Origin of the sequence: Pseudomonas sp. NFACC16-2 (assembly GCF_900119205.1) — a bacterium.
Taxonomy (GTDB): domain Bacteria; phylum Pseudomonadota; class Gammaproteobacteria; order Pseudomonadales; family Pseudomonadaceae; genus Aquipseudomonas; species Aquipseudomonas fluorescens_Q.
Genome location: NZ_FPIX01000005.1, coordinates 55,738 through 106,321, shown reverse-complemented (window position 1 = coordinate 106,321; position 50,584 = coordinate 55,738). Strand labels below are relative to the sequence as shown.

Sequence of the window (50,584 nt, the reverse complement as noted above, 5' to 3'; positions counted from 1 at the left end):
TCGTCGTTGTTATGCACTTGCAGCACCAGGTTCGCGGTGCTGGTGTCGCCATCGGCATCGGTCAGCGTGTACGTGAACGTCTCAGTGCCGCTGCCCCCGCCGTGCAACGCGACGAATTGCGGGTCGCTGGTGTTCAGGGTGTAGATGTACGTGCCGTTGGGGTTGAGCACCAGGGTGCCGTAGGTGCCGGTGAACGTGCCGCCGATGATCGGCCCGCTGTCGGGACCGGTGGGGATCCGGTCGGCGCCCTGATGGTCGTTGGGCAATACGTTGCCGGTGAGGGTCACCAGGGTTTCCGACGCCGTGTTGGCGTGGCTGTCGTCGATCGCCTGGGGTACGTCATCGGTGATGTTGACGTCCAGGGTACCGGTGGCCGTGTCGCCGTCGGTGTCGACGGCCACTACCGGGAACTGCTCGGTAATGTTGTTGGCACCACCGCCGGCAGGATGGGTTTCATTGTCCGTCAGGGTGTAGGTGTAGCTGACCACCCCCGTGGCCGGGTCATAGCCGGTGATAGTCAACGTGTTGCCCAGCGCCGAAGTGATGGTTTGCGGGAAGCCCGTGGGCACGCCGCCAGTGATCACGTTGATGCCGCCGATGCTCAGGCTGCTCAGCCCGTCAGGCGCGGAAACCGTGAAGGTGCCGCTTTGCACCAACGCCCCCGGATTGCTGGCCGAACCATCGGCCAGATTGGCCTCGTTGGTGGTCAGTTCGCCACCCTCGACATTGACCCCGTCGAGGGTCACCGGGTTGTCCGGTGTCACCGGCGGCACGGTTGCATCGTCGCCCGTGTTGTCCGGATCACCGGCCAGGCGCAGTTGTGGAAACTCGGGAATCCCGTTGAACCCGGCCGTCGGAAAACCGATCTGCGGATCGACCTCCCCGCCAACTTCTTCCAGCAGCACAAAACTGTGCCCACCGCCCACGCCCCCCGGGTTGCCACCCTCGGGGCCGGCGGCCGTGGCTTCACCGGTCTGGGTCGGGTCGGCACCGGCGGCGATGGCTTGCTGCAGCTTTTGCACATCGGTCAGTTGCGCGTTACTCGGTGTCGCCGCGTCAGGCGTGTCGACATGCGGCGCATGGTTGGCGAGCAATTGCGGGGTCAGGGTCAGGTTGCTTTCGCGGCCCAGGGTCAACGTCCGGCCGTTCTGCATATGGACAGCCACCGCCCCTTCGGCACCGGTGACCAGGTGTTCGCCGGCATAAAGCCGATCGCCTTCGACCAGAGGCCGCCGCAGGCCACCGGCCGCTTCTGCGAAAACTTGCCCGACTATTTTGCTGACGATACCGATGAGCGCTGCCATGTGCATTTCCTCCGTTGCCGACCGCAATCGGCACGTGTCTGGGTGAAGAATCCGTCCTCAGGTTTGGCGATCCAAAAAGCTGGAAAATCTGCCAGCTTTCGTGAAAGCAGAAGGTGCTGGCAATTCGCCAAAATGACAAAAAACCGTCACCAAAAACCACCTCACAGATCGCGCTTTCGACACTTCTTCACATCGTTTAAAAATTTGCATGGAACTTTTATTGACGCCTAAAAGCCGTCGCAACCCGCAGATTCAAAGGCTTTCGCTCTGAACAATGTGCCGGTTTTTTTCAAGCACATAAGTTTTTTTCGGCATAAGCCTTATGAGAAATTCTTCTTAGGTTTTGCTCAGGATGTTCTTAGCTGTGTTGTTACAAGGTTGAAACGGTTTTGATCTTTAACACGTCAATATTTTGGCGACAAGCGAAGCACTACGGACCTCAGGAGATGCACCCCATGCGCGTTCTAACCCCCCTCTGCAGCGCGGTTTTACTGGCCATGGCCTGCTCTTCTCAGGCGCAGGCAATGTCCTTGACCGAGGCGATCCAGAGCACCATTGCCACTCACCCAGAGCTGGCACAACGGGTGGACAGCCGTCTGTCGGCCAATGAAGACGTCAAGGTCGCCCGAGGGGGCTTTTTCCCATCGGTGGATTTGAATGCCGGTTACGGTCGTGGCTATAGCGACAACACCAACACCCGGGCCTTGGGCAATCACCACACCAATATCCTGAACTACACCCAATCGGAACTGCGCCTGCGGCAGATGATCTTCGACGGGTTCAACACCGCCAATGAAGTGGAGCGCACCCAGGGCGTGGTCAACTCCCGGGCCTATTACGCCCAAGGCACCGCCCAGGACCTGGCGCTGCGTACCATCGAGGTCTACCTGGAAGTGCTCAAGCGCCGCGAGCTGGTGACCCTGGCCAAGAACAACCTGCAAGCGCACATGCGGGTCAACGACCAGATCGGCCTGCGCACCGAACGTGGGGTGGGCAGCAACGCCGACTCCGACCAGTCCAACGCCCGTCGGGCCCTGGCGGAAAACAACTACGACACCGCCCAGGTCGACCTGGCCGACGCCGAGGCCAACTTCTACAGCGTGGTCGGACGCATGCCCGATGAGCTGGAGACACCGCCCTCGACCAAAGGCGAAATCCCCGCCGACCTGCGCGAAGCCCAGCAAAGCATGGTGGACAACAACCCCTACCTGAAATCGGCCCAGGCCGACATACAGTCCGCCGAGAGCCAGTACGAAGTGGCGAAGTCGCCGTTCTACCCACGCTTCGACGCCGAGGCGGCGGTGGGCGCCAACAACAACATCGGTGGCGAAGAAGGCCACGACAACAACTGGCGGGTCGGCGTGGTGATGAACTACAACCTGTTCCGCGGTGGCAGCGACAAGGCGCGGTTGGCGTCCAACGCCCACCAGATCAACCAGGCCATGGACATCCGCAACAATGCCCTGCGCCAGCTCAACGAAGACACGCGCCTGGCCTGGAACGCGATGCTCAACGCCCGCAAACAGACCCCCACCGCCCGCGAATATGCCGACACCACCGCCCGTGTGCGCGCCGCATACCAGGATCAGTTCGGTCTCGGCCAGCGCACCCTGCTCGACCTGCTCGACAGCGAAAACGAGCTGTACAACGCCAACCGTCGCTACACCGAGGTGCGTTACACCGAGGAGTACTCGATGTACCGGGTGCTGGCGAACATGGGCCTGCTGTTGCACAAACAACGGATCGTGCTGCCGGCCGATACGGTCGCGCAGACCGAGGTCAAGAACCAGGCTCGGCTGCCGGAACTGAAGTAGCCCCCTCCAAAAAAAATGGGAGCGAACACTGTGACCAGCATGGAACCCGCAACCCTTGGCGCTGATCCGCGCCTGAATTTCGATGATCCCTTGCTGGACGGCCTGTTGATCCTCTGCAAACTCCATGGCGCGACGGTCAGCCGCGCCAGCCTCAGCGCCGGGCTCCCTATGGCGCACCAACGCTTGAGCCTGGACCTGCTGCCCCGCGCAGCGGCCCGGGCAAGCTTGCAGGCGCGGCTGTTGCGTCGTGAGCTGGCGGACATCTCCCCCCTGAACCTGCCGGTGATGCTGATCCTGGCGGGGGGCCGTTGCGCGGTCTTGCGGCGCTGGGGCGAGGATGGCAAGGCACTGATCCTGCCCAGCGAAGCCGATGGTGGCGAGCAGTGGGTCAGCCGCGAGGAACTGACCACCGATTACAGCGGCCAGGCGCTATTCGCCCGGCCGCGCCATGAACTCGAAGACCTGCGCTCGCCCTTGGTGCCGCGGGTCGAGGCGTGGTTTCGCGACACCTTGAAACTCTCGCGCTGGCTGTACAGCGACGCGATCCTGGCGAGTTTCCTGATCAACCTGCTAGGCCTGATGGTGCCGCTGTTCGTCATGCAGACCTACGACCGCGTGGTGCCGAACCAGGCCACGTCGACCTTGTGGGTGCTGGCCGTGGGGCTGTTGATCGGCACCGGTTTCGAACTGGTGTTGCGGGTGGTGCGCGCCCATCTGCTGGACACCGCCGGCAAGAAAACCGACGTGATTCTCTCCGCCACCCTGTTCGAGCGCATCACCGGCATGGCGATGAAGGCCAAGCCCGTGACCATCGGCGGCTTCGCCCAGAGCATCCACGACTTCCAGGGCCTGCGCGAATTCCTCACGGCGGTGACCCTCACCAGCCTGATCGACCTGCCCTTCGCCCTGCTGATGCTGGTGGTGATCGGCCTGTTGGGCGGCTGGCTGGTGGTGATTCCAGTGGTGGCGTTTCCAATCACCATTGTCTTCGCGATGATCATCCAGGTGCGCCTGCGCGACACCGTGCAAAAAAGCCTGGCCCTCGGCGCCCAGCGCCAGGCTCTGCTGATCGAAACCCTCGGCGGCCTGGAAACCCTCAAGGCCTGCAGCGCCGAAAGCGAGCGCCAGCATCAATGGGAAAGCACCCACGGTGCCCTCACCCGCCTGGACAGCCACGCGCGCAACCTCTCGGCTCTGGCGACCAACGGCACGTTGTTCCTGCAACAACTGGCCGGCATGGCGACCATCGTCGCCGGGGTCTACAGCATCATCGCCGGCAACCTCAGCGTCGGCGCGCTGGTGGCGACCTACATGCTCGGCAGCCGGGTGCTCGCCCCGCTCGGGCAGATCGCCGGGCTGATCACCCGTTACCAGCAAGCCCAGCTCACCATGCGCAGCACCGATGCCCTGATGGCGCTGCCCCAGGAACGCGATGCCAAACAACGGCCGCTGGATCGCACCCAGTTGCAGGGCGCGCTGGACGTCAGCGGCGTGACCTTCCACTACAACGGCCAGAGCAGCCCAGCACTGGCGAACATCAGCTTCAGCCTCAAGCCCGGCGAACGGGTCGGGATCATCGGCCGCAGTGGCTCGGGCAAGAGCACCCTGGCGCGCCTGGTGATGGGTTTCTATGCGCCGGAGGAAGGCCAGCTGCTGCTCGACGGCCTGGACCTGCGGCAATTGGACGTTGCCGACCTGCGCCAACAGATCGGCTACGTCGCCCATGACCTGCCGCTGCTGGCCGGTAGCCTGCGGGACAATCTTACCTTGGGCGCCCGTTACATCAGCGACGCGCGCATGTTGGAAGTGGCGGAACTGACCGGTGTCACCGAACTGGCGCGCCAACATCCCCAAGGTTTCGACCGCCCGGTAGGCGAGCGCGGGCAACTGCTCTCCGGCGGCCAACGCCAAGCCGTGCTGCTGGCCCGAGCCTTGCTGCTCGACCCGCCGATCCTGCTGCTGGACGAACCCACCAGTGCCATGGACAACAGCAGCGAAGACGTTTTGCGGCAGAAGCTTCACCCCCATGTACAGGGCAAGACCGTGCTGCTGGTCACCCACCGCACCTCAATGCTGAGCCTGGTGGACCGCTTGGTGGTGTTGGACAACGGACGGATCGTGGCCGATGGCCCGAAAGACGCGGTGATCGATGCATTGCGCAAGGGACGGGTGGGCTCTGCGGCGGTTTAAGCGCAACTGCCGGATGCCACTCCCATAACCTGTGGCGAGGGGATTTATCCCCGCTGGGCCGCGAAGCGGCCCCAAGACAGTTAACTCAATCTGTCTGATACACCGAGGTGTCAGGGTTTAGGGCTGCTTCGCAGCCCAGCGGGGATAAATCCCCTCGCCACAAAAGCAGCGCCTGGCTCTATTTCATTCAACCGACGGGTATCGCCCCATGTCTGCCCAAACACCGGATTCAACCGCCCGAAGCTACTTCGGCAGTTTCAGCAAAAGCGCCGAAAGCGAGTTCATGCCGGAAACCGCCGGCGCCACGCTGCAGGATTCGCCCCGCCGCTCGCGGGTTACCGTGTGGCTGGCTGCCGGGTTGATCGTCACTGGGTTGGTGTGGGCGAAGTTGGCGGTGTTGCAGGAAGTCACCACCGGCGAAGGCAAAGCGATTCCGTCGAGCAAGATCCAGGTGATCCAGAACCTGGAGGGCGGCATCGTCACCGAGATATTCGTGCGCGAAGGCCAGATGGTAAACAAGGGCGACACCCTGCTGCGCCTGGATGACACCCGATATCAGTCGAACAAGGGCGAGAGCGAAGCCGACCGCTATGCCTTGACCGCCCAGGTCGAGCGCCTGTCGGCTGAGGCCGAGGGCCGGCCGTTCAATCTTTCGGCGGAGGTGATCGCCAAGGCCCCGCAAGTGGCCGAGGACGAACGCTCGCTGTACGAACAACGGCAGCGGCGCCTGGCCAGCGAACAACGGACCCTGACCGAGCAACTGCGGCAAAAGACCCAGGAGCTGGCGGAGTTTCGCTCCAAGCAAGGCCAGTTCAGCTCGGCCCTGGCCTTGCTGCAAGAAGAAATGAACATGTCCGCCCCGCTGGTGCGCACCGGGGCGGTATCACCGGTGGAGATCCTGCGGCTCAAACGCAGCGCGGTGGAAATCCGCGGCTCGCTCAACGCCACCACCCTGGCCATTCCCCGAGCCGAATCGGCGATCAACGAGATCAAGAGCAAGATCGACGAATCGGAACAAACCTTTCGCTCCGAAGCAGCCAAGGACCTCAACGAGAAACGCACCGAACTGTCGAAAATCACCGCCTCGAGCATCGCCATCGACGACCGCGTGACCCGCACTACGGTGGTCTCGCCCGTGCATGGGGTGATCAAGCAACTGAAGGTCAACACCATCGGCGGCGTGGTGCAGCCGGGCAACGACATGGTGGAAATCGTGCCCCTGGAAGACAACCTGCTGATCGAAGCCAAGGTCCGCCCCCAGGACGTGGCGTTCCTGCACCCGGGCCAGAAAGCCATGGTCAAGTTCAGCGCCTACGACTACACCATCTACGGCGGGCTCAGCGCCAAGCTCGAACTGATCGGCGCCGACACCATCACCGACGACAAGGGCAACAGCTTCTACCTGATCCAGGTGCGCACCGACAAAAATCACTTGGGCGGGGATGCCAAACCCTTGCTGATCATTCCGGGCATGGTGGCGACGGTGGATATCATTACCGGAGAGAAGAGTGTGTTGGATTACTTGCTCAAGCCGGTGCTGAAGGCGCGGACCGAGGCGATGCGCGAGCGGTAGGCTTTGGCTGAGACTGATCGTTCCCACGCTCCGCGTGGGAATGCCGCCCGGGACGCTCTGCGTCCCCTTCGCGGATGTGACGCAGAGCGTCAGAGGATGCATTCCCACGCAGAGCGTGGGAACGATCACGCCCCTCCATGGTTCTTCTGGTAAGTCTGCTCCCCCATCGCCGCAATCTGCCCCTCGATCAGCGCTTCGAACGGCCTCAACAACGCCTCGAAACTCGCCGGCGCCTCCAGCGTCTGCAACGCCTGGACAATCGCCTCCACCGTCGACAACGCTCCCGGACCCGGCGCCTTGCGCAAGCGGTAACGGGACACGGCGCCCTGGGCCAACGTCACCCTCGGCAGCGCCGCCAGCAGCGGGTTGAGATGCAACAGCTTGCGCGCCTTGCGCCAGGTGCCATCGGGAACGACCAGCAGCAACGGCTCATCGGAGGGCGCATAGACTTGCAGCGGCTGGGCATCGTCAGCCGGAAACAACAACCGCGCCTGACACCCCGGTGGGTTGAGCAACCGGGGCAAATCCTCGAACACCTCGCCCACGATCAATTCAGCGTTGTTAAGCCCCAACGCCGCCAAGCGTGCGGTGTTCAAGGCATGGTTCACTTCGCTGGGATGCTGCAACAGCAAGACGCGGGTGCGGCTGTCGAGGCTGGGGATCAGCGGGCACAGGCAGTGGCTTTGCGGCCTGTGGCAACGCGGGCAATGGATTCTGGACATGGTCAGGCCTGGTTCAGTTGAGCTTTGAGCAAATCGCGGAAGGTCTGGATCAGCGGCTCGCGGCTACGACCACGGCGTACGATCATCGAAAACGGCGCCTGATAACCAAAGGTCGCCGGCAGCAGCACGCGCAAGTCGCCCTTGTCGACCCAGGCCTGGGCGTAGTGCTCGGGCAGGTAACCGACGTAGGCGCCGGACAGCACCAGGATCAACTGCGCCTCCATGCTCTCCACCGTCGCCGCGCTGTGCTTGAAACCGTGGCGGGCCAGTTCGGCCTGGCTCCAGTAACCGCGCCCGACCATGCGCTGCTGGGTGATGACTTGCTCGGGGATGCGCCGCTCGGTGAACAGCGGGTGGCGGTTGCTGCAGTACAACCAGTGCTGCTCACGGTACAGCGGCATGTAGACCAGCCCGCTCATGCGTGTGGAAAACGCACCGATGGCCAGGTCCAGGCGATTGTCCTGCACGCCCAGTTGCAACTCATAAGGGCTCATGACCGACAGGTGCAAATGCACCGCCGGATGCTCCTGGCTGTAGGCGCCAATGGCTTCGGCGAACGGCAAGGCCTTGTCGCTGACGGTGGAGTCGATCACCCCCAGGTTCAAGGTGCCGCGCAGCTCACCCTTGAGCGCCGCGGCATATTGCTCGAACCCTTCGAGCTCGCCCAGCAGGCGCAGGGTTTCCTGGTGGAACAACTCGCCCTTGCTGGTCAGGCTGAAACCACCCCGGCCGCGATGACACAACACCAGGCCCAGGGCCGATTCCAGTTGGCTCATGTAGGTGCTGATGGCCGACGTGGACAGGTTGAGTTCGTGTTGGGCATTGGCGAACCCTTGGTGCCGGACCACGCTGACAAAAATGCGCAGCAGTTTCAGGTCGGGTAAAGCGTTGGCCATTGGGGCGTCTCCATGCAGGCGGGTCAATGCACATTTGTGGCGAGGGGATTTATCCCCGCTGGGCTGCGAAGCAGCCCCAATACCATTTTCCTGACACACCGAGCTTTCAGGTTTTAGGGCCGCTTCGCGCCCCAGCGGGGATAAATCCCCTCGCCACAGGGGCCACTATTTCCCAATCCAAACAGGGGACCGTGCTGCCGCGAAGTCTATCGCCCCGCCCGCCATTAGTTTAGAAAAATCTGAACTAAGTATTTGCCCGCAGCGATTCTTCACGGCAACGGCTTTTCGCAGAATCGGCCCCTGATAAATAAAACAACGATGAGGCCCTACCCGTGGACAAGATTCTGCACCAACCACTGGGCGGCAACGAAATGCCGCGCTTCGGCGGCATCGCCACCATGATGCGACTTCCCCATCTGCAAACCGCTGCCGGCCTGGACGCTGCGTTCGTCGGCGTGCCGCTGGACATCGGCACCTCCCTGCGCGCCGGCACCCGTTTCGGTCCCCGTGAAATCCGCGCCGAATCGGTGATGATCCGCCCCTACAACATGGCCACCGGCGCCGCGCCGTTCGACTCGCTGTCCGTGGCCGACATCGGCGACGTGGCGATCAACACCTTCAACCTGCTGGACGCGGTGCGGATCATCGAAGAGTCGTACCACAAGATCCTCGAACACAACGTCATCCCCTTGACGCTGGGCGGCGATCACACCATCACCCTGCCGATCCTGCGGGCGATCCACAAGAAACACGGCAAGGTCGGCCTGGTGCACATCGACGCCCACGCCGATGTGAACGACCACATGTTCGGCGAGAAGATCGCCCACGGCACCACCTTCCGCCGCGCCGTCGAAGAAGGCCTGCTCGATTGCGACCGCGTGGTGCAGATCGGCCTGCGGGCCCAGGGCTACACCGCCGAGGATTTCAACTGGAGCCGCAACCAGGGCTTCCGCGTGGTCCAGGCCGAAGAGTGCTGGCACAAATCCCTCGCCCCGCTGATGGCCGAAGTGCGTGAGAAAGTCGGCGGCGGCCCGGTGTACCTGAGCTTCGACATCGACGGTATCGACCCAGCCTGGGCCCCTGGCACCGGCACCCCGGAAATCGGTGGGTTGACCACCATCCAGGCGATCGAAATCGTGCGCGGCTGCCAGGGCCTCGACCTGGTCGGTTGCGATCTGGTAGAAGTCTCGCCGCCGTACGACACCACCGGCAACACCTCGCTGCTGGGCGCCAACCTGCTGTACGAGATGCTCTGCGTACTGCCCGGTGTGGTTCATCGCTGAGGGGCGCCCATGAACGAGCAACAGCAGGTTCTCGAGGCCGCCGCCGATCTGGTGTCGGCCTTCGCCCGTAATGACCGCGGCGCCTACTTCGGCGCGTTCACCACCGATGCGAGTTTCGTGTTCTACACCCTCGAACAGCCCCTGCTGTCACGCGATGCCTACCAGGCGTTGTGGGATCGCTGGCGGTCCGAGGATGGCTTCGAGGTGCTGTCATGCACCTCGAGCAACGCCTTCGTCAGCCTGCAAGGGGACGTGGCGATTTTCATCCATGACGTGGCCACCGAGCTGCGCATGCAAGGGGAGCTTCACTTTAGCCAGGAGCGCGAAACCATTGTGTTTCGCCAAGAACAACAAGGCCTATGGCTGGCCTGCCACGAACATTTGTCCGCAATGCCGGAAGGGCTGCCAATCCCTTAGCAACAGGTGACGCCCGCACACGACGGACGCGCCTTTATGATCGGAGCAGATCATGCATAACAATAACGACAACAGCCTTACGCAAATTGAAACCTTCGGGGTCGAACAGATCCCGGACCACGAACGAACCGCCGGCCCGGGCGATCTGTTTCGCCTGATCTTCGGCGGTGCCAATACCTTCGCCACCGCCGTGCTCGGCAGTTTCCCCGTACTGTTCGGCCTGTCATTCCAGGCTGGGGTCTGGGCCATTGTGCTGGGCGTCCTGGTGGGTTCGATCATTCTCGCGCCCATGGGTCTGTTCGGCCCGCTCAACGGCACCAACAACGCGGTTTCTTCCGGTGCCCACTTCGGCGTGCACGGGCGGATCGTCGGCTCGTTCCTCTCGTTGCTGACCGCCATCGCGTTCTTCTCGCTGTCGGTGTGGAGTTCGGGGGACGCGCTGATCGGCGGCGCCAAGCGGCTGATCGGCGTACCGGAAACCGACCTGAGCCTGGGCCTGGCCTACGGCCTGTTTGCCCTGCTGGTGTTGACGGTGTGCATCTACGGCTTCCGCTTCATGCTGTGGGTCAACCGCATCGCCGTATGGGCCGCCAGCCTGCTGTTTTTGCTGGGCATCCTGGCCTTCGCACCGACCTTCGACAGCCAATTCGCCGGCACCGTCAGCCTCGGCCAGCCGGGCTTCTGGGCGGCGTTTATCGGCGCGGCGCTGGTGGCCATGAGCAACCCGATTTCCTTCGGTGCGTTCCTGGGTGACTGGTCGCGCTACATCCCCCGCAACACGCCCAAGCGCCGCATCATGCTGGCCGTGATCGCTGCGCAGCTGGCGACGTTGATCCCGTTCCTGTTCGGCCTCGCCACCGCCACCATCGTGGCGATCAAGGCGCCGGACTACATCGCGGCCAACAACTACGTGGGCGGCCTGCTGGCGGTTTCGCCGAGCTGGTTCTTCCTGCCGGTGTGCCTGATCGCGGTGATCGGCGGCATGTCCACCGGCACCACGTCGCTGTACGGCACCGGGCTGGACATGTCCAGCGTGTTCCCACGGGTGCTGTCGCGGGTCAAGGCGACGCTGCTGATCGGCGTGCTGTCGATTGCCTTCATCTTCATCGGGCGCTTCGCGGCGAACCTGGTGCAGAGCGTATCCACATTCGCCGTGCTGATCATCACCTGCACCACACCGTGGATGGTGATCATGATCATCGGCCTGCTGGTACGCCGCGGCTTCTACTGCCCGGACGACCTGCAAGTGTTCACCCGCGGCGAAACCGGCGGACGCTACTGGTTCAGCCACGGCTGGAACTGGCGCGGCCTCGGGGCATGGATCCCCAGCGCGCTGGTGGGGTTGTGCTTCGTCAACCTGCCGGGGCAGTTCGTCGGGCCGCTGGGGGAATTGGCCGGCGGGATCGACATCAGCCTGCCGGTGACCCTGGGGTTGGCCTCGGTGGTGTACCTGGTGCTGCTTGGGTTATTCCCGGAACCGGCGGCGGTGTATGGGCCGGATGATCCGCGGAGCAAAAGCCAGCCGAGCGCAGAACCTGTGGCGAGGGGATTTATCCCCGCTGGAGCGCGCAGCGCTCCCAGACCCTGACACCTCGGGGTACCTGACAGATTGAGTTGGCTATTTGGGGGCTGCTTCGCAGCCCAACGGGGATGAATCCCCTCGCCACAAGGGCATCACTCATCCCGACCTTCCTATAAAAAAGACAATCGGAGACACGCCACCATGGCTTTGGACTTAATCGTCGTTCTTCTCTACGCCACTGGCATGATCGCCCTCGGCTGGTACGGCATGCGTCGCGCTAAAACCCGTGACGACTACCTGGTCGCCGGACGCAATCTCGGCCCGGGCTTTTACCTGGGCACCATGGCCGCCACCGTGCTGGGCGGCGCGTCCACCATTGGCACCGTGCGCCTGGGCTACGTCTACGGTATTTCCGGATTCTGGCTGTGCGGCGCCATCGGCCTGGGCATCGTCGGCCTGAGCCTGTTCCTCGCCAAGCCGTTGCTCAAGCTCAAGATCTACACCGTGACCCAGGTGCTGGAGCGCCGCTACAACCCGGCGGCGCGCCAGGCCAGTGCGCTGATCATGCTGGTTTACGCACTGATGATCGGCGCCACCTCGACCATCGCCATCGGCACCGTGATGCAGGTGCTGTTCGGCTTGCCGTTCTGGGTGTCGATCCTGGTGGGCGGTGGCGTGGTGGTGCTGTACTCCACCATCGGCGGCATGTGGTCGCTAACCCTCACCGACATCGTGCAATTCCTGATCATGACCGTTGGCCTGGTGTTCCTGCTGATGCCGATGTCCATCGTCGATGCCGGTGGCTGGGATGCGATGGTGGCGGCATTGCCGGCCAGTTACTTCGATTTCACCGCGATTGGCTGGGACACCATCCTCACCTACTTCCTGATCTACTTCTTCGGCATCTTCATCGGCCAGGACATCTGGCAGCGGGTATTCACCGCTCGCAGTGAAGGCGTGGCCAAAGTGGCCGGCACCGCCGCCGGCCTGTACTGCGTGCTGTACGGCCTGGCCGGTGCGTTGATCGGCATGGCGGCCAAGGTCTTGCTGCCGGACCTGGAAAACGTCAACAACGCCTTCGCCAGCATCGTCCAGACCAGCCTGCCCAACGGCATTCGCGGCCTGGTGATCGCCGCGGCCCTGGCAGCCTTGATGTCCACCGCCGCAGCGGGCCTGCTCGCGGCGTCCACCACGGTGGTCCAGGACTTGCTGCCCCGTCTGCGCCAGGGCCGTGAAAGCGGCAGTGGCGACGTCCACGAAAACCGCATCGCGACCCTGCTGATGGGGGCGGTGGTCCTGGTGATCGCCCTGGTGGTCAGCGACGTCATCAGCGCCCTGACCCTGGCCTACAACCTGTTGGTGGGCGGCATGCTGATCCCGCTGATCGGCGCCATCTACTGGAAACGCGCCACCACCGCCGGCGCGATCACCAGCATGTCGCTGGGCTTCCTGACCGCGCTGTTCTTCATGCTCAAGGATGGCCTGGACGCCAACACGCCGATCTACTACAGCCTGAGCGTGGCGCTGGTGAGTTTTGTGCTGGTGAGCGTGTTGTCGCCACGACCGAGTGCGGTGGCCAAGGCGGTTTGATCAACAACTGAATCAAGCCGAACGCACCTGTGGCGAGGGGATTTATCCCCGCTGGAGCGCGCAGCGGTCCCAAACTCTGACATCTCGGTGTGCCTGACAGATTGAGTTGACCTTTTTAGGGCTGCTTCGCAGCCCAGCGGGGCAGTGCGACGTTTCGCTAAATCCCCTCGCCACAGGAGGTTTGTTTCGGAAATAAAAAGATCGCAGTCTCAGGCTGTTTCAACTGAAACAGCCTGAGACTGCGATCTCTCCAATAATCTGCGGCGTATTTACCGGCGGCGCGGTTGGCGGCGGCGTTGCTCGTCATCGGTGCGGATCGGTATCGGTTGCATCGGTGGCTCGATCAGGCCAAGCGCAACACCCAGGTCATGAAGCCAATTCTGGATTTTCTCTTTCATCGTGGTGCCCCCTCAGGGTGGTACGAGCGGCAAATTACTGTGGCCCCTTCGCACTGATAATAGTCCGATGTTCTACGCAATGCTCGTCTCAGTTTGCAATGATCTGTTACTGAATTGATCCAAATCCACCTCCCGGAGTTCAAGCCGATTGCGCCGTCGTCATGGGCGTTCGCGGCCAGGCCTGTTGTTGCAATTCAATCCAAGCGTTGAGGTTGGCCCCGACCATGCCTTTGCGCCACATCAGCCAGGTGGTGGCACTGGCGAACGGCTCGGCCAGCGAATGCACCGATACCCGCTCGCGGCCCGGCAGGCTGGCCAGCATCGACTCGGACATCAACGCCACCCCGGACCCGGCGATCACACACGCCAGCATCCCCTGGTAAGACTCGATTTCCATCGCCCGGCCCATGGTCGCGTGATCATGGGCAAACCAGGCCTCTAATCGCATCCGGTACGAACAACCACGCCGGAACGTGAACACCGCGCGGCCCTGCACATCCAGGGCACTGCGGACCGGTGGATGATCGGCCTCGGTAATCAGCACCAACCGCTCGTCGCACAACGGCACGCCATCCAACCCCGCGAGCTCCAGCGGGCCGTCCACCAGCGCCGCGTCGAGCCGGTTGGTGAGCAGGCCTTCAAGCAGCTCGCCACTGGGCCCCGATTGCACTTGCAGGTTCACCGCCGGATACGCCCGGTGATAAGCCGCCAGCAGGTCCGGCAAATGCGTCGCCGCCGTGCTGTACATCGTGCCCAGCAGGAAGTCCCCGGCCGGCTGCCCGCCCTGCACGGCGGCATGGGCCTCGTCATGCAAGGCGAACAGCTTGGCCGCGTAGTCCAGCAGCACTTTTCCTGCCGGCGACAACTGCAAACGCTGACGCTCCCGCAGGAAAAGGTCCACACCCAGTTGCTCTTCAAGCTGCTTGAGCCGGGTCGACAGGTTCGACGGCACCCGGTGCAGGCGCTCGGCAGCCCGGGTGATGGAACCTTCCTCGGCCACGGCCTGGAAAATTCGCAGTTGGCTGAACTCCATGACCCTCTCCAAAAAAGAACAAGTTACTCACTATTATTCATTTTTAATGAAAGTCAATCAGTCCTAGCCTGACGGTCATTCGCCCCGACACCGGAGAACGACCATGTCACCTCTTATTCGCCTGCTCGGCAGTTTCATCGCGCTGATGATGGCCATGGGCATTGGCCGCTTCGCCTTGACGCCCCAGTTACCTCATTTGATCGGCGAAGGTCAGGTCGACTTGACCGCCGCCGGTCTGATTGCCGCCGCCAACTACCTGGGGTATTTCCTTGGCGCGCTGGACGCCATGTTCGCCCGTCGTCCGGAACAGGTGCGGCGGCGGTTGCTCGGCGGCCTGTGGCTGTGCGTGCTGCTGACCCTGGCGTCGTTCTGGGCCTGGGGCTTCTGGCCGCACCTGGCGTTGCGTTTCGGCACCGGCGTGGCGAGCGCCTGGGTGATGGTGATGATCACCGCCCTGAGCCAACCCTTGGCCGCGGCGGTGGGACGGCCACGGCTCGGAGCCCTGGTGTTTGCCGGGCCGGGCCTGGGGATTTTCCTGACCGGCCTGCTTGCCCTCGGCTCGAACCTGCTGGGCCAGACCTCCGCCACCCTGTGGCTGGTGTATGCCGGCGTGGCCTTGGCGATGTTGCTGGCGATCTTGCCGATCCTGCCGCAGCCGGCAGCCGCAACACCTGTCGCAGGGCCGACCGCCCCTTCGCCGAACACGGGCATCGCTCGACTGGGCGTGGTGTACGCCCTGTACGGCGTGGGCTACATCATTCCGGCGACGTTCCTGTCGCAGATGGCCTCGGCGCAGTTCCACGGCCAATGGCTGGCCGATCTGTTCTGGCCCTGCTTCGGCCTGGCCGCCGCCAGCGGCGTGTTGCTGGTCAGCCGGCGGCGGCCGAACCCGAACACCACCGGCCGCTGGCTGATCGGCACGCTCTGGCTGCAAGCCGCCGGGGTATTTGCCTGCCTGCTGGGCAGCGGGCCGGGGCTGGCGCTGGGGGTGATCCTGTGTGGCACGCCGTTCCTGGCCTGCATGCAGTTGGTGATGCTGCGCTCCCGGGAACTGGCGCCCCACGCCACCCAGCGCAACGCTGGCCTGTTGACCGCCTGTTTTGCCGTGGGCCAGCTCAGCGGGCCACTGCTGGCGGCGCTGAGCAGCCATTTCAGTGGCGGCCTGCAACCGGCGCTGATCATTGCCGGCAGCGGCCTGGTGCTGGCCGGTGGGCTGTTGCTGCGGCCCGCCAGCCGGGGCGTGGCGAACCCTTGCGCCCAGACCGCCCTGCGTTGATCAGGCCTGGCCGGCCGGGCTGAACGCCTTGCTCGACTGCGTGGCCGGCTCGCGTCGCGCCAAGGCGAAATACAACACCCCGCCGAGGAAGCAACCGGTGAACCAGGCAAAGTTGGCCATCGGTTGCAGCACGGGTGTGAAGGTGATCGCCACGCCCATCAGCGTCGCCGGAATCAACGCCTTCACCGCCGTCCAGTTGATACCACCGCTGTAGTAATAGCGCCCGCTCGGCCCATCATTGAACAGCGCATCGACGTCGATCTGCTGTTTTTTGATCAGGTAGTAATCCACCAGCAGAATCCCGAACAGCGGGCCGATAAACGCCGCCAACACGTCCAGGGTGTAGTGGATCACTTCAGGGTTATTGAACAGGTTCCACGGCGTGATGAAAATCGACGCCAGCGCCGCGATCATGCCGCCGGCGCGCCAGCTGATTTTGCTAGGAGCGACGTTGGCGAAGTCAAAGGCCGGCGAGACGAAGTTGGCGACAATGTTGATGCCGATGGTCGCCGTCACGAAGGCAAAGGCCCCCAGCAAGACCGCCACGTCGTTGTCGATGCGCGCCACGGTGGCAATCGGATCGTGGAGCATTTCACCGAACACCGGCAAGGTCCCGGAAACAATCACCACGGTGACCAGGGAAAACGCCAGGAAATTCACCGGCAATCCCCAGAAATTACCCCGGCGCACGTCAGACATGCTCCGGCAGTAGCGACTGAAATCGCCGAAATTCAGGGTCGGGCCGGAAAAGTACGACACCACCAGGGCCGTCGCCACGATCACTTGGCCGAACGCCTGCCAGCCCGACAAGGACTTTTCCGCCAGGGTGAAGCTGATGTTGCTCCAACCGGCCTTCCACACGATCCAGCCGGCCAACAGGAACATCACGGCGTACACCACCGGCCCAGCCCAGTCGATGAAGCGACGGATCGATTCCATGCCGGTCCAGAACACCAGCGCCTGGACAAACCACAGGCTGAGGAAACCGAACCAACCCAGGTAGGACAAACCGGCAAAATGCGGCGTCGCGTAAACCTCCATCGTAGGAAAAAACCGCAGCACCACGATGATCAGCGCGCTGGAGGCCAGGTACGTCTGAATGCCGTACCAGGCCACGGCGATCAAACCGCGAATGACCGCAGGAATATTCGCCCCGAACACCCCGAACGCCAGTCGGCAGATCACCGGGTACGGCACCGCCGCCTGTTGGCTCGGCCTGGCGACCAGGTTGGCGATCAACTGCACGATGCAGATCCCGCCGAGCAAGGCGATAAGCACTTGCCAACTCGCCAGGCCCAAGGCGAACAGACTGGCGGCGAAGACATAACCGCCCACACTGTGCACATCACTCATCCAGAACGCGAAGATGTTGTACCAATTCCATTTCTGCGGCAGCGGGCCCAGGTCCTCGTTGTAAAGGCGGGGGCTGTAGCCATTGGGCAATTGCTCGGACATTGCGGGGCTCCTTTGAGTACCGCCGTGCCCCCGTATCGACCTGCTCACCATACTGCGCACGGGAGCCGGCATGGTTTGTATACGAGTTTCCACGCAGAATGCGTGCCACAGACGCTGGATGTGAGACAAACCGGGGTGTGTGGCGCAGAGAAATCCCACGCAGGAACAGGCATACGCCCACGAACAGGGCGCGAGCGCATGCTAAAGGTGCAGGGATTTGTATACAGACTAAAGGCGGGCACAGTTCCTGTGGCGAGGGGATTTATCCCCGCTGGGCTGCGAAGCAGCCCCTGAGCCTGGCGCCTCGGTGTGCCAGGCAGGGCAAGTTAGCTATCTTGGGGCCGCTCCGCGCCCCAGCGGGGATAAATCCCCTCGCCACACAGAGTCCTTTTTGCCACAAAGCTGGGCTCGGCTGAGATCAGCTCAACTCAATACGATCGGCATGAATGACAATCTGCCCATTCTTGTACAGCGCCCCAATGGCCTTCTTGAAATTGCCCTTGCTCACGCCAAACAGGCTGCTGATCAGCGCCGGGTCGCTCTTGTCGCTGACCGCCAGGGTGCCGTTGTTCTCTCGCAACTTGGCGAGGATCTTGGCGTTCAGGCTGGTGGCAGCTTCCTGGCCCACCGGCTGCAGGCTCAGGCTGATCTTGCCGTCTGGGCGAATCTCCTTGATGAAACCTTTTTCCTGCATGCCCGCGCGCATGAACTTGAAGATTTCGTTCTTGTGGATCAAGCCCCAGTGCTTGTTGTTGATGATCGCCTTGAACCCCATGTCGGTGGCTTCGGCGACCAGCAAATCCACTTCCTGGCCCGGCGTATAGTTGGCCGGGGTCTTGTCCAGATAGCGATCCAGGCGTGCCGTGGCGGTGATGCGGCGGGTGTGCTTGTCGAGGTAGACGTGCACCACGCAGTATTCGCCGGCGGTCATCTGGCGCTTTTCTTCGGAATACGGCAGCAACAGGTCCTTGGGCAGGCCCCAGTCCAGGAACACGCCGATGCTGTTGACCTCAACCACTTTCAGGCTGGCGAATTCACCGACCTGGACCTTGGGTTTTTCCGTGGTGGCGATCAATTTGTCGTCGCTGTCCAGATAAATGAAAACATTGAGCCAGTCTTCATCTTCGCTGGGAATATCCTTGGGGATATAACGGTTGGGCAGCAGAATTTCGCCGTCCGCGCCGCCATCCAGATATAAACCGAAGTTAGTGTGTTTAACCACTTGCAAACTGTTGTAGCGCCCGACTAAAGCCATTTCCAATACCCTCATTGCGTGGGCGGCATTCTACCCGGTTTTGCAGCGCGATTCGTGGCCGCCGGCAAGGTTTGCCTGGAAGGCCTGGCACAACCGTTGATTTTCCTGGGTTTGCGTCCGAGGCACAGCCATTCGTCAGGCCGGAGACGGTGCATGCCGTCCTTTCTCGGCACAATATTCTTCACATGGTTGTTATTTAAAACAGAGGCTTAGGGCAATTATTGCCGGATAACGGCTGATTATTCCCGTCACGCTGGCGATAATTCAGAAGGATATTTGCCAAGCAATTGTCAAGTATTTCCTGTACGATGCCTGGCCCAATTAATTATCTACAGGTTAATGGCCGTCATGCGCGTAAAAGCATCCAACAGCAAAGCAAAGCCAGCTCCAGCCGTTGAAACCAGCGAGTCGATCAACGACCAGATCGCTGCGTTCCTCAAGTCCGGCGGCGAGATCCAGCAAATTGCCAAAGGCGTCAGCGGCCAGACATTCGGCCCGTCCAAGCAGATCAGCCTGGGCAAGAAGTAACCTGCGCGTCACCTGGTCCCAAAGCGCTTTGAGTTTCGAAGCGCTTGGACTGGAACCCTCCCCGCCCTATCCATTTCCCATGAATCGACGAACGGCCTTCGCAGCCGAGCATTCGCCGGTATGCTTTCACCTCTCTAGCCCAAGCGTTTCAGCTTAGTTCCTGCTCCTCGCTATTTCATGGAGTGAAGCATGCGTATTCCTATTGTTGCGCTGGCGATCAGCCTGCTGACGTGCTCCCTCGCCCAGGGGCAGGTGTTCCAACGCGAACTCGGCGACTTCGATCTCAAACTGGGCACCACTCCCAGCCGTAGCATGGCCGAGGGCCTGGTCACGCCGTCGAGCACCGGCTCGTTTCATGGTGGGTTGGACCTGAGCCATGACAGCGGCTGGTACGTTGGCCAGTGGTCACCCAGCGCCGGCCTGACATCGTCCGCCGACCTTGAGGTCGATTCCTACATGGGCTTTAAACAACCCTTCGACCAGACCCTGGGCTACGAAGTCGGCCTGATCCACTACAGCTACCCCACCGTCGATACCCTCGACAGCCAGGAGTTCTACGGCGGCCTGACCGTGCTCGGCAGCCGTTTTGGCGCGGCCCTGAGCAACGACCCGGACAAACAGAACAGCACACTGTTCGCCGACCTGGGCGGCAACGTGCCGTTCGGCATTGGCATCAGCGCCAAATACACCACCCACCAACTCAATACGCCAGTCTCGGTCGAGAACGGTTATGTCGGCAGCTTCAGCGACTGGTCGTTGAAAATTTCCCGTCCGTGGAAGGGCCTCGACCTGGACCTGATCTACAGCGACTCAAGCCTCAGCGGCAGCAGTTGCTCGGCGTACTCGGGCCACAACAGCGAGTGCGACAGCCTGCTGACCCTCAAGATGGCCCACCCTTTTTACTAAGCGTTACGCATTTAATCGGCTGAACTGCCGCGCGTCTGCGATGCTCAAACAAAGCACCTACGCCTTCGCAAGGACTCGCTCATGCCGCGCTGGTTGACCCGCACTGCCATGTTTATCGCCCTGTTGCTGACGCTCACCGCCTGCAGCCGCATCGGCCTGGCCTACCGCAACCTCGACCTGATCATCCCCTGGACCCTCAACGATTACCTGGACATCAGAGGCGAGCAAAAAGACTGGTTCAACGAACGCCTCAAGGACCACCTGACCTGGCATTGCACAACCCAATTGCCCGGCTACCTCGACTGGCTGGATCGCCTCAAGACCATGGTGAAAACTGACCAGGTAACCGACGAAGCCTTGCAACAACGTACCCAAGAAGCCAAGGCCGCCATCGCCGAAACCGCACGGCAGATCACTCCCTCCGCCATCGAACTGCTGCAAGGCCTGAACGACGACCAAGTCGATGACATGGACGCCGCCTTCGTCAAGGATCAGCGCAAACGCCAGCAACAGTACCTCAAGCCGACGTTGCAGGAACAGATCCAGGAACGCAGCGACCGCATGGTCAAACGCTTGGACGACTGGCTCGGCCCGCTCAACGAAGCCCAGCTCCAACGGGTGATGGCCTGGTCCACCGCCCTGGGTGACCAGAACCAGCAATGGATCGCCAACCGCGCCCACTGGCAAAACCAGTTCAGCGAAGCCGTGGCCCAGCGCCACAGTCCTGACTTTCCGAAACGCATCGAGCAACTGCTGGTCAATCGGGAAAGTCTCTGGACCCCGGCCTATCGCAAGGCCTTCAGCAAAACCGAAGCCCAGGCCCGCAGCCTGCTGGTGGACCTGATGGCCGAAAGCACCCCGCCCCAGCGCGAACAGCTACTGAAGAAAATCGACGGGGTGAAGAAGGATTTCACTGACTTGAAGTGCCTGAAAGCAGCACGATCTTAAAACCACTGAAGATCCAATGTGGGAGCGAGCAAGCTCGCTCCCACAAGGTTTGTGCCTGGTTCCTAGGCAATCTGCGCCTTCGAAGCCAAATCATCAAACGTAAACTCATCCAGCGCATCGTCCTGCTCATCCAGCACCTGGCGCGGATGATCATTGCCCGGAATGCTGCTGTCGATCAGGCTCAACAACCGCGAGCCACGGGGCGTCAGCACGAAGTTCTCGCCGTTACCGCCCTCTTCCTCCGGCCGCGGCTCGATATAGCCACGCTCCAGCAGTAATTTTTCATACTCCCCGGCGACCGCTTTCAGATGATCGAGGTTCTCGATTTCCTCACCCGCCGCCGCCTTCTGAGCTGCGTATTCCTCCGCATAAGGCCTAGGCGTAAAACTGTGGCCGGCGCCGTTCTGCACTTCGTGCAACAACTTTTCGATCAAGTCCCAGTTATAAGTCGTCATCCTGGTCCATCCTCTGAAGAGTGAGATGCCTACCTAGGTTGTGACCGAGGTGCTGCGCCGCCGTTCAGCCAGGTTTCCGGGCGCAATGCTGTTTACTTGAGGCCTATCCAATTCATTGTGGCGAGGGGATTTATCCCCGTTGGGCTGCGAAGCAGCCCTGAATCCAACCGCGCGGTGTACAAGCTTAACGGCTAGCTATTTCACAAACCGACCAACGGCCTGTCGAATTCATCCAGAGCCAGACGACCACTTACAGAAAGTGCCGACTCAGCGGCTCTGCCATGCAGGAGAATTCATCATGAATGTTGAGAATCATCCGGTCGTCTCGCGGGAAGAGTGGCTCGCCGCCCGCCGCCAACACCTGGCCCACGAAAAAGCCTTCACCCGCGAACGAGACAAACTCAGCGCCGAACGCCGCGCCTTGCCCTGGGTAAAAATCGACAAACCCTACCGCTTCCAAGGCCCCCACGGTGAACTGAGCCTGGCCGACCTGTTCGGCGGCCGCAGCCAACTGATCACCTACCACTTCATGTTCGGCCCCGGCTGGACAGAAGGCTGCCAGGGCTGCTCGTTCCTCTCCGACCACATCGACGGCGCCAACCAACACCTGGCCCACCACGACGTGGCCGTGGTCGCCGTCTCCCGCGCCCCCTTCGCCGAGTTCCAGCCGTTCAAGCGCCGCATGGGCTGGACTTTCGACTGGGTCTCGTCCAACGGCTGCGACTTCAACTACGACTTCGGCGTCAGCTTCAAAGCCGAAGACACCGCCGGTGGAAAAGCCACCTACAACTACGAAAAAACCGACACCACCGAAGGCGAACTCCCCGGCCTGAGCGTCTTCTACCGCAACGAAGCCGGCGACATCTTCCACACCTACTCCACCTACGCCCGTGGCCTGGACATGCTGGTCGGCACCTACAACTACCTCGACCTGACGCCCAAGGGCCGCAACGAAGACGAAATCATGGACTGGGTGCGGCATCACGATAAATACAACGAGGCCAAGCCACACAGCTGCTGCCATGGCTGATACGTCCACTGGCCCAGTCGAGCACGGTCCCCGTGGCGAGGGAGCTTGCTCCCGCTCGACTGCACAGCAGTCGCCCGCTTTAAGCCGACAAATACCGGGCCAAACGTCCTACATGAAGCTCGGAAAGCGGTGTCTTGTGGCCCTGGAGCGAGCCAGCCTATAGTCCCTCGTCGCCCAAAAAGGCGATTCGGGTTTGGCGACTCGATTACAGAGAATGCGAAAGCTACCGGCTAATTGCAGGTACCGACGCACCCGCAAAGCCGCTATATTCCACGGCGGCTGTGCGCGGGAGATCTTCGGATCTGCCGGTTTTCTCTGTAACCGGTTCGCCAACCTGCGCACAGCCACCACCCAATCGTTTGGCGACGACTGAGTGATGGCTTTCAGCCAATCAAACAGAGATCTTCAAAATGAATCGATATATGCCCATCACAGGCATCGACTGTGTCCCCGCAACCTTACTCATCGACACCGAAGCCCCGTTGGACGTCCTCTTCGAAACCGCCGACTACCGCATCCGCACCGTGACCCAGGTGCTGGGGAACATCGCGTTCCGCTCTGATATCAGCTCCGATACGGTGGTGCTTTCGGACTTTTGCAAAATGCTAACGATAGCGTTGCGCGATGGGTGTGATGTGATGGACGTGATTGGGAGACGGTTGCGGGCGCAAGCTGCTGAGTAACGAAAACGGGCGACCTCTGGGTCGCCCGTCTCACTTTCTAATTAGTGGAATAACAAGGCACACGCTTGACCCTAAATATGCAGCCTTGCCTTTTCTGTATTTTATAGACTACATTTCATGAAGAAGATCGAATCCAGCAAATTCCGATCCTGGCTGAAAAAGCTCAAGGATGGCACCGGCAGAGCTCGTATCACCTCACGGATCAACCGACTGATAGAGGGCTTACCTGGCGATGTCGCTCCAGTCGGCCATGGTATCAGTGAGCTACGAATTCACTACGGGCCTGGCTACAGGGTGTATTTCTACCAGCAGGGCGACGTGCTGGTGATTCTGCTCTGTGGCGGCGACAAAGGCAGTCAGAGCCGCGACATTGAAACCGCCCACCAGATAATGCAGGCGTGGAGAGCACAAAATGACTGAGACTTTTACAGAATTTGACCCCGCAGAATACCTCAGTACTCCCGAAGCCATCGCGGAGTTCATGAGCGATGCTCTGGAAACCGGCGATGCAAGTTACATCGCCAAAGCGATGGGGGTAGTCGCGCGAGCTAAGGGGATGACCGAATTGGCCAGGGAAACAGGCCTGTCGCGCGAACAGCTATACCGTTCCTTCAGCGAGCACGGTAATCCCACTCTGAAAACACTCCTGGCGGTCATGAAGGCACTTGGTGTCGATATGACGGCTCGGCCACACACGCACCTGCGCCGTAATCCTAATGGAAAGAAAAGGGGGCAAAGAAACACGAAAAGGGGACCAGACTGCGATTAAAAAGACAGGCCTATCTCGATTAGTCTGTCTCAAATCCCCAACTCCGGCGATGTCTGGGGACGACTCAGACGAAAGCGAGCTTTCTTACCTGCAATAAATCAACATGCTGACGAGCCACCCACAGATCATAAGCATCCTGCATCGCCAGCCAACTCTCCGGCGAGCGGCCAAGCGCTACAGACAACCGCAATGCCATTTCAGGCGAAACGCGGCTAGTACCCTTCAAGACACGACTCAGTGCCAAGGGCGCTACATCGAGTTTTTCTGCCAACTCACGACCGCTGATGCCGTTCGGCTCCAGATAAATCTCGGTAATGAATTCCCCGGGGTGGGGAGGATTGTGCATATTCATCAGTGGTACTCCTCGTAGTCCAGGACGGGCCTGTGTGTAATGGCGAAGAAGCTGATTGATGCGTGCCTGATAACCCGCGCCCTGCCCCTTGAACCACTCGACCACATCGGCATCAAGGCGAATAGTCACCGCCTGTCTTACCGGTACACGCAGCTTGGCGCGACGGAAGAAGCCCTCACCCAGTTCGGGGATATCGCTGGTATCGATGTCCACGTCGTTCAACTTGGCCAAGCACTCCCAGTCAGTTTTCGACATAACGATGACCTCCTGCTTGGTGGCTTTTCGGGAGGAGATGATGCGGATCACATCGCCCCACAGTTCGGTGTACACGACCATGCCAATCATCGCTTTGATCAAGCCGATGGTTCGACGCAGGGTGCCTCTTCACCAAAGACTACTGTCGAAACCGCCCCTCTGAAATCAGACGCATCCCGTAAAAAAGTACGAAAGATCCTGCACAGACGTGGAAACCTCCTGCGAAACAGACGGACAGAATTACAGCAGGTCGTAGTGAAGGAAACGGGGACTTGCTCCGCTATCGTGATGAAGTATGAAGACGCTAAGCCACATGGCTGCTGATACGGCTAAAACCCAATCCTTAGGCCGAGTACCGCTCCGTGGCGAGGGAGCTTGCTCCCGCTCGACTGCACAGCAGTCGCCTGCTTTGCCTGACCTGTCGCAGCGCCAAAGCCGACCGCTGCAAGGCCAAAGATCCTACACAAAGCTCGGAAACTGCATCCCCGCTACCCTGCTCATCGACACCGAAGCCCCGCTCGACGTCCTTTTCGAAAAAGCTGATTACCGCATTCGCACCGTGACCCAATTGCTGGAAGACATCGCGTTCCGCTCGGATATCAGCGCCGATACGATGGTGCTTTCCGATTTCTGCAAAATGCTGACGATAGCCCTGCGCGATGGATGTGATTGGGAGGCCGTTACGGGCCCAGGCTGTTGAATAATGAAAACGGGCGAGCTTTGAGTCGCCCGTTTCAAATGTATGGAGAGTACAAATTGATTGAGACTTTTACAGAATTTGACCCCGCAGAATACCCGGCGGGAGCACGCGCCCTCGCCAAAGGGGCTGTGCCGAATTCAGGTTGGGCTTCATAAAGAACCGGACTCAACGTCCGGTTCTTTATGAAAGAGCTAGGAATTCGCCTCGGAAAGCAGGGATATCCTGCTGAGCAGTGGTTTGACGACTACTTACTTGCCTCCTCGACGGCTGCCGTGTTCTGAGGACCGAAAGAATATTTCAGGGCCCGTGCCTTCATGGTGCGCGGATCAGGTAAGCCTACGGTCTCTGGGCCCGCAAAACCGGTGACACCTTTGCTGAGCGTGGGATTGATCGCATCGAACAGGAAGCTGAAACCTTGTTTGAGCGAGCTCTGGGCGATGCCGTGACATCCCATGCAACCGCCCATGGTCAGGCCTTGGGTGCTGTGGTCGTAATCCGGTACCTTGATGTTCAACTGGTTGCGCGCATTGATCAGGGTGTTGTTCTTCGGGATGGGGAATACGTTGCTCCCACGAAACAGCTGAATCCCCGGCTGGCTGCTTTCTACCATGATATTGGCCAGATAGTAATCCGGATCGGTTTGAGTGCTCGACGGGATGGCTTGAACGCCTTTGAGCCGATAATGCTTCCAGACCGAATTGTTGAATTCGCCGCTGCCGTCCATCAACTGCTTGACTTGGTTGTTCACCGCCGCGACTTCGACATCCATGGTGAGCGGTTGCACGACCCGGATCGGGCCGGCCTGCCCTTCAGGGATCCCGTTACTGCCGGAATAGACCGGAGGATCAAGGCTCGCGTTTGCGACTGCGCCCGCTTTTGGCAGGGAAACCGTATAGGTCTTGTTGCCGTCAGAGAAGGTGGCGGTCGGGGGGTTGTTTATATCGAAACCGGGGTAATCAATCTTGTTGTAGTTGGCAATGTAGTAGAGCCCGGTCGGTGATTTACCGTCGGGCAACGTCAGGGCATCTTCGTGCTCGAACGTGGCGAAAATGAAGGTCGGGTAGTTGGACGTCTTGTGGATTATATGTAAGGCGACCAGTGCGTAGTCTTCGTTCTGCGCCACCGGGTCACTGTCGAGGCCCTTATAGGTCACCACCGTCGCCGTGTGGTAACGCGCGCGATTTTGAACCGGGATGTCTGCCAGCTTGCGCCATGTCGCCTTGACCTCCACCGCGCCGTCGGGCAGCACTACATTCATATCCGGGAAGCTGGTCAGGCCTTTCGCATATTCATAAACGACGGGGTTCGCCTTGGCCTCGAACAGGATCTGGCTGTCGTTTGAAGGGGCATAATCGCTCCCTGTCTTCGCCGCATTTGGCGGATTGACTGGGAAGAAAATAGCGTTTTGTCCTATTTGGGTCGCCTCATCCAGATTGTTGTAATGATTAAAGGTGGCGCCAGGCGCCAAACGAATACCCTGGGGAAATTGGATATAGCTGTATTGCGGGTCAGAACCAAACGGGCGCGTCGGACCACCTGCGGTGTTTTTTTGTGGTCCCGCGGGAAACAACTCAGTACGGTGCGCGAAGGTTTGCCATAACAAGGGGCTGGGAGACTTTGGCACCTTGCCCGAATCAGCAAAACTGCTGGCGGGATTGCCGACGCCGCGGTTAGCGGGCAATGGTGCCGCAGCTGTATTGTTCAGTGCGAAAAAGCTGCGCCAGGCGAACGTTGCATAGTCGGTATGGCTGAGGCCTGTGGCCAGGTCCGAGGGCAGTTGCGGGTTGCGCACGGTTAGATCGCTTGCGGTAATGCCATAGGAAACGCCCAATACCGAGGAAAAGTTATCAAGCCCACTCGCAGCGAAATACGGATTCCAGTTAACCCCATCGCTGGAGTAAAAGGTTTTTGTATTGTTGCTGACAAACACACGATCGTTGATCGTCGCCGCACTGTTCAGGAAAAGTTTACTGTTTATACCTTTCAGCTCTTGCCTCTCTCCCCACTGGCCGCGACGGTTGTAAGTGCGTGCGTACATGAGGCGATTTTCCACCGTGTAATAGACCCAAATCTTACCGCTATAGACGATAGGCACCACTTTGGTCAGAGGCGTGTCAGTGCTTTCCTGGAACGCTGGAGTTTCCCGGCCGAACAGAAGACCATCATTCGAAGTGACGTAATAAACAGTTTTAGCATTACCGTCACCTTTGTGATAAAAAATGAATAATTGACCGTTATACACAACGGGGCTGTTAACGCCGGCCATAGGACTGGTATTGATAGTTTGAATATCGGTCCAACTGACGCCGTCTGTAGAGCTGGTGGTCCTCAAGCGTTGCTGAGGATCGGCAAAGGTCAGCACTAGCTTCTGCTTAAATACAGTCACTGAAATATCCCCACCCCATCGGTAGCCATTCACTGGGATAGTTTTAGCAAGGGACCAGTTTTTCCCATCTGTCGAATAGGAAGAATAGATATGCTCTGAATCATAATTATTGGACCAGAACATATAAATTTTCCCCTTGAACGACTGCACCGCGGGTATAAATCCCGCTGGGAGGCCGAATCTCACCAGGCTCGTCGAGGAAGGAATACCGTTTGAGGCGTCGGGCTTGTCAAAGACATCGACTTTTATTCCCACACCTTGTTGCGGTGTGGCGATGATCAGACTTTCCGCATAGGCCGATGAGAGCGCAAACAAACCCCACAGACACAACATCAGCCGACTGAATATCGCTCTAAGACTCATAGGTTTCATTCCTTTGAATTAACGGCTACCACAGGCCGTGGATACGTCCTGACAGGCGTAGTTGTTCTATTGCTCAATGCGAGCTGAACTGGATAATCTGGAAGTCATTGACTGCATTGCGACAGACATATTGTTAGCCTCCTAGCTAATAAAGCACTTACATCCTGTGTGAAGCAGCGACCCGGCGTTGCAGGCATAGGGCTACCAGTCGCCTTTCTCCATGGTAGACGACGGTTTAATATCGGCTAGGGAAATTCTGAAAAAAGGTACCCTGCCAAGCGACAGCCAGCATGGCGGCTAATGAACTTTCCACCCAACGACGGCCTCAACCCATTACCTGCCCAACAAGGAATATGAGGCCCAGCCATGAAAACCCTCTTGAAACTCACCCTCGCAGCCACCCTCACCTGCGCCCTGCCCGCCTGGGCCACTTGCACGCCAGAGGAAGCGACCGCCAAACGTGAGCAACTGGCCCAGGAAGTGACCAAGCTCACCGAACAGAATCCGGCGAAGGCCAAGGAAATCAACGACGAGTTGCAGGCCATGGACCTGGAGACTGCCAGCAAGGATGTGCCGGATAAGTGCCAGTTGATTGATAAGCGCCTGGAAGAGTTGAAGGATGCGCGGAAGAAGGCGGGCTGAGTCGAGCACAGCCAGCTTTTGTGGCGAGGGGATTTATCCCCGCTGGGTTGCGAAGCAGCCCTAAAACCAGACAACGCGGTGTGTCAGGTTGATGGGGGTGGCTGTGTGGGGGCTGCTTCGCAGCCCAGCGGGGATAAATCCCCTCGCCACAGGATCTCTGCATGGCAGGTAGTTTTGTGTTTACCCATAAAAAAACCGGACCTTGGGTCCGGTTTTTCATGAAGCACTACCGCCGCTTCACTCAGCCGCAGGCGCTTCTGGCTTGCGGCGCTTGAGCGGGGCCATGCCGTCCTTGCTGACCAGCGACGGGGCGTCGGTTTTAGGGCGGTTGGCGGTCTTGCGCTTGGTCGGGGCCTTGGCGCCGGTTTTCTTCTTGTCGCCCTTGGCGTCGACCTTTTTCTTCTTCACGCCAACGGCCTTGCCCGAGGCCTTGACCTTCTTCGGCCCGCCGTAGGTGCCTTTGACTTCCTTGATGGTGCGGCGCTCGAAGCTCTGCTTGAGGTAGCGCTCGATGCTCGACATCAGGTTCCAGTCGCCGTGGCAGATCAGCGAGATCGCCAGGCCATCGTTGCCGGCGCGGCCGGTACGACCGATGCGGTGCACGTATTCGTCGCCGCTGCGGGGCATGTCGAAGTTGATGACCATGTCCAGGCCTTCCACGTCCAGGCCGCGAGCGGCGACGTCGGTGGCGACGAGGATTTTCACGCCGCCCTGCTTGAGGCGGTCGATGGCCAGCTTGCGGTCCTTCTGGTCTTTCTCGCCGTGCAGTACGAACGCCTTGTATTCCTGAGCCACCAGGCGGCCGTAGATGCGGTCGGCCATGGCCCGGGTGTTAGTGAATACGATGGCTTTTTCGTAGGTTTCGTTGGCCAGCAACCAGTTGACGATCTGCTCTTTGTGCTGGTTGTGATCAGCGGTGATGATCTGCTGGCGGGTAGTGGAGTTCAGTTGGCTGACCGCGTTGAGCTGCAAGTGCTCAGGGTTGTTCAGCACCTTGGCGATCATCTCGCGCAGGCCCGAGCCGCCAGTGGTGGCGGAGAACAGCATGGTCTGCTGGCGATTGACGCATTCGTCCACCAGGCGCTGCACGTCTTCGGCAAAACCCATGTCCAGCATGCGGTCGGCTTCGTCCAGCACCAGCACTTCGACTTCCTTCAGGTCAAGGTTGCCGGCGTTCAACTGCTCGATCATCCGCCCCGGTGTGCCGATCAGGATGTCCGGCACCTTGCGCAGCATGGCCGCCTGGACCTTGAAGTCTTCGCCGCCGGTGATCAGGCCGGACTTGATGAAAGTGAACTGCGAGAAGCGCTCCACTTCCTTCAGGGTTTGCTGGGCCAGCTCACGGGTCGGCAACAGGATCAGAGTCTTGATGCTGACGCGGACCTTGGCCGGGCCGATCAGGCGGTTGAGGATCGGCAGCACGAACGCGGCAGTCTTGCCGCTGCCGGTTTGCGCCGTCACCCGCAGGTCACGCCCCTGGAGCGCGAGCGGAATAGCCGCTGCCTGCACCGGCGTTGGCTCGACAAATTTAAGCTCGGCCACGGCTTTGAGCAGGCGTTCGTGCAGGGCGAATTGGGAAAACACGGGTGCTACCTCGAAGAAATGCAAAAAAACAGCTGCATAGGGTAACGGTTTCGAGCGCGAAGGCCGAGTTTCTTTATACAAACGGCGGCAAATCAGTGCATTTTTATCAGCCGTTATTGCATCAACGGTCACTTGACCGGGCTTAAATGCTCTAATCGTCCCGTCGCGTCTTTATAGAAGAACCGTTTCGTCCATGGACATCAAACAACTCTGGGTCAACCTCCAAGACCTCTGGGGTGCCCTTGACCAGCACCCGCTCCTGCATTCCAGCCTCGCCCTGATGTTGCTGCTGGTCATCGCCCTGGTGCTTGGCCGGGTGGCGCGCTACGTGATCCTGCACGGCGCCAAGCTGCTGGGGCGCCAACCGGCCTTGAACTGGGTCAACGACCTGCGCCAGAACAAGGTCTTCCATCGTCTGGCGCAGATGACGCCGTCGCTGATCATCCAGTTCGGCCTGCACCTGGTGCCGGAACTGAGCAAGACCAGCCTGATTTTCCTCGGCAATGTCGCCCTGGCTTTCACCATTTTGTTCCTGATGCTGGCTCTCAGTGCCTTGCTCAGCGCCCTGCTGGACGTCTATGCGCGCACCGAGCACGCCCGTACCCGCTCGATCAAAGGCTATGTGCAACTGACGAAGATGGTGCTGTATGTATTCGGCGCGATCATCATCGTCGCCACCCTGATCGACCGTTCGCCGCTGTTGCTGCTGTCGGGCCTGGGGGCGATGTCGGCGGTGATCCTGTTGGTCTACAAGGACACCCTGCTGTCGTTCGTCGCCAGCGTGCAGCTGACCAGCAACGACATGTTGCGGGTCGGCGACTGGATAGAGATGCCCCAGGTCGGCGCCGACGGTGACGTGGTGGACATCACGCTGCACACGGTCAAGGTGCAGAACTTCGACAAGACCATCGTCTCGATCCCGACCTGGCGGCTGATGTCCGAGTCGTTCAAGAACTGGCGCGGCATGCAGCAATCCGGCGGGCGGCGGATCAAGCGCAGCCTGTTCATCGACGCCAGCGGCGTGCGTTTCCTGCATGACGAGGAGGAACAACGCCTGACCCAGGTGCGCCTGCTGACCGACTACATCGGCCGCAAGCAGGCCGAACTCAAGGCCTGGAACGAGGCCCAGGGCAACGTCGCGGCGATGTCGGCCAACCGTCGGCGGATGACCAACCTGGGCACCTTCCGCGCTTATGCACTGGCGTATTTGAAAAGCCACGCGGAGATCCAGCCGAACATGACCTGCATGGTCCGGCAGTTGCAAACCACCGCCCAAGGCATCCCGCTGGAAATCTACTGTTTCACCCGCACCACCGCGTGGACCGACTACGAGCGTATCCAGGGGGATATTTTCGATTACCTGCTGGCGGTGATGCCGGAGTTTGGGTTGAACCTGTATCAACAGCCGAGCGGCACGGACCTGCGTTCGGGTTTGCTGCCGGCGGTGCTGGGGGCGAGCCAGTTGCCGGAACCGCAGAAGCAGGTGGTCTGAAACCACCACAGATCCCCTGTGGTAGCTCCCACAAGGGGATCAGTGCGAAGGCTGAGGCTGGCGTATCCCCAACCGACTGATCCACACCGCCGCCAATATCACCGTTCCCCCCAGCAGCAACCGCCCCAACGCCTCGTGCTGGTTCCAGATGAGCAGGTTCACCAGCAGCCCCACCGGCACATGCAGGTTGTTCATCACCGCCAGCGTCCCGCCATTGACCAGGCACGCGCCTTTGTTCCACCAGTACAGCCCCAGCGCGGTGGAGACCAGGCCGAGGAACACCAGCACGCCCCATTGCAGCGGCGCTTCAGGCCAGAAGTTGGCCTTGCCGAACAGCAGGAAAGCCGGCAACGCCACCATCAGCGCACCAAGATAGAAATAACCGAAACGCCGGTAATGCGGCAGGTCGCTCGGGTGGCGGGCCACCAGATGCTTGTACAGCACCTGCCCGGCTGCATAGGTGAAGTTGGCCAGTTGCAGCAGCAAGAAACCCATGAAGAAATCCGGGTTGATCCGGTCGTAGCGAATCACCGCCGCACCCGCCACGGCCACCAGCGCCGCGATCAGCGCCCAGGGGTTGAAGCGACGGTTCAGCGCATCTTCGATCAAGGTCACGTGCAGGGGCGTCAGGATGGTGAAAAGCAGCACCTCGGGCACCGTCAGCACTCGGAAGCTCAGATACAGGCAGACGTAGGTCACGCCAAACTGCAAGGCACCGATCAACAACATGCCGCGCATGAACGCCGGCTCCACCTGGCGCCAGCGCGTCAGTGGAATGAACACCAGCCCGGCCAGCAACACCCGCACCAGCACCGCGAAATAACTGTCCACATGCCCAGCCAGGTACTCGCCGATCAGGCTGAAGGAAAACGCCTGGATCAATGTCACAAAAAGTAGATAGCCCATACCGCCCTCGTTTCGAATGGCGGCGAAGATAGCGTTTTTGAACGGTGGGAGCGAGCTTGCTCGCGCCCACCGATACTCCACTAACTTGAAAATTCATCCACGACCCAAGGAGTGGCCTGACGCTGGTGCCGATGGCTGGCGGCACGCTGGAGCACTCGGGTCAGCGCCTGGAAGTTTGCCGGTTTGGTCAAGATGTCATCGGCACCCGCGGCCCTGAAACGCTCTATCTCGCTGGAAAAAACACTCGCGGTGAAAGCGACGATGTAGCAAGTATCGCCCTGGGGTAACTCGCGAATTCTACGCACAGCCTCCATCCCATCCATCACGGGCATGTTGATATCCATCAGAATGATCTCTGGCGTCGAAGCCATGCAACGATTGACCGCTTCCAGGCCATCTGACGCAAGGTCGGGTGTATAACCCAACTCTTGTAGCATCGCCATGGCCACTTTCTGACTCACCGGATGGTTCTCCACCAGAAGGATATCGAGCGGATAATCCTCGGCAAAAGACGAGTCGAAGCCAACCGCCCCATGATCATCCTTGATGGGTATTTCCGAGACTGAAAAAAGCGCCAGCGGCAGAGAGAAGGAAAATGTCGAGCCCAAACCTGGCTGACTGGTGAACGTTAACGTCCCCTGCTGCGCCTCGAGCAGGTTCTTGCAGATAGAAAGACCCAACCCGCTCCCAGTGAAGCGTTGGCTAGCCGCCTCTTTAAACTGGACAAAGGGTTTGAACAGATTGTCTTGCCGTTCCGTGGGGATACCGATGCCGGTATCGCGTATGGAGAAGTCGAGCCACGCTTGAGAGCCGTAACCGCTGGTGGAGACCAGGAGCGATATTTTTCCGGCTTCGGTAAATTTGACCGCATTGCCCAGCAAGTTGATCAATATCTGGCGAAGGCAATCCATATCGGTCTTGACCAAAGGCGGTACGTCCGGGGAAAACTGCGTCTCCAGCACGATGGGTTTGTCCTGGATATTTTGCCGGATCAGTTCCATACAGGATGAAACCAGTGCTCTCACTTCGAAAACACGAGGTTTCAATTCAAGTTTGCCCGCTTCGATTTTGGCGAGATCGAGAATGTTATCGATAAGAGACAGCAGGGTCCGTCCACTGGAATGAATCGTTGTGAGAAGACGACGTTGCTCGGGATCCAGGGCGGACCGGGCCAATAATTCGGTCGCGCCAATGACACCGTACATCGGGGTGCGAATTTCATGACTCATGGTTGCCAGAAAGCTGGTTTTTGAACGATCAGCGTCTTCGGCGGCATTTTTAGCCTGATTCAATACCTGCTCATTGACTCGCAGTTGCTGAAGATGAGCGCGCATGCGTAAAAGGAGGAAAGCGAGAAATACCAGGATGGCCAGGATGATGTGGTAGAGCGAGTCATGATTAAGTTGTTGGTAGTAGTCCGCCAAGGTAACTTCCGCCCCGACAACATACACCGTACCGTCTTGTGATTTTAAGGGGACAAAGACCGCGCGAAAATCACCCCAATGATCCGAGTAGTCGATCCAGGTTGGCTCGGTACGCTCAAAACTATCGAGTAAAGCCTGGCTGGCATCGGGATAAGGATCGAAAAAGCGCACGAAATTCTTCTCTTGAATTTCTTTTTTCGATGCGCTGGAACTGACCAGGTAAGCCTTTGCACCTCGCTTGATCACGCTATAGACAAAAGCAGTGCCCATGGACTCGTTGAAGCCGGAGAGGCGCTGAATGGTATCCCAGTCCTGCGCTTGCGATTTGGATTGTTTATCGACCAGATTGTCATGGTAACGGTCGCCGAGGATGGCCGAAGCACCCAGCGCGGCATGCAGCAATTTATTATTAATATTGTCAGTAAGGACGCTTTGCGTCTCGACATAGAGGTAGTAGATATAGCCACCGGCCCCTATGAGATAGGCTAGAAATAAGGCCCATGTCTGCCGTTTGATTTTTAACATATCACAGCCTCCCTACTGTAAATCGGCGCATAAATTACCACAGCCAGACGTCGACAGACTTGCCCAATCCGAGTGAGTTTGCCGTCTACCTATCTTCCAGCCCTCAAGGCTTGAAGGAGCGTTCATGTCAGGTGGTGGTTATTTCTATTTCCCCCAAAAAAAAGCCCGATCTCGCTAAAGCGTTCAATCGGGCTGATGCACTCAGGAGCAATAAGTGCAAAGGGAGGTTCGATGCGCAAAACGATTTGAAGGGAAGCGCCAGGCCACTAGACCACCTGGCGATTATCCGAGGATTAACGGATCAGGCGACCTGGGACAGTTTGGCGTTGGCCTGATTCAGGCCCTTCTCCTGGAAGTCGCCGCCCAGGTTCATGCCTTCGGCATGGATGAAGGTCACGTCGTGGATCCCGATGAAGCCCATGACCTGGCGCAAGTAGGGTTCTTGATGGTCAGTGCTGCCGCCGGCATGAATGCCACCACGGGCGGTCAGCACGAAGGCGCGCTTGTCGGCCAGCAGGCCTTGAGGTCCGGTGGGAGTGTATTTGAACGTCACGCCGGCACGCAGCACATGGTCGAGCCAGGCTTTCAGTGTGCTGGGGATGGCGAAGTTGTACATCGGTGCAGCCATTACCAGCACGTCGGCGGCCAGCAGTTCATCGGTCAGTTGGTTGGAGCGCTCCAGCGAGGCGTTTTCAACGTCGCTGCGCTGCTCGGCTGGCTTCATCCAGCCACCCAGCAGATTGGCATCCAGGTGCGGCACCGGATTGACGGCCAGGTCGCGAACGCTGATTTCATCGGCCGGGTGCGCCGCTTTCCACTGGCTGATGAAGGTCTGGGTCAATTGACGGGAAACCGAGTCTTGCTGGCGGGCACTGCTTTCGATGATCAGAACGCGGGACATGGCTTGTAGGCTCCATCTGAGAATGTTGTCAGTCGATGGAGTGAAGGTTAAACACGATCATATCGATGAAAAAGCGCAAATAACTGCTGTAAAGCATCGATAAATTCGTTTATAAGCGGAGCAAGCAATATTGCCTGCCCCACTCCCGGGCTATTTCGGCTGACAGGTCAGCTTGATGCGCAGCTTGATGATGTTGCGGTTGAACTTGGCCGTGGCGTTCTTGAACTTGCCGGCGGCGACGTCGATCTTGCGGGTGCGCGGTGCCTCGGGGCCATTGCTGAAGACCACGGTGCAGGCCGCGTCGGTGCTGCCGTAGTTGTTGACCTGGATGGAGCCGATATCGGCATCGGTGTCATAGGCGTTGTAGTCGATGCTCAGGCCGTTGAGGTGTTTTTCCACATCGATCGGGTAGGCAAACGCAGTCAGTGGCAGCAAGGCCAGCACCACACAACAGATTTTCTTCATTCGGCAGTCTCCACCAAGGGACTGCCAGCTTAGGACAAGAGGAGCTCGATATGAAAGCGCCCCGCGTAACCCTTGATCAATGGCGCACCTTGCAGGCCGTGGTCGACCACGGCGGCTTCGCCCAGGCCGCTGAAGTGCTGCATCGCTCCCAGTCGTCAGTGAGCTACACCGTGGCCCGCATGCAGGATCAGCTCGGCGTACCGTTGCTGCGCATCGATGGGCGCAAGGCCGTATTGACCGAAGCCGGCGGCGTACTGCTGCGCCGTTCCCGGCAACTGGTGAAACAGGCCAGCCAACTGGAAGACCTGGCCCACCACATGGAGCAAGGCTGGGAAGCGGAAGTGCGCCTGGTGGTCGACGCGGCCTACCCCAACGCCCGCCTCGTTCGCGCCTTGACGGCGTTCATGCCACAAAGCCGTGGCTGCCGGGTGCGGCTGCGCGAAGAAGTGTTGTCGGGTGTCGAAGAAGTGCTGCTCGAAGGCGTGGCCGACCTGGCCATCAGCGGCTTCAGCATTCCCGGTTACTTGGGGGCGGAGTTGAGCGACGTGGAGTTCATCGCGGTGGCCCATCCCGAGCATGCCCTGCACCGCCTCAACCGCGAACTGAACTTCCAGGACCTGGAAAGCCAGTTGCAAGTGGTCATCCGCGACTCCGGCCGCCAACAGCCCCGCGATGTCGGCTGGCTCGGCGCCGAGCAGCGCTGGACCGTGGGCAGCCTGGCCACCGCCGCGAGTTTTGTCGGCAGCGGCCTGGGCTTCGCCTGGCTGCCCCGGCACATGATCGAACGGGAACTCAAGGAAGGCGTGCTCAAGCGTCTACCCTTGGAACAGGGAGGCAGCCGCAACTCGACCTTCTATCTTTTCTCAAACAAGGAAAAACCCCTGGGCCCGGCCACGCAGATCCTGATCGAATTGCTGCGCACCTTCGACACCGCGCCGCTGGATGCGCCGTTCGCCGCCCCTGAACAAGCCTGACAAGGACTTCGCCGATGGCCTATTTTGAACATGAAGGTTGCAACCTGCACTATGAAGAATACGGCCACGGTACGCCCTTGCTGCTGGTCCACGGCCTGGGCTCGAGCACCCGCGACTGGGAAAAGCAGATCCCGGTGCTGTCCGCCCGCTACCACCTGATCGTGGTGGATGTGCGCGGCCACGGTCGCTCCGACAAGCCGCGCGAGCGCTACAGCATCGAAGGGTTCAGCGCCGACCTGGTTGCCCTGATCGAACACCTGGACCTCGGCCCGGTGCATCTGGTGGGTTGGTCCATGGGCGGCATGATCTGCTTTCAGCTGGCGGTGGACCAACCCAACCTGGTCAGGAGCCTGTGCATCGTCAACAGTGCGCCCGAAGTCAAAGTCCGCACGCCCGATGACTGCTGGCAATGGTTCAAGCGCTGGAGCCTGATGCGCATCCTCAGCCTGGAGACCATCGGCAAGGCCCTCGGCGCCAAGTTATTCCCCAAGCCCGAACAAACCGAGTTACGCCTGGAAATGGCTCGGCGCTGGGCAAAGAACGACAAACGTGCTTATCTCGCCAGCTTCGATGCGATCGTGGGATGGGGCGTGCAGGAACGACTGTCGCAGGTCGCCTGTCCAACCCTGGTCATTTGCGCCGACCATGACTACACCCCGGTGGCACTGAAAGAAGCCTACGTCAGGCTACTGCCCGATGCACGGCTGGTGGTCATCGCCGATTCGCGGCACGCCACCCCGCTGGATCAACCCGAACGCTTCAACCAAACCCTGCTCGACTTTTTGACCGCAACCGATTCCACCACTCAGGATCACTGACCCCATGCTGAAAAAAATCGCCCTTGCCGCCGGCACCGTATTGTTTGCCGCCAACCTGATGGCTGCGACTCCCGCCAAGGCACCCCATGTATTGCTGGACACCACCAACGGCCAGATCGAAATCGAACTGGACCCGGTCAAGGCCCCCATCAGTACCAAGAACTTCCTTGAGTACGTGGACAGCGGCTTCTACAACAACACGATTTTTCACCGGGTGATCCCGGGTTTCATGGCCCAGGGCGGTGGGTTCACTCAAACCATGCAACAAAAAGACACCAAGGCCCCAATCAAGAACGAAGCCAGCAATGGCTTGCACAACGTTCGCGGCACCTTGTCGATGGCCCGCACGTCCAACCCTGACTCGGCCACCAGCCAGTTCTTCATCAACGTGGCCGACAACGCCTTCCTCGATCCGGGCCGTGACGCCGGTTACGCAGTGTTCGCCAAGGTGGTCAAGGGCATGGACGTGGTGGACATCATCGTCAACTCCCAGACCACGACCAAACAAGGCATGCAAAACGTGCCGATCGACCCTGTGCTCATCAAGTCGGCCAAGCGCATCGACTGAAGCGGCACACGGCAAGCCTGGGCGGCGCGGGTCATCCCGCACCGCCCATTAGCAAAAAGGAGAGCCCCTGCCAGGGCATTTACAGATGGTTTTTCGCCGTTTCGAAACACTGATCGATATCTTCCGCGACGCCCCGAGCTCGGCCCCGCCGAACCGCGTCCTGCCCTTCTACACCTATTACCTGAAACAGGTCTGGCCCAGCTTCGTCGTGCTGCTGGTGGTGGGCCTGATCGGCGCGCTGATCGAAGTGGCGCTGTTCAGCTACCTGAGCCGCATCATCGACCTGACCCAGGGCACGCCGAATGTGGACTTCTTCAAGGTCCATGGCCTGGAACTGGCCTGGATGGCGGTGGTGGCGTTGGTCTTTCGGCCCATCTTCGTGGCCCTGCATGACCTGCTGGTGCACCAGACCCTGAGCCCCGGCATGACCAGCCTGATCCGCTGGCAGAACCACAGCTACGTGCTCAAGCAGAGCCTGAATTTCTTCCAGAACGATTTCGCCGGGCGCATCGCCCAGCGCATCATGCAGACCGGCAACTCCCTGCGCGACTCGGCGGTACAAGCCGTGGACGCCCTGTGGCACGTGCTGATCTACGCCATCAGTTCCCTGGTGCTGTTCGCCGAAGCCGACTGGCGCCTGATGATCCCGCTGCTGATGTGGATCGCCGCCTACATTGGTGCCCTGTGTTACTTCGTGCCAAGGGTCAAGGAGCGCTCGGTGGTGTCGTCCGATGCCCGCTCCAAGCTCATGGGCCGGATCGTCGACGGCTACACCAACATCACCACCCTCAAGCTGTTCGCCCACACCAACTTCGAGCAGCAGTACGCCCGCGAAGCCATCCAGGAGCAGACCGAAAAAGCCCAGTTGGCCGGTCGCGTGGTGACCAGCATGGACGTGGTCATCACCGGCATGAACGGGCTGCTGATCGTCGGCACCACCGGGCTGGCGCTGTGGCTCTGGACTCAGTCGCTGATCAGCGTCGGCGCCATTGCCCTGGCGACCGGGCTGGTGATCCGCATCGTCAACATGTCCGGTTGGATCATGTGGGTGGTCAACGGCATCTTCGAGAACATCGGCATGGTCCAGGACGGCCTGCAGACCATCGCCCAGCCAGTCAGCGTCACCGACCGCGACCAGGCCAAGCCCCTGGCGGTCGCTCGCGGCGAGGTGCGTTTCGAGCACGTGGATTTCCACTATGGCAAGAAAAGCGGCGTGATCGGCGACCTCAACCTGATCATCAAGCCCGGGGAAAAAATCGGCCTGATCGGCCCGTCCGGCGCGGGTAAATCCACCTTGGTCAACCTGCTGCTGCGTCTTTATGACGTGCAAGGTGGGCGCATCCTCATCGACGGCCAGGACATCGCCGAGGTCGGCCAGGAAAGCTTGCGCGAGCGCATCGGCATGATCACCCAGGACACCTCGCTGCTGCACCGCTCGATTCGTGACAACCTGCTTTACGGCAAGCCAGACGCCACCGATGCGCAACTCTGGGAAGCCGTGCGCAAGGCCCGGGCCGATGAGTTCATTCCATTGTTGTCGGATGCCGAAGGCCGCACCGGTTTCGATGCCCATGTGGGCGAACGCGGCGTGAAGCTGTCCGGCGGCCAGCGCCAGCGCATCGCCATTGCCCGGGTGCTGCTCAAGGACGCGCCGATCCTGATCATGGACGAAGCGACGTCAGCACTGGACTCGGAAGTCGAAGCGGCGATCCAGGAAAGCCTCGAGACCCTGATGCAAGGCAAGACCGTGATCGCCATCGCCCACCGCCTCTCGACCATCGCCCGCATGGACCGCTTGGTCGTGCTGGAAAACGGCCGCATCGCCGAAACCGGCAGCCATGCCGAACTGCTGGCCCAGGGTGGGTTGTATGCGCGGTTGTGGCAGCACCAGACGGGTGGGTTCGTGGGGATCGACTGATCTCTACCAGACACCACTAAACCTGTGGCGAGGGGATTTATCCCCGCTGGGCTGCGCAGCAGCCCCGATAAGGCTGGGCGTCCGACCCATTGATTGCATTGGGGCTCAGATTTGGGGGCGCTTCGCGCCCCAGCGGGGATAAATCCCCTCGCCACAACAGGATCCGGCTTAAACAGTAGGGCCAGTGCAGCCCCAAGGCCTTTCTGAAAAAATCTGTCCAGGATCCATTCATCCCGAGCAGCCGCGACATACTCCCCGCCGACCACGGCAAAAACCGCCATCGTCCATGACGCTGGCGGTTTTTTTATGGCGCTGGATTTGTTGCCGCGCTCTGCTGTACTCAGCCCAGGTTCTGGAGATGAACCTGTCGTAATGCTGCAGGATGCATAACCGATTATCACGACTGTTTTTTCAAGGATGCTTATGTCTTTACTCAAACGTTCAACGACTGAGTTGTTGGGTACGTTCTGGCTGGTGCTGGGCGGCTGCGGCAGCGCGGTATTGGCTGCCTCCGGGATTGGCGTGCTGGGGGTTGCCCTGGCGTTCGGCCTGACGGTGTTGACCATGGCGTTCGCCATCGGTCATATCTCCGGCTGCCACCTGAACCCGGCTGTGTCGGTGGGTTTGTACGTGGGCGGGCGGTTTCCGGCCAGGGAATTGCCGGCCTACATCATCGCCCAGATCATCGGTGGTGTGCTGGCCGCGGCGCTGATCTACTTTATCGCCAGCGGCAAGGAAGGCTTTGACCTGACCACGTCCGGCCTGGCGTCGAACGGTTACGGCGAGCATTCACCCGGCGGGTATTCGTTGGCGGCCGGTTTTGTGACCGAGCTGGTCATGACGGCGATGTTCATCCTGATCATCCTCGGCGCCACCGATAAACGTGCCCCGGCCGGGCTGGCACCGATTGCCATCGGCCTGGCCCTGACGCTCATTCACCTGATCTCGATTCCAGTCACCAACACGTCCATCAACCCGGCTCGCAGTACCGGTCCGGCGTTGATCGTCGGCGGCTGGGCCATCGAGCAACTGTGGCTGTTCTGGGTAGCACCGCTGCTGGGTGCTGTCATCGGTGGTGTCACTTACCGCTGGCTGGGCAACGAAGACAACTGAGTCACACCCGCGAAAAATCAGCACTGCCGATAAGGCAGTGCTGTTTTCGCCTCTTCGGCATAGGCCAGCACCCCCTCTTGCTCGCGCACGAGAAAATCCGCCACGGCCGCTTTCAACCCCGGATGCCGCAAGTAATGCCACGAGCGGGTAATCACCGGTTCGAACCCGCGAATCAATTTGTGCTCGCCCTGGGCCCCGGCATCGAAACGCTGCAAGCCATGGGCAATCGCGTAATCCATACCTTGATAGAAACAGGTTTCGAAATGCAGGCGATCAAATTCCGCCAGGCAGCCCCAATAACGCCCGTAGAAACTGTCGCCGCCCACCAGGCTGAACGCCATCGCCACCGGCCGTGAACCTTGCTTGGCCAAGACCACGCGGATGGCCTCGGGCATGCGCTCGGCCAGCAGGCTGAAGAACGCCCGGGTCAGGTACGGCGCCTGCCGCCGCACCGCGTAGGTGTTAGCGTAACAGGCGTAGACAAAGTCCCACTGGACCTCGTCCAGTTGCTGGCCTTCGAGCCATTCGAACTCGATGCCCTGCCCCGCCACCTGTTCACGCTCCTTGCGCATCTGCTTGCGCTTGCGGGAACTGAGGGCATCGAGAAAATCCTGGAAGTCCCGATAACCACGATTTTGCCAGTGATACTGGCAGCCAATCCGCTGCAGCCAACCCTCCTGCCCGGCCAGCGCCTCGTCGGTGAAGGCATCGGTGAAGTTGATGTGGGCACTGGAAAGCCCTTCGATCTCAAGATAACCCGGCAGGCTGCCCAACAATTCCAGACCGTCCTCCACGCGGGCCGCCAACAATCGCGGACCGCTGACCGGACTGAACGGCACCGCCGTCAGCAACTTCGGGTAATACTCGATCCCGGCCCGGGCGCAGGCATCGGCCCAGGCGTGGTCGAATACGTATTCACCGTAGGAATGCCACTTGCGGTAACTGGGCAAGGCCGCCAGCAGACGACCGCCTTCGATGTGCAGCAAATGCTCAGGTTGCCAGCCAGATTGCGGGCCGAGGCTGGCGCTGTCTTCCAGGGTGCTGAGGAAGGCGTGGCGCAGGAATGGTTGGTTGGCGGGTACCAGGGCGTCCCATTCTTGCAGTGCAAAGCTGGATAAACTGTTTAAAACGTGGAGCGGCATGCGGTTCCCCGGAGTGCAGGCAGCGGAAGAGGCAGTATCGCCGATCTGGCAGTGGGGCACGAGAAGCAAGATAATTTTTTACCGCTTGGAGACAAACATCCAATAACTCCTTAACAGCCACAACAACGCCCTTATTATAACCACTACACTTTCCCACGAATATTCTTCATCTCTTCCTCTCCTATTTTCCTTTTACTGAAATACCGTTGCTGCTTCGACTCACTCACAAACGCAACTCCCTTTTTATAAGCTTTCGCAACCACCTTAAAATCTCTCAAACTTTCACTTGTAAAAGCCGGCCTATTTTTATTAGCAACCGCATACTCAAAATCCTTAACAGCACTTTCAAGTATTTTCGTCCTATTAACATAGCTAGCCAACGTGAGATCCGAACCCGGTCCTCCTAGCAATCTTCGGGTTATATAATCCGCCAGTTCAAAATTTGCAAGCTCCCGATAAAAACGAACTCTAGTTCCAAGCATTTTAATACGCCGAGAACTTATATCATGCACTTCTACCACACCACCCTCACCCATAACACCTCTTAAAAAAGAGGGCCGCACATCCGTTAAGGTAGCGAGATCAACGGCTGTAGTTGGCTTACTGGAAACCCCGAAAAAAACCGGTAATTTTCCAAAAAAAACATGACCTGTCGGGTCTACATTATTAATTGGATCCCCTTCGCAATACATGTAAGCATTCAAGCCGCCTTTACCAAAAGGGCTCAAGTTGTCCGGACTGTGAAACCTCATCAACTGAGGATTGAAGACACGGTAGCCCTTGCCCAGCAAATACCAGCCGGTCTGCCTTTCGCGCCGCTCGCCGTTGTAACCCAAATGACTATTCGCCGAGCTGCCTTCAACCCGATGGCCATAGGGTGAATACGCAATACTCGTGAGTCCCTGCCGAGTAACTTCACCCATCACGCTGTTCTTATCATCGCCCATCAGCAATATGGAACTGGCATCACCACCGGTTTGGCGCTCGGCGAGCACCACGCCCTCTGCACGCACGAAGGTTGTGCTGACAGTCCCGCTGACCTCGCTCGCCAGCTCATTGTTTCGGTAGAACCGATGCTCTTTGCCCTCGGACGTAGTGCGCCCGATCAAGCTATCGAGTGCGTCGTAATGAAAGCGGGTGGTCGGTTCATCGGGCGAGGCACCGAAGTTGGTAATGGGGTGATTGGACCCAAGATCTGAATCCGCCATGGTCGACTCTCCAGGTGAGCTATGGTGGCCTGAGGAAGTAAGCACGCTTTCCGGATACGGCGAAACTGTCAGGGTTGACAGGTGGCTACCCATACAGCGCTAACCCAAACGCGGCTCAAAAAAAACCCCGCCAGAGGCGGGGTTCAAAGGAGCGCTTTAACGGATGAAGTCAGAGCGGTATATCAAAGTGCGGTTTAGAACACGTACTGAGCACGCATCACAAAACCGTCGCCATCGTCGTCGCCATTGGCGTTGGTCACTTTGTCGGTCTTGGCCTTGATGTAGGCAGCGGAGATTTTCACCGCTTCGTTGGCGTACCAGTTCACGCCCAGGTTGTGCACCTTGGCTTCGGCATCGCCCACGTCGCGGGTCGCCGAGGCAGTGGTGATGTTGTCGTCTTCGACGGTCAGGCTGTCGAAGCGATAGAACACTTCCCAGGCGCCGATGGATTTGTTCTGAGGTTTGATCGCGTCAAACTTGCCGACTTTATAACCACGGGACTCGCCAGTGAGGGTGTACGCGCCCTGTACGTAGAAGCCATGGCCTTTGATGTCTTCGAAGCCATCGGCATCAGCCTTGGTCTTGCGAGTGATGTATTCGCCCTGGATCGACGCAGGCCCCATGGCGAAAGCGGCTTCCAGGCCGAACGCGGTGTCGCGGTCGTACGAACCGGCTGGCGAGTTGTTCGCGCCGCCCAGTACCGGACGGTTGCCGTTAGGGCCGGCGTCGTTGCCACCCAGGGTTTCAACGCCACGCATGCCCAGGCGGGAGCGATAACGCGCATCGAAGACGGTGTCGGAGACGTCGCGCGAAGCCACGTTCACACCGAAGTGCAACACGTTGCCGGCATCGTGCATTGGTGCGAATACGAAGCGACCGTTGACTTGCTTGACGCTGTCGCCGTCGGTGTCGTCGGTGTCCTTGCTGAATACACCGGCCGAGGCGTAGAACGAATCGGCGAAGGTGCTGGAGGCTTGCAGGCCCAGGCCGTTCTGATGGCTGTTCGTCCAGTCGATCAGGTCGTAAGCGGCGTTACGCTCAGGTGCCGTGACCCACTTGGAGCTGGTGGCTTTTTCCAGGCCGAAGTCGGGGTCAAAACGACCAACCTTGATCGAAACCGGCTTGAAGCCGTTGTAGGCCAGGGACGCTTCGTCGAAGTAGCCGTTGTCGGAGTCGCCACTGTTGTGGGACATGTCGTAGTTGATGGTGTAGGCCCAATCCGTGTACAGCACGCCGGACAGTTCCAGGAAGGCGCGACGGATGTAAGCGGCATCGGCCGATTTGCCGTTGTCGGTGTAGATACCGTCGAACTGGCTGTAGTCAGCCTGCAAACGACCACCGAGCTTGAAGCTGAACTCTTTGTCAGTGGTAGCGACCTCAAGGCCGCCCTTGGTTTTGACCACGATATCGGCGCCGTCGGTGGTAACGGTGCCGGCGAAAGCCTGGGCGGTTACTGCCATTGCCAGTGCGCTGGCGGCAACACCTGCGAAGTGCTTGCGGATCATCGAAGAATTCCCCTGTTGGTAGTCTATGCGTTAGAAAACACGCGGAACTGGGCCCGCTGGTGTTGGGAGGGGATCTTGGCGACGGGTTGTGTCAGGCGAGTTGCTATCACATAAAGATTTTATGACAGCGGAACTTTTTACTTCGAAAGGGAATAACTGAGAAGCAGCTGCAAGGGGTGAGCTGCAAGCGGCAAGTTAGAGCAGTCGCAGGTGCATACGGAACTAGGGGTGGTGACGTTTACGTTCAGCCGCGAGTTTTTCGGCGAGGTGATCCAGGTCGGGAATGGGGGCTTCAGGAAGCTTTTTGAGAGTCGCCTGCATCAGGCGCATCTGGCGGATAAAACGCCGGCAGTTGGGGCAGAACATCAGGTGATGACGCACCATCAGGCGTTCACGAAAACTTAACTGGCCGTCGAGATAATCGCTGGAGCGCGCCACTTGTTCCTTGCAGGTCAGCATTCGCCGGTTTCCTCGAAATGTTCAACGGTCGCGAAGACTTTCAGCCGGGCGCGATGCAACAGCACTCGCACATTGGAGAGCGAAATATCCAGAAGATTACAGATTTCTTCCAGCTCCAGTCCCTGGCGTTCCCGCAGGTTCAGCACGCTGCCTTGCAGTTCCGACAGGCTGAGCAATGTGTGCTCCAGGCAATCGCGTAATTCCGCCATCGTGAGCAGCGCCTCAGGCGTGTCCTGGTGCCAGGCGAACGGCGCCAACAGCCAATGACCGTCGGCGGCGAAACGATCATCGCCGAGGGTGCCATGGGGTGACGGCAGATCGTCGAGCAACACCTCCCGACGGTTCTGTTTGTAGCGCCCTTTGGCAGCGTTGGCGGTGATGGTCAGCAGCCAGGTCTTGAGGCTGGAACGTCCCTGGAAACCACTGAGATTACGCACCACCGACAGCCACGCGTCCTGCACCACCTCATCGACATGGCGGCTGCCGACGATGGCATAGGCCACGGCGCGCATCGGGCTCTGGTAGGCGCTGACCAGCTCCTTATAGGCCTGCTGCTCACCGGCCAGGAGGCGTTGGAGCAGAAGGGTGTCATCGGTGACCGTCATTCAACGCCCCATTGCCTGGAAGGACTGATGATTTTTCTGTGGCGAGGGGATTTATCCCCGCTGGGTTGCGAAGCGACCCTGATATCTGCCATTGCGGTGCATCAGGATGTACTCCTTGCCTGCCTTGGGGCTGCTACGCAGCCCAGCGGGGATAAATCCCCTCGCCACAATACATCCCATTGCCAGTCATCAATGCTTACGCAAAATCACGCTGCCAATCGAATACCCGGCGCCAAACGAACTGAGCACGGCGACCGAACCGCTGGGCAAATCATCCTGGTATTTGTGGAATGCAATCACCGAGCCCGCCGAACTGGTGTTGGCGTAGCGGTCGAGGATCACTGGCGCTTCCTCTTCGGTGGCTTCGCGCCCCAGCAGTTTGCGCACGATCAGGTGGTTCATGCTCAGGTTGGCCTGGTGCAGCCAGAAGCGCTTCACCTCGCCGACGTTCAGCTGGTTTTCTTCCAGGTGGGCACCGATCAGCTCGGCCACCATCGGGCAGACGTCGCGGAACACCTTGCGGCCTTCCTGGACAAACAGCTTGTCACGGCTACCGATGCCTTCTTCGGCGGCGCGGTTGAGGAAGCCGAAGTTGTTGCGAATGTTGTTGGAGAACTTGGTCAACAGCTTGGTGCTGACCACGTCGAACTGGTACGGCGAGGTCGCCAGGTCCGCCCGCTCGATGATCACGGCGGTGGCCGCGTCGCCGAAGATGAAGTGGCTGTCGCGATCACGGAAGTTCAGGTGGCCGGTGCACACTTCCGGGTTGACCATCAGGATTGCCCGGGCCTGGCCCAGTTGCACGCTGTTGGCTGCTGCCTGGATGCCGAAAGTGGCTGAGGAACAAGCCACGTTCATGTCGAAACCGAAACCGTCGATGCCCAGGGCTTCCTGGACTTCGATGGCGATGGCCGGGTAGGCACGCTGCAGGTTGGAACAGGCGACGATGACCCCGTCGATGTCGGCGGCCGTGCGGCCGGCGCGCTCCAGGGCCTGTTTCGCAGCGCCGATGGCCATCTCGCAAAGCACCGACCACTCGTCGTTGGAGCGCTCGGGCAACCGTGGGGTCATGCGTTGCGGATCAAGAATGCCCTCCTTGTCCATGACAAAGCGGCTCTTGATGCCGGAGGCCTTTTCGATGAACGCGGCGTTGGATTCGGTCAACGCCTCGACTTCACCGCGCGCGATGGCATCGGCGTTGTCGGCGTTGAATTGCGCGACATAGGTATTGAAAGATTGCACCAGCTCTTCATTGGAGATGCTATTGGCCGGGGTGTACAGGCCGGTGCCGCTGATGACGACGTTATGCATGGTCGTGTCTCTGATCTGTTCAGGCAGAAAGCATTGGCACCGACGTACCAATACACAAAGGGACTTTTCCCATCCGGGGAAGCAGCCCTGGCATCGCTTTATTCCGATCCGCCCGAGGCATTGAAGCTCAAAACCACGGGACCGGCATTTATAGCCGCGAAGTTTGCCATAAACGCTGGCGTTTGGCCCATTCTCCCTCACTTACTACATAAAACCTGTGGGTTATGGGCCTGCCCGTGATTCTGCGATCAGCCCTCCACCAGGCTCCACTGCTTGCCCAGGCGCTTGTCCGAGATCGGCACCTTGGTCCCCAGTTGCTGGGCGAACAGCGACACCCGGTATTCCTCCAGCCACCAGCGGTACAGTTCCAGTTGCGGATCGCGCTTGCCTTCTTGGGCGTGTTTGCTGGCGCGGGCCTGGTATTGGGCCCAGAGGTTCGACAGCTCGCCGCTCCAGACCCGGTCTTTCTGCACCTGGCTACCGAGCTTCTCGAAGCGTTGCTCGATGGCCTTGAGGTAGCGCGGCAGTTCCTTGAGCCACTGATGTGGGGTTTCGCGCACGAACCCCGGATACACCAGGTGGCTGAGTTGCTGCTTGATATCGTTCAGCGCCACGGCCTGGGCCAGGTCGATCTTGCCCTTGAAGCGTTTTTGCAGGCCATGCCAGAGCTTGAGGATGTCCAGGGTCAGTTTCGCCAGGCGTTCGGCATGCTCGGTCCAGCCGCCGCGCTTGCGCTCGGCCAGGGAGGCCAGTGCGGCACCGTCGCGGGGCAGGCTCGCTTCGCCTTCAAGCACACAACTGTCGAGGCTGGCCAGCAGGATGTCTTCCACCAGGCTGTCGATGCGCCCGAGTTCGCGGTAGAGCAGGCCCAGCTCCGTCAGCCCGGGCAGTTTGCCCCGGAGGAATTTCGCCGACTCCGCCAATTGCTGCATCAACAACCGCTGCAGGGCGCGGCGATGCTGGAACTCGGCTTCGGCCGGAGTCGGGAAACGGCCTTCCTTGACCACGCCGCCCTCTTCCACCAGCGCCGGATAGACCGTCATCGACAGCCCGGCGATCTTCTGCTGGGTTTTCTCGGCCACCGGCGCGAAGACCTTCGCCTCCACCGGCGCCTGGCTTTTCGCCGTTTGCGGTACGGCCAAGGCGGCCTGGCTGGCCTCGGCAAAGCGCGCCGTCAGCTCGGCCAAGTCCCGACCCTCACCGAGGAACTTGCCCTGGCCGTCGACGATTTCCAGGTTCATGCGCAGATGGCTTTCCACCTGCTGCGCGGCTTCCGCCCACGCTTCGTCGCTGACCCTTGCGCCGGTCATGCGCAGCAGCTCGCGGCCCAGGGCTTGCGGCAACGAACCTTCGGCGAAGGTGATGCGTTGCAGCGCCGCCTTGACGAAGTCGGGCACCGGCACGAAGTTCTTGCGCAGGGCCTTGGGCAGGTTGCGCACCAGGGCGATGCACTTGGCTTCGATCACCCCTGGCACCAGCCACTCCAGGCGCTCCGGCGGTAGCATCGGCAGCAGTGGCGCCGGTACTCGCAACGTCACGCCGTCGCGCGGGTGGTTGGGCTCGAAGTGATAGCTCAGCGGCAAGGTCAGGTCGCCGACGCGCAAGGTGTCGGGGTAATGCGCGGCGGTGACTTCGCTGGCTTCGCGGGCCAACACGTCTTCTTCGCGCATGATCAGCAGTTGCGGGTCTTTCTGGCTGTTGATCCGGTACCAGCTGTCGAACGTCGCGGTCTGGTGGATCTCGGCCGGCAAGCGTGCGTCGTAGAAGGCAAACAGGGTTTCCTCGTCCGCCAGGATGTCGCGGCGGCGGGCCTTGGCTTCCAGTTCGTCGAGCTGTTCCAGCAAGCGGGTATTGGCACTCAGGCACTTGGCCTTGGACTGGATCTCGCCGCGCACCAACGCCTCGCGGATGAACAACTCCCGTGATACCACCGGGTCCACCGGCCCGTAATGCACAGGCCGTCGACCAACGACAATGAGCCCGAACAGGGTGATTTGCTCATAGGCCACCACCTGTCCGCGCTTCTTCTCCCAATGGGGTTCGAAGTGGTTTTTCTTGATCAGGTGCCCGGCCAGCGGCTCGATCCAGTCCGGTTCGATCTTGGCAACCATGCGCGCATACAGCTTGGTGGTTTCCACCAGTTCGGCGGTCATCAGCCATTGCGGACGCTTCTTGCCCAGGCCCGAAGACGGGTGGACCCAGAACCGCCGCTGGCGAGCGCCGAGGTAATCGCCCTCTTCGGTTTTCTGGCCGATCTGGCTCAACAGGCCCGAAAGCACCGCTTTGTGCAGTTTCGGGTAATCGGCCGGTTCTTTATTGAGGCTCAGTTGCATGTCGCGGCAGATCAGGCTCAACTGGCGATGGGAATCGCGCCACTCGCGCAGGCGCAGGTAATTGAGGAAGTTCTTGCGGCACCAATTGCGCAGCGGGCTGGCGGTCAGGGCCTGGCGCTGCTCTTCGAAACCGCGCCACAGGTTGACCAGCCCGGCGAAGTCCGAATCCGCGTCCTTCCACTGGGAGTGGGCCTGGTCCGCCGCCTGTTGGCGCTCCGGCGGACGCTCGCGCGGGTCCTGGATCGACATGGCACTGGCGACGATCAACACTTCCTGCAAACTGCCCAGCTTCGCCGCTTCCAACAGCATGCGGCCCATGCGCGGGTCCACCGGCAAGCGCGCCAACTGGCGACCGAGCGGGGTCAATTGGCTGTTGCGGTCCACCGCCGACAATTCCTGCAGCAGGTTGAAACCGTCACTGATGGCCTTGCCATCCGGCGGCTCGATGAATGGGAAATCAGTGATCTCGCCGAGACGCAGGTGCAGCATCTGTAGGATCACCGCCGCCAGGTTGGTGCGCAGGATTTCCGGGTCCGTGAACTCCGGCCGTCCAAGAAAATCTTCTTCGCTGTACAGCCTCACGCAGAT

45 protein-coding genes and 1 pseudogene (1 of these 46 cut by a window edge) are annotated in these 50,584 nt (G+C 60.0%); 23 read left to right on the top strand and 23 right to left on the bottom strand.

All coding sequences use genetic code 11. The features are described 5' to 3' along the window. On the bottom strand, positions 1–1,304 hold a 1,304-nt coding region (locus BT116_RS06850), incomplete at its 3' end, for a retention module-containing protein (RefSeq protein WP_139209459.1). A 455-nt stretch (positions 1,305–1,759) separates the two neighbouring features. Between BT116_RS06850 and BT116_RS06845 the strand changes: the two genes are divergently transcribed. The 3 genes from BT116_RS06845 (at position 1,760) to BT116_RS06835 (ending at position 6,881) form a co-directional block, all read left to right on the top strand. Continuing rightward, entirely contained in the window at positions 1,760–3,118 is a 1,359-nt protein-coding gene (locus BT116_RS06845) for a TolC family outer membrane protein (RefSeq protein WP_072341485.1), read from the top strand. Positions 3,119–3,148: 30 nt separating this feature from the next. After that, complete coding sequence (locus tag BT116_RS06840; protein ID WP_072341482.1) at positions 3,149–5,308, top strand: type I secretion system permease/ATPase; 2,160 nt, start codon at positions 3,149–3,151, stop codon at positions 5,306–5,308. Between the two features lie 208 nt (positions 5,309–5,516). After that, entirely contained in the window at positions 5,517–6,881 is a 1,365-nt protein-coding gene (locus BT116_RS06835) for an HlyD family type I secretion periplasmic adaptor subunit (protein ID WP_072341479.1), read from the top strand. Positions 6,882–7,006: 125 nt separating this feature from the next. Here the strand turns inward: BT116_RS06835 and BT116_RS06830 are convergent, their stop codons facing one another. Further along, complete coding sequence (locus BT116_RS06830) at positions 7,007–7,603, bottom strand: tRNA-uridine aminocarboxypropyltransferase (protein WP_072341473.1); 597 nt, start codon at positions 7,601–7,603, stop codon at positions 7,007–7,009. Between the two features lie 2 nt (positions 7,604–7,605). Continuing rightward, positions 7,606–8,499, bottom strand: a complete 894-nt coding sequence (locus BT116_RS06825) for a LysR family transcriptional regulator (RefSeq protein ID WP_072341469.1) — start codon at positions 8,497–8,499, stop codon at positions 7,606–7,608. Between the two features lie 332 nt (positions 8,500–8,831). On the opposite strand from BT116_RS06825, the gene speB reads away from it, so the two are divergent. From speB to BT116_RS06805, 4 genes are all read left to right on the top strand, one after another. Then, positions 8,832–9,782, top strand: coding sequence for an agmatinase (gene speB / locus BT116_RS06820; RefSeq protein ID WP_072341466.1), 951 nt, complete (start codon positions 8,832–8,834; stop codon positions 9,780–9,782). Between the two features lie 9 nt (positions 9,783–9,791). Further along, on the top strand, positions 9,792–10,199 hold the full coding sequence (locus BT116_RS06815; protein ID WP_072341463.1) for a YybH family protein: 408 nt from the start codon (positions 9,792–9,794) through the stop codon (positions 10,197–10,199). Positions 10,200–10,248: 49 nt separating this feature from the next. Further along, entirely contained in the window at positions 10,249–11,787 is a 1,539-nt protein-coding gene (locus tag BT116_RS06810; RefSeq protein ID WP_256572582.1) for a purine-cytosine permease family protein, read from the top strand. Positions 11,788–11,922: 135 nt separating this feature from the next. Further along, on the top strand, positions 11,923–13,311 hold the full coding sequence (locus tag BT116_RS06805; protein ID WP_072341457.1) for a sodium:solute symporter family protein: 1,389 nt from the start codon (positions 11,923–11,925) through the stop codon (positions 13,309–13,311). Positions 13,312–13,580: 269 nt separating this feature from the next. Here the strand turns inward: BT116_RS06805 and BT116_RS31375 are convergent, their stop codons facing one another. Beyond that, a complete protein-coding gene (locus tag BT116_RS31375) occupies positions 13,581–13,709 on the bottom strand; it encodes a PA1414 family protein (protein WP_256222727.1) in 129 nt (42 codons plus the stop codon). Positions 13,710–13,848: 139 nt separating this feature from the next. Further along, positions 13,849–14,742 (bottom strand): putrescine utilization regulator PtrR, encoded by an 894-nt coding sequence (locus BT116_RS06800; RefSeq protein WP_063322451.1) that lies wholly within the window; start codon positions 14,740–14,742, stop codon positions 13,849–13,851. 103 nt (positions 14,743–14,845) lie between these two features. Here BT116_RS06800 and BT116_RS06795 point away from each other — a divergent pair, with 103 nt between their 5' ends. After that, the gene (locus BT116_RS06795; RefSeq protein WP_072341454.1) at positions 14,846–16,018 is read left to right on the top strand and encodes an MFS transporter; all 1,173 of its coding nucleotides are present in this window, start codon (positions 14,846–14,848) and stop codon (positions 16,016–16,018) included. Here the strand turns inward: BT116_RS06795 and BT116_RS06790 are convergent, their stop codons facing one another. Beyond that, positions 16,019–17,473, bottom strand: a complete 1,455-nt coding sequence (locus BT116_RS06790) for an NCS1 family nucleobase:cation symporter-1 (protein ID WP_072341451.1) — start codon at positions 17,471–17,473, stop codon at positions 16,019–16,021. A gap of 418 nt (positions 17,474–17,891) precedes the next feature. After that, on the bottom strand, positions 17,892–18,728 hold the full coding sequence (locus BT116_RS06785; protein ID WP_060738695.1) for a CvfB family protein: 837 nt from the start codon (positions 18,726–18,728) through the stop codon (positions 17,892–17,894). A gap of 339 nt (positions 18,729–19,067) precedes the next feature. Here BT116_RS06785 and BT116_RS06780 point away from each other — a divergent pair, with 339 nt between their 5' ends. The 3 genes from BT116_RS06780 to BT116_RS06770 all read left to right on the top strand — a co-directional run bounded on the left by BT116_RS06780 (position 19,068) and on the right by BT116_RS06770 (position 21,110). Beyond that, positions 19,068–19,256 (top strand): hypothetical protein, encoded by a 189-nt coding sequence (locus BT116_RS06780; RefSeq protein ID WP_018607615.1) that lies wholly within the window; start codon positions 19,068–19,070, stop codon positions 19,254–19,256. Between the two features lie 189 nt (positions 19,257–19,445). Then, positions 19,446–20,162: a TorF family putative porin gene (locus BT116_RS06775; protein WP_072341448.1), complete on the top strand. Its 717-nt coding sequence runs from the start codon at positions 19,446–19,448 to the stop codon at positions 20,160–20,162. An 81-nt stretch (positions 20,163–20,243) separates the two neighbouring features. Continuing rightward, positions 20,244–21,110, top strand: coding sequence for a DUF6279 family lipoprotein (locus BT116_RS06770; protein ID WP_072341445.1), 867 nt, complete (start codon positions 20,244–20,246; stop codon positions 21,108–21,110). 62 nt (positions 21,111–21,172) lie between these two features. Here the strand turns inward: BT116_RS06770 and BT116_RS06765 are convergent, their stop codons facing one another. Further along, positions 21,173–21,565 (bottom strand): hypothetical protein, encoded by a 393-nt coding sequence (locus tag BT116_RS06765; protein ID WP_063322456.1) that lies wholly within the window; start codon positions 21,563–21,565, stop codon positions 21,173–21,175. Positions 21,566–21,863: 298 nt separating this feature from the next. Between BT116_RS06765 and BT116_RS06760 the strand changes: the two genes are divergently transcribed. The 4 genes from BT116_RS06760 (at position 21,864) to BT116_RS06745 (ending at position 24,047) form a co-directional block, all read left to right on the top strand. Then, a complete protein-coding gene (locus tag BT116_RS06760) occupies positions 21,864–22,595 on the top strand; it encodes a DUF899 domain-containing protein (protein WP_072341442.1) in 732 nt (243 codons plus the stop codon). Between the two features lie 410 nt (positions 22,596–23,005). Next, the gene (locus tag BT116_RS06755; RefSeq protein ID WP_072341439.1) at positions 23,006–23,278 is read left to right on the top strand and encodes a hypothetical protein; all 273 of its coding nucleotides are present in this window, start codon (positions 23,006–23,008) and stop codon (positions 23,276–23,278) included. 117 nt (positions 23,279–23,395) lie between these two features. Further along, positions 23,396–23,698, top strand: a complete 303-nt coding sequence (locus tag BT116_RS06750) for a type II toxin-antitoxin system RelE/ParE family toxin (RefSeq protein ID WP_063322458.1) — start codon at positions 23,396–23,398, stop codon at positions 23,696–23,698. Further along, a complete protein-coding gene (locus BT116_RS06745; RefSeq protein ID WP_072341436.1) occupies positions 23,691–24,047 on the top strand; it encodes an addiction module antidote protein in 357 nt (118 codons plus the stop codon). Before BT116_RS06750 ends, BT116_RS06745 begins: the two co-directional genes overlap by 8 nt. 64 nt (positions 24,048–24,111) lie before the next feature. Here the strand turns inward: BT116_RS06745 and BT116_RS31005 are convergent, their stop codons facing one another. Further along, complete coding sequence (locus BT116_RS31005; protein ID WP_072341690.1) at positions 24,112–24,399, bottom strand: HigA family addiction module antitoxin; 288 nt, start codon at positions 24,397–24,399, stop codon at positions 24,112–24,114. A 24-nt stretch (positions 24,400–24,423) separates the two neighbouring features. Then, positions 24,424–24,654: pseudogene (locus tag BT116_RS31000) on the bottom strand (BrnA antitoxin family protein); the annotation flags it as partial. 295 nt (positions 24,655–24,949) lie between these two features. On the opposite strand from BT116_RS31000, the gene BT116_RS31775 reads away from it, so the two are divergent. Beyond that, complete coding sequence (locus tag BT116_RS31775; protein ID WP_371856157.1) at positions 24,950–25,354, top strand: hypothetical protein; 405 nt, start codon at positions 24,950–24,952, stop codon at positions 25,352–25,354. Between the two features lie 244 nt (positions 25,355–25,598). Here the strand turns inward: BT116_RS31775 and BT116_RS06720 are convergent, their stop codons facing one another. Beyond that, positions 25,599–28,103 carry a glycoside hydrolase gene (locus BT116_RS06720; protein ID WP_072341433.1) on the bottom strand — a complete coding sequence of 835 codons (2,505 nt, stop codon included), beginning with the start codon at positions 28,101–28,103 and terminating at the stop codon, positions 25,599–25,601. A gap of 366 nt (positions 28,104–28,469) precedes the next feature. On the opposite strand from BT116_RS06720, the gene BT116_RS06715 reads away from it, so the two are divergent. Further along, complete coding sequence (locus tag BT116_RS06715) at positions 28,470–28,745, top strand: hypothetical protein (protein ID WP_072341430.1); 276 nt, start codon at positions 28,470–28,472, stop codon at positions 28,743–28,745. Positions 28,746–28,982: 237 nt separating this feature from the next. On the opposite strand, the gene BT116_RS06710 is transcribed toward BT116_RS06715, so the two are convergent. Beyond that, a complete protein-coding gene (locus tag BT116_RS06710) occupies positions 28,983–30,329 on the bottom strand; it encodes a DEAD/DEAH box helicase (RefSeq protein ID WP_072341427.1) in 1,347 nt (448 codons plus the stop codon). Between the two features lie 193 nt (positions 30,330–30,522). Between BT116_RS06710 and BT116_RS06705 the strand changes: the two genes are divergently transcribed. Beyond that, positions 30,523–31,821 (top strand): mechanosensitive ion channel family protein, encoded by a 1,299-nt coding sequence (locus tag BT116_RS06705; RefSeq protein ID WP_072341425.1) that lies wholly within the window; start codon positions 30,523–30,525, stop codon positions 31,819–31,821. 39 nt (positions 31,822–31,860) lie between these two features. Here BT116_RS06705 and BT116_RS06700 read toward each other — a convergent pair whose 3' ends face one another. From BT116_RS06700 to BT116_RS06685, 4 genes are all read right to left on the bottom strand, one after another. Then, complete coding sequence (locus BT116_RS06700) at positions 31,861–32,727, bottom strand: carboxylate/amino acid/amine transporter (RefSeq protein ID WP_072341422.1); 867 nt, start codon at positions 32,725–32,727, stop codon at positions 31,861–31,863. Positions 32,728–32,807: 80 nt separating this feature from the next. Beyond that, entirely contained in the window at positions 32,808–34,676 is a 1,869-nt protein-coding gene (locus BT116_RS06695; RefSeq protein ID WP_072341419.1) for an ATP-binding protein, read from the bottom strand. A gap of 301 nt (positions 34,677–34,977) precedes the next feature. Next, on the bottom strand, positions 34,978–35,577 hold the full coding sequence (locus BT116_RS06690) for an FMN-dependent NADH-azoreductase (protein WP_072341417.1): 600 nt from the start codon (positions 35,575–35,577) through the stop codon (positions 34,978–34,980). Between the two features lie 150 nt (positions 35,578–35,727). Continuing rightward, entirely contained in the window at positions 35,728–36,042 is a 315-nt protein-coding gene (locus BT116_RS06685) for a 3-phosphoglycerate kinase (protein WP_072341412.1), read from the bottom strand. 50 nt (positions 36,043–36,092) lie between these two features. Here BT116_RS06685 and BT116_RS06680 point away from each other — a divergent pair, with 50 nt between their 5' ends. The 5 genes from BT116_RS06680 to aqpZ all read left to right on the top strand — a co-directional run bounded on the left by BT116_RS06680 (position 36,093) and on the right by aqpZ (position 41,433). After that, on the top strand, positions 36,093–37,016 hold the full coding sequence (locus tag BT116_RS06680; RefSeq protein ID WP_060738713.1) for a PA3225 family LysR-type transcriptional regulator: 924 nt from the start codon (positions 36,093–36,095) through the stop codon (positions 37,014–37,016). A 14-nt stretch (positions 37,017–37,030) separates the two neighbouring features. After that, a complete protein-coding gene (locus BT116_RS06675) occupies positions 37,031–37,834 on the top strand; it encodes an alpha/beta fold hydrolase (RefSeq protein ID WP_072341409.1) in 804 nt (267 codons plus the stop codon). Between the two features lie 4 nt (positions 37,835–37,838). Continuing rightward, positions 37,839–38,402 carry a peptidylprolyl isomerase gene (locus BT116_RS06670; RefSeq protein WP_072341407.1) on the top strand — a complete coding sequence of 188 codons (564 nt, stop codon included), beginning with the start codon at positions 37,839–37,841 and terminating at the stop codon, positions 38,400–38,402. 85 nt (positions 38,403–38,487) lie between these two features. Further along, complete coding sequence (locus BT116_RS06665) at positions 38,488–40,320, top strand: ABC transporter ATP-binding protein (protein ID WP_072341405.1); 1,833 nt, start codon at positions 38,488–38,490, stop codon at positions 40,318–40,320. A 423-nt stretch (positions 40,321–40,743) separates the two neighbouring features. Next, positions 40,744–41,433: an aquaporin Z gene (aqpZ, locus tag BT116_RS06660; RefSeq protein ID WP_072341403.1), complete on the top strand. Its 690-nt coding sequence runs from the start codon at positions 40,744–40,746 to the stop codon at positions 41,431–41,433. Positions 41,434–41,450: 17 nt separating this feature from the next. Here aqpZ and BT116_RS06655 read toward each other — a convergent pair whose 3' ends face one another. The 7 genes from BT116_RS06655 to hrpA form a co-directional block, all read right to left on the bottom strand. Then, entirely contained in the window at positions 41,451–42,575 is a 1,125-nt protein-coding gene (locus tag BT116_RS06655) for a GNAT family N-acetyltransferase (protein WP_072341401.1), read from the bottom strand. A gap of 143 nt (positions 42,576–42,718) precedes the next feature. Next, complete coding sequence (locus tag BT116_RS06650) at positions 42,719–43,783, bottom strand: RHS repeat-associated core domain-containing protein (protein WP_072341398.1); 1,065 nt, start codon at positions 43,781–43,783, stop codon at positions 42,719–42,721. Between the two features lie 194 nt (positions 43,784–43,977). After that, positions 43,978–45,288 carry an OprO/OprP family phosphate-selective porin gene (locus tag BT116_RS06645; RefSeq protein ID WP_072341395.1) on the bottom strand — a complete coding sequence of 437 codons (1,311 nt, stop codon included), beginning with the start codon at positions 45,286–45,288 and terminating at the stop codon, positions 43,978–43,980. 222 nt (positions 45,289–45,510) lie between these two features. Then, entirely contained in the window at positions 45,511–45,747 is a 237-nt protein-coding gene (locus BT116_RS06640) for an anti-sigma factor family protein (protein ID WP_063322478.1), read from the bottom strand. Beyond that, positions 45,741–46,352, bottom strand: a complete 612-nt coding sequence (locus BT116_RS06635; RefSeq protein ID WP_072341392.1) for an RNA polymerase sigma factor — start codon at positions 46,350–46,352, stop codon at positions 45,741–45,743. Before BT116_RS06635 ends, BT116_RS06640 begins: the two co-directional genes overlap by 7 nt. A gap of 189 nt (positions 46,353–46,541) precedes the next feature. Beyond that, positions 46,542–47,663: a beta-ketoacyl-ACP synthase III gene (locus BT116_RS06630; protein ID WP_072341387.1), complete on the bottom strand. Its 1,122-nt coding sequence runs from the start codon at positions 47,661–47,663 to the stop codon at positions 46,542–46,544. Between the two features lie 248 nt (positions 47,664–47,911). Further along, a protein-coding gene (gene hrpA, locus BT116_RS06625; RefSeq protein WP_072341684.1) for an ATP-dependent RNA helicase HrpA crosses the window boundary here: on the bottom strand, positions 47,912–50,584 show its 3' portion. 1,239 nt of this gene lie beyond the right edge of the window; 2,673 of the gene's 3,912 nt are visible here — the last part of the coding sequence; its start codon lies beyond the right edge, outside the window; the stop codon is at positions 47,912–47,914.

Coding starts and splice junctions, on each gene's coding strand:
- BT116_RS06845 (WP_072341485.1), top strand. CDS start 1,760: ATGCGCGTTCTAACCCCCCTCTGCAGCGCGGTTTTACTGGCCATGGCC.
- BT116_RS06835 (WP_072341479.1), top strand. CDS start 5,517: ATGTCTGCCCAAACACCGGATTCAACCGCCCGAAGCTACTTCGGCAGT.
- BT116_RS06830 (WP_072341473.1), bottom strand. CDS start 7,603: ATGTCCAGAATCCATTGCCCGCGTTGCCACAGGCCGCAAAGCCACTGC.
- BT116_RS06825 (WP_072341469.1), bottom strand. CDS start 8,499: ATGGCCAACGCTTTACCCGACCTGAAACTGCTGCGCATTTTTGTCAGC.
- BT116_RS06815 (WP_072341463.1), top strand. CDS start 9,792: ATGAACGAGCAACAGCAGGTTCTCGAGGCCGCCGCCGATCTGGTGTCG.
- BT116_RS06805 (WP_072341457.1), top strand. CDS start 11,923: ATGGCTTTGGACTTAATCGTCGTTCTTCTCTACGCCACTGGCATGATC.
- BT116_RS31375 (WP_256222727.1), bottom strand. CDS start 13,709: ATGAAAGAGAAAATCCAGAATTGGCTTCATGACCTGGGTGTTGCGCTT.
- BT116_RS06800 (WP_063322451.1), bottom strand. CDS start 14,742: ATGGAGTTCAGCCAACTGCGAATTTTCCAGGCCGTGGCCGAGGAAGGT.
- BT116_RS06795 (WP_072341454.1), top strand. CDS start 14,846: ATGTCACCTCTTATTCGCCTGCTCGGCAGTTTCATCGCGCTGATGATG.
- BT116_RS06790 (WP_072341451.1), bottom strand. CDS start 17,473: ATGTCCGAGCAATTGCCCAATGGCTACAGCCCCCGCCTTTACAACGAG.
- BT116_RS06785 (WP_060738695.1), bottom strand. CDS start 18,728: ATGGCTTTAGTCGGGCGCTACAACAGTTTGCAAGTGGTTAAACACACT.
- BT116_RS06780 (WP_018607615.1), top strand. CDS start 19,068: ATGGCCGTCATGCGCGTAAAAGCATCCAACAGCAAAGCAAAGCCAGCT.
- BT116_RS06775 (WP_072341448.1), top strand. CDS start 19,446: ATGCGTATTCCTATTGTTGCGCTGGCGATCAGCCTGCTGACGTGCTCC.
- BT116_RS06770 (WP_072341445.1), top strand. CDS start 20,244: ATGCCGCGCTGGTTGACCCGCACTGCCATGTTTATCGCCCTGTTGCTG.
- BT116_RS06765 (WP_063322456.1), bottom strand. CDS start 21,565: ATGACGACTTATAACTGGGACTTGATCGAAAAGTTGTTGCACGAAGTG.
- BT116_RS06760 (WP_072341442.1), top strand. CDS start 21,864: ATGAATGTTGAGAATCATCCGGTCGTCTCGCGGGAAGAGTGGCTCGCC.
- BT116_RS06755 (WP_072341439.1), top strand. CDS start 23,006: ATGAATCGATATATGCCCATCACAGGCATCGACTGTGTCCCCGCAACC.
- BT116_RS06750 (WP_063322458.1), top strand. CDS start 23,396: ATGAAGAAGATCGAATCCAGCAAATTCCGATCCTGGCTGAAAAAGCTC.
- BT116_RS06745 (WP_072341436.1), top strand. CDS start 23,691: ATGACTGAGACTTTTACAGAATTTGACCCCGCAGAATACCTCAGTACT.
- BT116_RS31005 (WP_072341690.1), bottom strand. CDS start 24,399: ATGAATATGCACAATCCTCCCCACCCCGGGGAATTCATTACCGAGATT.
- BT116_RS31775 (WP_371856157.1), top strand. CDS start 24,950: ATGAAGACGCTAAGCCACATGGCTGCTGATACGGCTAAAACCCAATCC.
- BT116_RS06720 (WP_072341433.1), bottom strand. CDS start 28,103: ATGAGTCTTAGAGCGATATTCAGTCGGCTGATGTTGTGTCTGTGGGGT.
- BT116_RS06715 (WP_072341430.1), top strand. CDS start 28,470: ATGAAAACCCTCTTGAAACTCACCCTCGCAGCCACCCTCACCTGCGCC.
- BT116_RS06705 (WP_072341425.1), top strand. CDS start 30,523: ATGGACATCAAACAACTCTGGGTCAACCTCCAAGACCTCTGGGGTGCC.
- BT116_RS06700 (WP_072341422.1), bottom strand. CDS start 32,727: ATGGGCTATCTACTTTTTGTGACATTGATCCAGGCGTTTTCCTTCAGC.
- BT116_RS06695 (WP_072341419.1), bottom strand. CDS start 34,676: ATGTTAAAAATCAAACGGCAGACATGGGCCTTATTTCTAGCCTATCTC.
- BT116_RS06690 (WP_072341417.1), bottom strand. CDS start 35,577: ATGTCCCGCGTTCTGATCATCGAAAGCAGTGCCCGCCAGCAAGACTCG.
- BT116_RS06685 (WP_072341412.1), bottom strand. CDS start 36,042: ATGAAGAAAATCTGTTGTGTGGTGCTGGCCTTGCTGCCACTGACTGCG.
- BT116_RS06680 (WP_060738713.1), top strand. CDS start 36,093: ATGAAAGCGCCCCGCGTAACCCTTGATCAATGGCGCACCTTGCAGGCC.
- BT116_RS06675 (WP_072341409.1), top strand. CDS start 37,031: ATGGCCTATTTTGAACATGAAGGTTGCAACCTGCACTATGAAGAATAC.
- BT116_RS06670 (WP_072341407.1), top strand. CDS start 37,839: ATGCTGAAAAAAATCGCCCTTGCCGCCGGCACCGTATTGTTTGCCGCC.
- BT116_RS06665 (WP_072341405.1), top strand. CDS start 38,488: ATGGTTTTTCGCCGTTTCGAAACACTGATCGATATCTTCCGCGACGCC.
- aqpZ (WP_072341403.1), top strand. CDS start 40,744: ATGTCTTTACTCAAACGTTCAACGACTGAGTTGTTGGGTACGTTCTGG.
- BT116_RS06655 (WP_072341401.1), bottom strand. CDS start 42,575: ATGCCGCTCCACGTTTTAAACAGTTTATCCAGCTTTGCACTGCAAGAA.
- BT116_RS06650 (WP_072341398.1), bottom strand. CDS start 43,783: ATGGCGGATTCAGATCTTGGGTCCAATCACCCCATTACCAACTTCGGT.
- BT116_RS06645 (WP_072341395.1), bottom strand. CDS start 45,288: ATGATCCGCAAGCACTTCGCAGGTGTTGCCGCCAGCGCACTGGCAATG.
- BT116_RS06640 (WP_063322478.1), bottom strand. CDS start 45,747: ATGCTGACCTGCAAGGAACAAGTGGCGCGCTCCAGCGATTATCTCGAC.
- BT116_RS06635 (WP_072341392.1), bottom strand. CDS start 46,352: ATGACGGTCACCGATGACACCCTTCTGCTCCAACGCCTCCTGGCCGGT.
- BT116_RS06630 (WP_072341387.1), bottom strand. CDS start 47,663: ATGCATAACGTCGTCATCAGCGGCACCGGCCTGTACACCCCGGCCAAT.